The 57,671-nt window shown below is 64.7% G+C and carries 46 protein-coding genes (2 of these 46 cut by a window edge); 8 read left to right on the forward strand and 38 right to left on the reverse strand.

What is annotated here, in order from left to right:
• On the forward strand, positions 1-446 hold the final stretch of the coding sequence (locus tag ARC39_RS14920) for a M23 family metallopeptidase (RefSeq protein ID WP_236545273.1). Its footprint begins 568 nt before the window's first position; 446 of the gene's 1,014 nt are visible here — the last part of the coding sequence; the start codon falls outside the window, past its left edge; it ends in the stop codon at positions 444-446.
• 49 nt (positions 447-495) lie between these two features.
• On the opposite strand, the gene ARC39_RS14925 is transcribed toward ARC39_RS14920, so the two are convergent.
• From ARC39_RS14925 to ARC39_RS14935, 3 genes are all read right to left on the reverse strand, one after another.
• Entirely contained in the window at positions 496-2,733 is a 2,238-nt protein-coding gene (locus ARC39_RS14925; RefSeq protein ID WP_068115602.1) for a peptidoglycan -binding protein, read from the reverse strand.
• A gap of 3 nt (positions 2,734-2,736) precedes the next feature.
• Positions 2,737-3,981 (reverse strand): biopolymer transporter ExbB, encoded by a 1,245-nt coding sequence (locus ARC39_RS14930; protein WP_068115603.1) that lies wholly within the window; start codon positions 3,979-3,981, stop codon positions 2,737-2,739.
• Between the two features lie 82 nt (positions 3,982-4,063).
• Positions 4,064-4,630 carry a gamma-glutamylcyclotransferase gene (locus tag ARC39_RS14935; RefSeq protein WP_068115604.1) on the reverse strand — a complete coding sequence of 189 codons (567 nt, stop codon included), beginning with the start codon at positions 4,628-4,630 and terminating at the stop codon, positions 4,064-4,066.
• A gap of 62 nt (positions 4,631-4,692) precedes the next feature.
• Between ARC39_RS14935 and ARC39_RS14940 the strand changes: the two genes are divergently transcribed.
• A complete protein-coding gene (locus ARC39_RS14940; RefSeq protein WP_068115605.1) occupies positions 4,693-5,700 on the forward strand; it encodes a DUF2125 domain-containing protein in 1,008 nt (335 codons plus the stop codon).
• Between the two features lie 39 nt (positions 5,701-5,739).
• Here the strand turns inward: ARC39_RS14940 and ARC39_RS26225 are convergent, their stop codons facing one another.
• From ARC39_RS26225 to hisC, 3 genes are read right to left on the reverse strand one after another with little or no spacing between them, the layout of a single operon-like run.
• Positions 5,740-6,735 carry an extensin-like domain-containing protein gene (locus tag ARC39_RS26225; protein ID WP_236545274.1) on the reverse strand — a complete coding sequence of 332 codons (996 nt, stop codon included), beginning with the start codon at positions 6,733-6,735 and terminating at the stop codon, positions 5,740-5,742.
• Complete coding sequence (locus ARC39_RS14950; RefSeq protein WP_068115606.1) at positions 6,732-7,664, reverse strand: prephenate/arogenate dehydrogenase family protein; 933 nt, start codon at positions 7,662-7,664, stop codon at positions 6,732-6,734. The genes ARC39_RS26225 and ARC39_RS14950 overlap by 4 nt, the downstream gene beginning before the upstream one ends.
• Positions 7,661-8,746: a histidinol-phosphate transaminase gene (gene hisC / locus ARC39_RS14955; protein ID WP_068115607.1), complete on the reverse strand. Its 1,086-nt coding sequence runs from the start codon at positions 8,744-8,746 to the stop codon at positions 7,661-7,663. Before hisC ends, ARC39_RS14950 begins: the two co-directional genes overlap by 4 nt.
• 183 nt (positions 8,747-8,929) lie before the next feature.
• On the opposite strand from hisC, the gene ARC39_RS14960 reads away from it, so the two are divergent.
• Positions 8,930-10,543: a calcium-binding protein gene (locus ARC39_RS14960; protein ID WP_068115608.1), complete on the forward strand. Its 1,614-nt coding sequence runs from the start codon at positions 8,930-8,932 to the stop codon at positions 10,541-10,543.
• Positions 10,544-10,635: 92 nt separating this feature from the next.
• On the opposite strand, the gene rpsD is transcribed toward ARC39_RS14960, so the two are convergent.
• The 18 genes from rpsD to ARC39_RS15050 form a co-directional block, all read right to left on the reverse strand.
• Positions 10,636-11,256 carry a 30S ribosomal protein S4 gene (gene rpsD / locus ARC39_RS14965; protein ID WP_068115609.1) on the reverse strand — a complete coding sequence of 207 codons (621 nt, stop codon included), beginning with the start codon at positions 11,254-11,256 and terminating at the stop codon, positions 10,636-10,638.
• A gap of 163 nt (positions 11,257-11,419) precedes the next feature.
• Positions 11,420-12,508 carry a Hint domain-containing protein gene (locus ARC39_RS14970; RefSeq protein ID WP_068115610.1) on the reverse strand — a complete coding sequence of 363 codons (1,089 nt, stop codon included), beginning with the start codon at positions 12,506-12,508 and terminating at the stop codon, positions 11,420-11,422.
• Between the two features lie 312 nt (positions 12,509-12,820).
• Positions 12,821-15,043, reverse strand: a complete 2,223-nt coding sequence (locus tag ARC39_RS14975) for an NADP-dependent isocitrate dehydrogenase (RefSeq protein WP_078059281.1) — start codon at positions 15,041-15,043, stop codon at positions 12,821-12,823.
• A 258-nt stretch (positions 15,044-15,301) separates the two neighbouring features.
• Positions 15,302-16,774 carry a mannitol dehydrogenase family protein gene (locus ARC39_RS14980; RefSeq protein WP_068115611.1) on the reverse strand — a complete coding sequence of 491 codons (1,473 nt, stop codon included), beginning with the start codon at positions 16,772-16,774 and terminating at the stop codon, positions 15,302-15,304.
• 11 nt (positions 16,775-16,785) lie between these two features.
• Positions 16,786-17,565 carry an SDR family NAD(P)-dependent oxidoreductase gene (locus tag ARC39_RS14985; protein WP_068115612.1) on the reverse strand — a complete coding sequence of 260 codons (780 nt, stop codon included), beginning with the start codon at positions 17,563-17,565 and terminating at the stop codon, positions 16,786-16,788.
• A 33-nt stretch (positions 17,566-17,598) separates the two neighbouring features.
• Entirely contained in the window at positions 17,599-18,603 is a 1,005-nt protein-coding gene (locus ARC39_RS14990) for an ABC transporter ATP-binding protein (RefSeq protein ID WP_068115613.1), read from the reverse strand.
• A gap of 12 nt (positions 18,604-18,615) precedes the next feature.
• Positions 18,616-19,446 carry a carbohydrate ABC transporter permease gene (locus tag ARC39_RS14995; RefSeq protein ID WP_068115614.1) on the reverse strand — a complete coding sequence of 277 codons (831 nt, stop codon included), beginning with the start codon at positions 19,444-19,446 and terminating at the stop codon, positions 18,616-18,618.
• Between the two features lie 8 nt (positions 19,447-19,454).
• Positions 19,455-20,321, reverse strand: a complete 867-nt coding sequence (locus ARC39_RS15000) for a carbohydrate ABC transporter permease (RefSeq protein ID WP_068115615.1) — start codon at positions 20,319-20,321, stop codon at positions 19,455-19,457.
• 124 nt (positions 20,322-20,445) lie between these two features.
• Positions 20,446-21,747, reverse strand: a complete 1,302-nt coding sequence (locus ARC39_RS15005) for an ABC transporter substrate-binding protein (RefSeq protein ID WP_068115616.1) — start codon at positions 21,745-21,747, stop codon at positions 20,446-20,448.
• Between the two features lie 99 nt (positions 21,748-21,846).
• Entirely contained in the window at positions 21,847-22,806 is a 960-nt protein-coding gene (locus tag ARC39_RS15010; protein WP_068115617.1) for a sugar-binding transcriptional regulator, read from the reverse strand.
• Positions 22,793-23,485 (reverse strand): HAD family hydrolase, encoded by a 693-nt coding sequence (locus tag ARC39_RS15015; RefSeq protein WP_068115618.1) that lies wholly within the window; start codon positions 23,483-23,485, stop codon positions 22,793-22,795. Before ARC39_RS15015 ends, ARC39_RS15010 begins: the two co-directional genes overlap by 14 nt.
• 115 nt (positions 23,486-23,600) lie before the next feature.
• Positions 23,601-25,382 carry an IlvD/Edd family dehydratase gene (locus ARC39_RS15020; RefSeq protein WP_068115619.1) on the reverse strand — a complete coding sequence of 594 codons (1,782 nt, stop codon included), beginning with the start codon at positions 25,380-25,382 and terminating at the stop codon, positions 23,601-23,603.
• 71 nt (positions 25,383-25,453) lie between these two features.
• Positions 25,454-26,779, reverse strand: coding sequence for a TRAP transporter large permease (locus tag ARC39_RS15025; RefSeq protein WP_068115620.1), 1,326 nt, complete (start codon positions 26,777-26,779; stop codon positions 25,454-25,456).
• Entirely contained in the window at positions 26,780-27,373 is a 594-nt protein-coding gene (locus ARC39_RS15030) for a TRAP transporter small permease subunit (protein WP_078059282.1), read from the reverse strand.
• 76 nt (positions 27,374-27,449) lie between these two features.
• Positions 27,450-28,463 (reverse strand): TRAP transporter substrate-binding protein, encoded by a 1,014-nt coding sequence (locus tag ARC39_RS15035; RefSeq protein WP_068115621.1) that lies wholly within the window; start codon positions 28,461-28,463, stop codon positions 27,450-27,452.
• 38 nt (positions 28,464-28,501) lie between these two features.
• Positions 28,502-29,545 carry an L-idonate 5-dehydrogenase gene (locus ARC39_RS15040; protein WP_068115622.1) on the reverse strand — a complete coding sequence of 348 codons (1,044 nt, stop codon included), beginning with the start codon at positions 29,543-29,545 and terminating at the stop codon, positions 28,502-28,504.
• 1 nt (position 29,546) lies between these two features.
• Positions 29,547-30,314 (reverse strand): glucose 1-dehydrogenase, encoded by a 768-nt coding sequence (locus tag ARC39_RS15045; protein ID WP_068115623.1) that lies wholly within the window; start codon positions 30,312-30,314, stop codon positions 29,547-29,549.
• Between the two features lie 9 nt (positions 30,315-30,323).
• Positions 30,324-31,520, reverse strand: coding sequence for a mandelate racemase/muconate lactonizing enzyme family protein (locus ARC39_RS15050; RefSeq protein WP_068115624.1), 1,197 nt, complete (start codon positions 31,518-31,520; stop codon positions 30,324-30,326).
• A gap of 237 nt (positions 31,521-31,757) precedes the next feature.
• Here ARC39_RS15050 and ARC39_RS15055 point away from each other — a divergent pair, with 237 nt between their 5' ends.
• On the forward strand, positions 31,758-32,423 hold the full coding sequence (locus tag ARC39_RS15055; protein ID WP_161470974.1) for a FadR/GntR family transcriptional regulator: 666 nt from the start codon (positions 31,758-31,760) through the stop codon (positions 32,421-32,423).
• A 226-nt stretch (positions 32,424-32,649) separates the two neighbouring features.
• Entirely contained in the window at positions 32,650-34,281 is a 1,632-nt protein-coding gene (locus ARC39_RS15060) for a calcium-binding protein (RefSeq protein ID WP_068115626.1), read from the forward strand.
• Between the two features lie 167 nt (positions 34,282-34,448).
• Here ARC39_RS15060 and ARC39_RS15065 read toward each other — a convergent pair whose 3' ends face one another.
• The 4 genes from ARC39_RS15065 to ARC39_RS15080 all read right to left on the reverse strand — a co-directional run bounded on the left by ARC39_RS15065 (position 34,449) and on the right by ARC39_RS15080 (position 40,644).
• A complete protein-coding gene (locus tag ARC39_RS15065) occupies positions 34,449-34,790 on the reverse strand; it encodes a c-type cytochrome (RefSeq protein ID WP_068115627.1) in 342 nt (113 codons plus the stop codon).
• 191 nt (positions 34,791-34,981) lie between these two features.
• Positions 34,982-35,677 carry a Crp/Fnr family transcriptional regulator gene (locus ARC39_RS15070; RefSeq protein WP_068115628.1) on the reverse strand — a complete coding sequence of 232 codons (696 nt, stop codon included), beginning with the start codon at positions 35,675-35,677 and terminating at the stop codon, positions 34,982-34,984.
• The gene (locus ARC39_RS15075; RefSeq protein WP_068115629.1) at positions 35,674-40,182 is read right to left on the reverse strand and encodes a WD40 repeat domain-containing serine/threonine protein kinase; all 4,509 of its coding nucleotides are present in this window, start codon (positions 40,180-40,182) and stop codon (positions 35,674-35,676) included. The genes ARC39_RS15070 and ARC39_RS15075 overlap by 4 nt, the downstream gene beginning before the upstream one ends.
• Positions 40,183-40,194: 12 nt before the next feature.
• On the reverse strand, positions 40,195-40,644 hold the full coding sequence (locus ARC39_RS15080; RefSeq protein ID WP_068115630.1) for a hypothetical protein: 450 nt from the start codon (positions 40,642-40,644) through the stop codon (positions 40,195-40,197).
• A gap of 113 nt (positions 40,645-40,757) precedes the next feature.
• Between ARC39_RS15080 and ARC39_RS15085 the strand changes: the two genes are divergently transcribed.
• Positions 40,758-41,624, forward strand: coding sequence for an FHA domain-containing protein (locus ARC39_RS15085; RefSeq protein WP_068115631.1), 867 nt, complete (start codon positions 40,758-40,760; stop codon positions 41,622-41,624).
• A 7-nt stretch (positions 41,625-41,631) separates the two neighbouring features.
• Here the strand turns inward: ARC39_RS15085 and ARC39_RS15090 are convergent, their stop codons facing one another.
• The 6 genes from ARC39_RS15090 to ARC39_RS15115 form a co-directional block, all read right to left on the reverse strand.
• Complete coding sequence (locus tag ARC39_RS15090; RefSeq protein ID WP_068115632.1) at positions 41,632-42,705, reverse strand: LacI family DNA-binding transcriptional regulator; 1,074 nt, start codon at positions 42,703-42,705, stop codon at positions 41,632-41,634.
• A complete protein-coding gene (locus tag ARC39_RS15095; protein ID WP_068115633.1) occupies positions 42,702-44,651 on the reverse strand; it encodes a beta-galactosidase in 1,950 nt (649 codons plus the stop codon). The genes ARC39_RS15090 and ARC39_RS15095 overlap by 4 nt, the downstream gene beginning before the upstream one ends.
• 49 nt (positions 44,652-44,700) lie before the next feature.
• Positions 44,701-46,785 carry an alpha-galactosidase gene (locus ARC39_RS15100; protein ID WP_068115634.1) on the reverse strand — a complete coding sequence of 695 codons (2,085 nt, stop codon included), beginning with the start codon at positions 46,783-46,785 and terminating at the stop codon, positions 44,701-44,703.
• Positions 46,782-47,627 (reverse strand): carbohydrate ABC transporter permease, encoded by an 846-nt coding sequence (locus ARC39_RS15105; RefSeq protein ID WP_068115635.1) that lies wholly within the window; start codon positions 47,625-47,627, stop codon positions 46,782-46,784. Before ARC39_RS15105 ends, ARC39_RS15100 begins: the two co-directional genes overlap by 4 nt.
• 1 nt (position 47,628) lies before the next feature.
• Positions 47,629-48,546 (reverse strand): carbohydrate ABC transporter permease, encoded by a 918-nt coding sequence (locus ARC39_RS15110; RefSeq protein WP_068115636.1) that lies wholly within the window; start codon positions 48,544-48,546, stop codon positions 47,629-47,631.
• A gap of 108 nt (positions 48,547-48,654) precedes the next feature.
• The gene (locus ARC39_RS15115) at positions 48,655-49,893 is read right to left on the reverse strand and encodes an ABC transporter substrate-binding protein (protein ID WP_068115637.1); all 1,239 of its coding nucleotides are present in this window, start codon (positions 49,891-49,893) and stop codon (positions 48,655-48,657) included.
• Positions 49,894-50,044: 151 nt separating this feature from the next.
• On the opposite strand from ARC39_RS15115, the gene ARC39_RS15120 reads away from it, so the two are divergent.
• Positions 50,045-50,839, forward strand: coding sequence for an IclR family transcriptional regulator (locus ARC39_RS15120; protein ID WP_068115638.1), 795 nt, complete (start codon positions 50,045-50,047; stop codon positions 50,837-50,839).
• A gap of 10 nt (positions 50,840-50,849) precedes the next feature.
• Positions 50,850-51,908: an ABC transporter ATP-binding protein gene (locus tag ARC39_RS15125; protein WP_068115639.1), complete on the forward strand. Its 1,059-nt coding sequence runs from the start codon at positions 50,850-50,852 to the stop codon at positions 51,906-51,908.
• A gap of 17 nt (positions 51,909-51,925) precedes the next feature.
• Here the strand turns inward: ARC39_RS15125 and ARC39_RS15130 are convergent, their stop codons facing one another.
• From ARC39_RS15130 to ARC39_RS15145, 4 genes are all read right to left on the reverse strand, one after another.
• Positions 51,926-53,884: a MacB family efflux pump subunit gene (locus ARC39_RS15130; protein WP_068115640.1), complete on the reverse strand. Its 1,959-nt coding sequence runs from the start codon at positions 53,882-53,884 to the stop codon at positions 51,926-51,928.
• Positions 53,885-53,886: 2 nt separating this feature from the next.
• On the reverse strand, positions 53,887-55,062 hold the full coding sequence (locus ARC39_RS15135; protein ID WP_068115641.1) for an efflux RND transporter periplasmic adaptor subunit: 1,176 nt from the start codon (positions 55,060-55,062) through the stop codon (positions 53,887-53,889).
• A gap of 209 nt (positions 55,063-55,271) precedes the next feature.
• The gene (locus tag ARC39_RS15140; RefSeq protein WP_068115642.1) at positions 55,272-56,678 is read right to left on the reverse strand and encodes a sensor histidine kinase; all 1,407 of its coding nucleotides are present in this window, start codon (positions 56,676-56,678) and stop codon (positions 55,272-55,274) included.
• 29 nt (positions 56,679-56,707) lie between these two features.
• Positions 56,708-57,671: the 3' portion of a dihydrolipoyl dehydrogenase family protein gene (locus ARC39_RS15145; RefSeq protein WP_068115643.1), read on the reverse strand. 452 nt of this gene lie beyond the right edge of the window; only the last 964 of its 1,416 coding nucleotides appear in the window; its start codon lies off the right edge, out of view; the stop codon is at positions 56,708-56,710.

The following is a 57,671-nucleotide window of genomic DNA, read 5'->3' on the forward strand; positions in this document are numbered from 1 at the left end:
GCAACACGGTGATCGACCCGTTCAACCCGGACATGGATCAGGCGTGCGGCCTTGCCGGGGATGGGATGTGGATGTCCGCCCCCCCCTACCGGCCGGGCGGGTTGTTGGCGACGGGGGTAATCGACCGCGTTCCGGAGTATGAGGAGGTCAAGTCCGGGCTGCCAATGGACGGGCTCCCCGACGAGCCGCCCGCAGCGATGGTGATATGGGGCTATGCCTTTGCCGGCGAAGAGGGCGATGTGCTGGAGATCTCCATTGCAGGCCCCGGCGGGTTGCGCGGCAGTCACAGCGATACCCTGCCGAAGCGGCAACCCTTCTTTTTCCGCGCCTGGGGGCGAAAAGCGCCGGCCGGGGGGTTTCCTGCCGGAGCGTATCGCGGCGAGGTCGTGCATCGGCGCGGCGACGAGGTACTGGACCGCCGCGAGGTCGCCTTCGACCTTCCCTGATGGCGTCGTCGCCGGTCGGGCAAGTTATCGGGACTGCACCGTCGAGGCCCTAGCGCTCGGTCAGTTTCAACTCGATTCGGCGGTTCTGCGCCCGCGCCTCCGGTGTGTCGGCAGGGTTGATCGGCTGGAACTCCCCGAACCCGTTGGCGGCGAGACGGTCTGGCGGGAATCCAAGCTGTTGCGTCATGTAGCGGACGACCGACAAGGCCCGCGCCTGGCTGAGTTCCCAGTTGTCCCGGTATTGACCGCCGAGCATCGGGGTGTCGTCGGTGTGACCGTCCACGCGGATCACCCAGTCGATCCCCGCCGGAATGTCGTCGGCGATATCGGACAGGATGGCGGCGACCCCGGCAATCTGTTCCCGCCCGGCGGCGCTGATCGACGCGGAGCCCGTCTCGAACAGCACTTCGGAGGAAAACACGAAGCGATCCCCTTCGATTCGCACCCCTTCACGACCGCCAAGAATCCGGCGTAGCTCCCCGAAGAACTCGGACCGGTAGTTGGCGAGGTCCTTCGCCTCCTCCTCGAGCCGCTGCTTCTCCTCTTCCAGACGCAGCCGCTCGGCTTCCTTCTCTTCCTCCAGGCGCTTGCGTTCCGCCTCTTCAAGGCGCGCGCGGGCGTCCTGTTCCATGGCGAGCTGCGCCATGGCCCGGTTCAGACGCGCGCCGAAGTCCTGCACCTGCGCCTGCGAGTCGGCATCGCGGGCCTCTGCCGCGTCGAGCAGCTTCTCGATCTGGGCAAGATCGCTGCGCAGCGAGGCGACCTGCTGGTTGAGCAGCGCCACCTTGCGCTGGCTCTCCTCCGATTGCGCTTCTTCCTGAGAGAGCTGCGTGCGCGCGGCGGCCAGAAGGGCGGCCCGGCGGTCGGCGAGGCTGAGCGTTTCCTCCGCCGTCTGCTCCGCCGCCAGTTTGGCCGCCAGGGCTGCGGCGAGCTGGTTACGCACATCTTCCGCATCGCCGTTGGCGTTACGAAGGCTCTCGTTTTCATTTCTCAGACGGGCGACCTCGCTGCGGAGGTCCGCAAGATCGGTCGAGAGCGTCTGGATGGTCTGCTGTGCTTCGGCGAGCGCCTGCGCGCTCCCGGCCCCGTCCGCACGGGCGGCATCGCGTTCCTGCGACAGCCGGGCGACATCGGCCTGCGCGGCGGCCAGCTCCTCGGTGCGCGCAGCAAGTGCGGCCTCGGTCTGCGCAAGGACGGCGGTTTCCTGCTGCGCTGTCGAAAGGCGGGCGTCGAGCGCCTCGCTCTCCGCTCGCAGGGCAGCGTTTTCCGTCTCCAGCTCGCCAATGCGGATTTCGGCGGCAGTCAGCGCCTGGGCGGTGCTCGTGACCCCGCCACGGGCGTTCTTCAACGCCGCCGTGAGCCGGGCACGTTCCGCTTCCGCCGCGGCGAGCGCCTGCCGCATCCGCTCGGCCTCGGCTTGGGCTTCCGCGAGCGCGGTGGCGGTTTCTCTCCCGGTCTCCGCCTGCGCCCCGAGTTGCTCTTCCAGAGTGGTCCGGGCAAGAAGCGCGGCTGCCAGGCGCGTGTCGAGCTCCTTTTCCGCAGCCTCGGCGGCCGCGAGCAACGTCAGCGTTTCCTCGGCCCGCCGCCGCTGTTCTTCCAGCGCCAGGGTCATCGCGGTCAACTCATCCTCGGCGCCCATCAACCTTTCGCGCAGGGCCTGCGCGGCGGCCGCCTCGGCCAGCCTGTCGGCCTCCTTGGAGTCGAGATCGGCCTGCAACGTGTCCTTTTCGCCTTCGAGATCTTCCACCAGCGCCTCGAGGGCGGCGCGCTTCGCGGCGGCCAGCCGGGCCTCCTCGGCCTGGGCATCGATCTCGCCCTGCGCCGAGGCCAGTTGCGCGGCGAGGGTTTCGCCCTCCGCCCGCGCCGCATCGCGTTCGCTCAACAATTGCGCGACCTGCGCCTCGAAGCCGGTGATCTGCGTGGCCGCCTCGGCCAGCGCCACCTCTTGCTCGTCGACCTGTGCGGACAGGGTGGCAATCAATGCCTGCTGCTCGGCCGCCTGTTGCTCGGCATCGGCGAGCGTGTCGTCCAGCAAGCCGATCTGACGTTCGAGATCGGCGCTTCGATTCTGTTCGAACCCGAGCGCATCGGCGAGCTGCGCGACTTCGGCGCTGAGCGTGTCCAGCTCGCTTTCCTGGCCTGTGATGGTCTCGCGCAGCATGAACTGGACGATCATGAAGATCGAAAGCACGAACATCAGCACCAGCAGGAGCGCCGTCATCGCATCGACGAAGCCCGGCCAGATCGAGGCGGTGAAGCGATCGGAGCGGCGGCGGGAGAGGGCCATGGCTTACTCCAGCGGCTCCCTGGAGATGCCGGCGCCGGCAACCGGCGGGCGCGGCGCACCACCGCGCAGCTTGCGGATCTCGCGCACCAGAGTGTTGATATCGGCGCGCAGGTCGGCCACGGTCTCCTGCCGGCCAGCGGCAATCTCTTCGAGGATACGCAGCAATTGCACGTCGATGGAGCGCAGGCGCATCCGGCTTTCCGCATCCACGCCGGGATCGGCCAGTTCACCCTCCTGCCCCCGGCCCGCAGAGGTGCGGTGCAGCATTTGCTGCTGGGTTTCCACCATGCGTTCCTGACCTTCGGCGATCCGCTCCAGCAGGTCCGTGCCGCGGTCACCATGCTGCATGGTGCGTGTGAGCGCGGTGACGGCGGCGGCAACCTCGGCGAGCTTGTCGTCCACCAGGTTGCGGCTGGCATCGGAGCGCGTGAGCACGTCGCGCATCGTCTCCATCTGCTCGGCCATATGGTCGAGAACACCGATCAATGCGCCGGTTTCGCCCGACATCTCGCCTTCGCTTCCCGCGAAGCCGAGCCGCGTGATGGAACTGAGCCATTCCTCCAGCTCCCGGTAGAACCGGTTCTGGCCACGCGACGCAAAGAGCTCCAGAAGCCCCACGACAAGGGACCCCGCAAGGCCCAGCAGCGATGAGCCGAATGCCGTGCCCATTCCGCCAAGCTGCGCCTCGAGGCCGTTCATCAGCTTGGTGAAGACCTCGACACCGGTTTCCCCCTCTTTCGGCGCCAGCGAGCGGATCGTCTCCACCACGGCCGGGACAGTCGTTGCAAGGCCGTAGAAGGTGCCGAGCAGGCCGAGGAAGATCAGCAGGTTGACGATATACCGGGTGATGTCGCGGCCTTCCTCGATACGGGTGGCGACCGAATCGAGGATCGAAGAGGCGGAGGTCGACGAGATCTGGCGATTCACGCCGCGCGAGCGCAACAGGGCCGCGAGAGGCGCCAGCAGTCGCGGCGCCGGCGTTTTGGCAGCGGACTGGTGATCGCGGGCGAACGCCTCGATCCAGCGAACCGAGGAGGAAAGCTGTGCGACCTGCAGGAAACAGGCGAGAATGCCGATGACGAAGACCAGCGCGATTGCGCCATTGAGGTAGGGGTTTGCCCAGAAAACCGGTTTGACACTGGGAAAGATCATCCACCCGCCGGCACCGACAAGGCCGCAGACGACCAGCATCTGGACGATCTGGCGCACTGGTTGCGAAAATTGCGTTTGGACCGGGGTGTCGCTCATGGGCTCGGGATGTCCGCAGAAAACAAGTCGATGGCCGGCACGATAGGTGTGCAGCCGCAGAAAGCCAATGACTTCGGCGCGCTCAGCGGCGATCCGATGCGATCAGGGCACGCACGCGGGCGGCCAGCCAGTCGAGGTCCGGATCGGCCAGACCAAGCTCCGAAAGGTGATCTGCTGTATTGTAGAGATATTCGCAGTTCGGGCCCCGGCCGCCGTGGGCCGCCGAGATGATCCGGGCTTGCTCCTCCAGCGGCAGTCCACCGCAATATTGCACGTGCCCGGGATCTATCACGTAGGCCAGCGCGTTGACCGCGCGCCCGTCGTGAAGCCGCAGGGTGACGATCTCCTCGACATAGGCGGCCGAGACCAGTTCGCGCTCCCGCAGGGCGGCAAGGGTGTCGGCCTCGGTGCCGGGAACGACCCGGAAGGCGAGCCCGTCGCATTGCGCATCCGGCGCGGCGTCGAGCGCCAGAACCAGCCCCGGTTTCTCCGGCGTGCCGCGATGGTGGATCGAGGACATGCAGAAGGCGCGGTGAAACCCGGTGAGGCGCGCCACGGCCTGTTCTTCGACGGGGAAGCCCGGATGCCAGATGAGGCTGCCGTATCCGAACACCCAGAGCGGCTGGGAAGTGTCGATATTCTGGAGCATGGCTGGTCCCTCGCGCGTCGAAGGGTGTAAACCGCAAATCGGGGCGAAGCGAAAGGGGCGGGATGAAACCGATACGTTTGCTGGTGGCCGTGCTGGTCGTGGCGCTGGCCTGGAGTGGCTGGTGGGGCTGGAGCGCGTGGAAAGCCAAGGCGGACCTGCGGGGGTGGCTGGAGGCACGGCGGGCGGACGGCTGGCAGGCGGAATGGTCCGCGATCCGCGTGACGGGCTTTCCCAACCGGGTCGACATCACGGTTGAGGAACCGGCGCTGGCCGACCCGGCGGGTGGATGGGCCTGGAATGCGCCCTTCGTCCAGATCCTCCGGTTGAGCTACGACAAGGACCGGGCGATTTTTGTCTGGCCCGATAGGATGTCATTGCAGACTCCCTACGAGCGGATCACCATCGCCGGCGAGGAGATGCGGGCGAGCGTGTCCTTCCTGCCCGGGCGGGCGCGGGAGGTTTTGGACTCGGCGCTGGTGTTTCGCGGCATGGAAATCTCCTCTGACGCGGGCTGGACGACCTCGGTGCGCGAGGCACGGCTGGCGGTGCGGCCGAATGCACAGAACGCAGCGCTGCGCGATATCGGACTTGAGGTCACGGGCCTGAAGCCGCGGTCGGACGTGATCGCGACGCTGGCAGACGCCGGCGTCGTGCCGGCGACGGTTGAACGGCTGCGCGCGGACCTGACGGTGGAATTCGACACGCCCTGGGACCGGCAGGCCCTGGAAGAGCGTCGACCGCAGCCGACGAGTATGGACATCCACGAAATCGCGGCCAGCTGGGGCCAGCTGGACCTGCGTATCGCTGGCAAGCTGGCGGCAGACGATGCAGGCCGCGCCGATGGCGAGGTCCTGGTAAAGGCGACCAACTGGGAGGAAATCCTGGACGTGGCGCGGCAGAGCGGGGCCGTGCCGGCGGGGATCGCCGACACGGTGGAATCGGCCCTGCGCCTGCTGTCGCGCGTGGCGGGCAGCCCCAAGACGCTCGATATTCCTCTCAGTTTCGAGGATGGACGGATGCGTGCCGGACCGGTGCCCCTGGGCTCCGCACCCGAACTTCGCTTGCCATAGCGGGCCCCTGCCCCGCCGTGCCAGCGCGGTGCGTCGAAGCTAGCGGCAGTAATGACCGCTTCGGTAGCGCGCCGTGTCGAAGTGGAAGTGATCCTGGTGATAGCGGTCGGCATTCGGACCGAGCACTGTGCCGAACGGCCCACAGGCGGCCGCGTGAAGCTTCTTGAGCGTGCCGCCCCAGTCCTTGCTGCGCCAGTTGCTCAGAACGGTCACATCGGTGCCGTCCTTCAGCGAGAAGCCGGAAATATCAACCGCGTGCCCGCGCGCATGTTCGGAGAGTTTACCGCCGGGCACGTTGTTGCGGGAGCGGCAGGCGTAGGAGGCGGCCAGCTTGATCTCGTCCGGACCGCCACCACGCCGGCCGACCGCCGGTTTGAGGGCCTGGACGACCCAGGCGTTCAGCGCCTTGGCCGTGGTGCAATCTATCGTGGCCGGCGTCGAGAGCCGCACACCGGAGACAGAGGTTACTTTCACCGGATTGGAAATGCCGCAACCGCTGGATGGCCGCCCGATCGTCGCACGGGTTGCCCCCTTGATCCCGTTTACACCGCAAACGGAGCCCGTTCGGCTGAAACTGTCGCGACGCTGGAAGAGTTTTGCGAATCCCGCCGGGCGGACTTTGGGGTGCGGGGCTCCCTGCGGCATGGGAACCGCGACAACGGCCGCCGGATGTGCAAGCCCGTACAGCGGGTGGGGCGGTCGCGGCAGAGGTGCCAGCGTACCCGGTACGCCATAATGCACGCGCGTGACCTGTCGAGACACCTGGGCGAGGCTGTCGGCCGGTGTCACGGCCGTGGAGAACACGCCCGCGCGGGGCCGTGGCCGCGGATTGACGCGCCCGGTGCCCGCTGTCTCCGCGACGTCGAAAGCGCCCGACGCGACGGTATCTGGACGGTGGGGTGCCCCGGGATCGGTCGCGGCCGTGGCGGCCTCCGTGGGGCGCGGTTCCGGGCGGAGGCTGCTTTCCGGCACGTCCGCCGCCGTCGATACCACCGTGAATAATAGGACTGCCCCCGCGCAAACGAGCCGCGTCATCCCTCCGTCCCTCCCTTGCCGTGGCCACGTCCGAAGTCCGGCGCGGCCGTATCCTGGCCTGCCTCGATAATACCACGTCGGATCGCCCGTGTCCGGGTGAAGTAATCGAACAGCAAGTCCCCGTCCTCCTTGCGGATCGCCCGCTGCAGGCGCATGAGCTCTTCGATGAACCGGCCGAGGATCTCCATCGTCGCTTCGCGGTTGTTCAGGAACACGTCGCGCCACATGGTTGGATCGGAGGCGGCGATCCGCGTGAAATCCCGGAACCCGGCGGCAGAATACTTGATGACCTCGCTGTCGGTCACACGGCGCAGGTCGTCGGCCACACCGACCATCGTGTAGGCGATGAGGTGCGGTGCGTGGGAGGTGACCATGAGCACGAGGTCGTGGTGTTCGGGCTCCATGATCTCCACATGCGCGCCCAAGCCGGCCCAGTACCGCTCCAGCCGGGCCAATGCCGCCGGATCGGCATCGCCATCCGGCACGATCAGGGTGTAGCGGTTCTCGAAAAGCTCGGCGAAACCGGCACGGGGACCGGAGTGCTCGGTGCCCGCGAGCGGGTGCGCGGGAATGAAATGCACACTCTCGGGCAGATGCGGCTTCACCGCTTCGATCACCGCCCGTTTGACCGAGCCCACGTCGGACACGGTGCAGCCGGGCTTCAGATGCGGGCCGATCTCCTCGGCCACCTTGCCCATGGCGCCGACCGGCACACAGAGGACCACGAGGTCGGCATCCTTCACGGCCTCGGCCGCCGTCTCCGCGACCACGTCGCAAAGCCCGTCCTCGCGCGCGATTGCGCGGGTTTCGGGCGAGCGGGCGGTGCCGACGATCTCGCCCTGAAGGCCGGCCCGGCGGCCGGCATGGATCATCGAGGACGCGATGAGGCCGAGCCCGATAAAGGCCACGCGCTCGTAGATCACGCTCATGCCCGCCCCTCCCGGAAGCTGCGAATGCCGTCGATGACGCGCGCGCAGCCGGCCTCGTCGCCGACGGTGATGCGCAGGCAATGCGGCAAGCCGTAGCTCGCGACCCGCCGGACGATGACGCCGCGCGATTTCAGATGCATGTCCACGGCCTCTGCCTCGGCCGTGTTGGCGAAACGGGCGAGAACGAAGTTGGTCAGGCTGGTGTCCGATGGCACGCCCAGGGTGGCCAGTTGCTCGGCCAGCCAAACCCGCAGCCGCGCATTCTCCGCCACGCAATGCGCGGTGTACTCCCGGTCGCGAAGCGCGGCGATGGCGGCGGCCATTTGAACCTCGGAGAGGTTGAACGGCTGACGAATACGGGCAAGCACGTCGATGATCGGCTTCGGGCCATAGCCCCAGCCGATGCGCAACCCCCCAAGACCGTAGAGCTTGGAGAAGGTGCGGGTCATGAAAACGTTATCGCGCCCCTCGATCAGCGAAACGCCCCCGTCATATCCCGGCGCGAATTCCGCATAGGCGCCGTCGAGCACCAGAATGGCACCCTCCGGCAAGCCGTCCGCAAGCCGCGCAACCTCGTTGCCACCGATCATCGTGCCGGTGGGATTGTTCGGGTTGGCGATGAACACCAGCCGGGTGCGCTCGGTGCAGGCCGCGAGCAACGCGTCCACATCCGTTACCCGCTCCCGCTCCGTCGCCACCACCGGCGTGGCGCCGACGGCATGGGCGAGGATCGGATACATGGCAAAGCCGTGCTCCGTGTGAAGCACCTCGTCGCCCGGACCGGCATAGGCCTGGCAGAGGAATTGCAGCACCTCGTCGGAACCGACGCCGCAGATGATCTGTGCCGGGTCGAGCCCATGCACCTCCCCGATGGCTTGCCGGAGCGGCAGGTGGTCGGTGTTCGGGTAGCGATGCACCTCCGCCGCAGCCGCCGCAATCGCCGCCGTCACCTTCGGGCTCGGGCCGTAGGGGTTCTCGTTCGACGAGAGTTTGAGAACGTTCGTCACACCCTCGACATGGCTCTGCCCGCCCTCGTAGAGCGCGATCTCCATGATGCCGGGCTGGGGGGTAATCTTGCTCATGCCTGTCTCCTTGGTGGAGCTACATACAGGCCCGAGGCAGGCGTGACCAGTTCCGGCGGCAACAGCGCCACGAAACCCGCTCCATTTCCGCGACGTAAGTATTGCGGCTCAAAACAAACAAGAAAGATCTGAAATTGCCGGCAGGAATAAACTTCGGTCGCCACTTTTTCGGAATGAAAGACAATGGCAGAAATCTACGCAAACAAATCCCTGAACTTCGACAAACTCAGCCTGCATCGCTTGTACAAAGACGCATATTACGAAAAATTCCACGACAACACCTTTGTTCCGGAAAACGAAAACCTTCAGGATGGCTTTGGAGTTGAAGTCGACAGCAAGGGGCTCGGCTACTCGCTGAATATGCTGGCCGGCCCGGACCTCTCCGTCGACGCATCCGGGAACCTGCAAGGCACCTGCTTCGCATTCGTTCGATACTTCGCGGAAGATGTGGGTAGTTATTTCGAATTCAATTGGGGCATTTTTGACTTTTCCATCGAAGCGCGGGAATTCACCTCGGCCACGAAAACCGTATCGACCGCCGACGATTTGAAACTATTGCGCACCGCGCTATCCGGTGACGACTATTTCGGACTCAGCAGCGAACAGGACAATGTGCGCGGTTTCAGCGGGAATGACACGATCAACGGCATGGGCGGAGCCGACATCCTCGACGGTGGAAATGGTGACGATATCATACGAGGCGGCAAAGGCCGCGACAGTATTATCGGCCGCCAAGGAAACGACATCCTGCTGGGGGGATCGCGGGGCGACTCGCTCAGTGGCGGTGCGGGAAACGACTTTATCAAAGGCGGCGACGGCTACGACGACGTATACGGCGATACCGGCAAGGACCTCCTGGCGGGGGGAGACGGAAATGACCGTCTGTACGGCGACTTTGGCCGCGACAAGCTCGTCGGTGGTCCGGGTTCCGACTGGTTGTATGGCGGGGTGGGCCCGGACGTGCTTCAAGGCAACGACCATTTCGACCGCATTTTCGGTGACGCGGGCAACGACACGCTGTTCGGCGGATCTGGAAATGATCGGTTGTACGCCGGGGCGGGCGCTGACGTTCTTCGGGGCGGCGAGGATTCCGATAAGATCCTTGGCCAGGACGGTGACGACAGGCTTTCGGGCGGCTCCGGCGACGACAGACTGTTTGGCGGGGACGGCGAGGACAGGCTCAAGGGCGGCCAACAACATGATGTCCTGGTAGGCGGAGCGGACAACGACACTCTACGGGGTGGGGACGGGCCAGACATACTCAAGGGTGGCGACGGCGATGACCTGCTTTTCTGCGACAAACACGACGATACCGCCTACGGAGGGAATGGCGACGACGAGTTGCATGGAGGCAAGGGCGACGACACACTTCATGGAGGGGCCGGCAACGACATCCTCAATGGTTCTCACGGGAACAACACATTGCTTGGTGGCAAAGGGAACGACATACTCGAGGGCGCTTCCGGGTACGATACACTATATGGCGGAGACGGCGACGATTGGCTCAGCGCGGGCAGTGGCGGAAGCGATTTCCTTGTCGGCGGCGATGGGTCCGACACATTCAGTTTCGCGCAACACGAGGGTGGAATCGTCACCGTCCACGATTTCGCCGACGATATCGACACTCTCAGTATTGACGACGGGCTTCTGGACGGAATCCTCGATATGAACGAGGCGATAGACCGGTTTGCAATGGTCGAAGACGGATCAATCCTGTTCGAGTTTGACGAAGCCAAGCTCAGACTTGAGAACTTCGACGACATTGACGCGTTGCGCGACGATGTCGAAATTGTCTGATCATCGCGAGCGTCCCGCCCGAAATAATCCCGAAATGCAAAAGGCCGCGCGGGGCTCCCCGGCGCGGCCTTTCAATTCGTATGCCCTGACGCTTAGTTCTGGGCGTAGTATTCGATGACGAGGTTCGGTTCCATCTGCACCGCGTAGGGCACATCGCCGAGGCCCGGCGTGCGCACGAAGGTCGCGGTCATCTTGGAGTGGTCGGCCTCGATGTAATCCGGCACATCGCGCTCGGCGAGGCCCACGGCCTCCAGCACGACGGCGAGTTGCTTGGAGCGGTCGCGGACCTCGACGACATCGCCTTCCTTGACGCGGTAGGACGGGATGTTGACACGCTTGCCGTTCACCAGAACGTGGCCGTGGTTCACGAACTGACGGGCCGCGAAGATGGTCGGCACGAACTTGGCGCGGTAAACGACCGCGTCCAGGCGGCGCTCCAGCAGGCCGATCAGGTTCTCACCGGTGTCGCCACGGACCCGCTCGGCTTCGGAGTAGATACGGCGGAACTGCTTCTCGGTCAGGTCGCCGTAGTAGCCCTTCAGCTTCTGCTTGGCACGGAGCTGCAGGCCGAAGTCGGACATCTTGCCCTTGCGGCGCTGGCCGTGCTGGCCCGGGCCGTATTCACGGCGGTTGACGGGGGATTTGGGGCGGCCCCAAATGTTTTCGCCCATGCGGCGGTCGATCTTGTACTTGGCAGACGTGCGTTTGGTCACGGCTGATCTCCTTCGTTTGCGCGGCGCCCAAGGGCGCCTATGAAGGGCGTTGTCCTTTCCCTGACCGGGAGACAGGCATCCCCTTGCGGGGGCCACCAACACCAATAGATTGCCCCGGCCGAAGAGCCGGGATGGCGCTCTTTAGGGAGAGTCCGGGGCGCTGTCAAGCAACCGCGCGCAGATCTCCACCAGCCGAGAGCAACGCCGCCTCTGCGCGCGAGAGCCTGCGCCGCGCGGGTGGGCCGTAGCTATCGGGAGACGCGAGCACATCGGCGCCGAGCTGAGTGCGCAGACCCGCGCCGATATCGAGCAGGCCCTCGCCCGGGGCGCTCGCCATATCGGGATGAAAACTCTCGCAAGCCGGACCCTGTGTCAGCAGGATCTGGTGCTGGTCCAGGAGAAGGCGCACATAGACGACCTCTGCTGCGTCCAGATCCAGCGAAACGCCCTGTTGCTGCTGGAGGTCGCCGGCCCGCACCAGCACCTCGCGCGCGCCGAAGAGCGCATGCACCGCCGCGCCGCCGATCAGCACGTGTTGGTCCCATCCGATCCTGATAGCCGGTCCGGCCCAATGGATACCGAAAGCCCCCGACGAAAGCCGAAGCGGCCGGTCCCCCGGCGCACGGGTCATGTCGGCGGCGGTGACGCGGCGCACGCTCCGCGCGCGCAGAACGCAGGGGCCGGCATCGCGGGTCAGAACGCTGTCGCCGGGGCGCAGCGCGTCCACCAGCCTCGGCCCGTTCGGTGTGAGCAGCCGGGTTCCGGCCACGAAGCCCGTCACCGGCGGAGCCGGGCGACGCTCCGCCCGCGCTTCGGCCCGCCGGTTGGTGACCACCCGAACGATCCAGAGTTCCTCGCCCTGCGGCGGCGGTGTTCCATGGAACAGCACAAGCGCCGGTTGACCGGGTGACGCCTCGATGCGGCTCGCGGAGAAGGCGCGCCGTCCGTCCGTCACGACGAAGCCGCGATCCAGCAGTTGATCGTCGTCGATGTCCGTCCCGGCCGGTGCGGCCAGCGGCACCACCGGCGCACAGAGGCGACGCGCGCTCTGCGCGGCCCGTGCGTGAAGCTCTGCGGCGCCGATCGGCTGGCTCAGTACCGCCGCAGACCCCGGCCGATCAATCCGCATCGCCTGGCCGACCCAGCGCCAGGTCGCACCCGCTCGCAATTCTCCCGCCGGCGCGCCGGCAACGTCGTCGATTGCCGTCTGCGCCCAGGAGATGACATAGGCCCCCGTGGTCCCGTCATCCATGGTGTGAATACCTGCTCGATGTTTTCTTTTTATGCCTTGCACTTACCACAGAAAACGCCCCCGGCAAAGCCCGTCCGCGATCCGTGCCGGATCGCGGCCCTCGAACGGCCGGTCGGTGTGATCGCCTCCTGGCGGCGGTCGGGGAGTGTGTCGGGTGAATAGTGCCGCGCGCGGCTTGCCGCGCGCCATGCCCAACCGGAGGAGGCGCATCTGCGATGCGTCGACAGAGGACGGGAGCCATCGGAGACGCGAAACGCCCGGGATGTCTCCCGGGCGTTTCGATTGGCGAATTGCCGGTCGGGCGGTGCCCGCTCAGCCGAGAATGGCGTTCAGCGTTGCCGACGGCCGCATGACAGCCGCCGTCTTGGCCGGGTCGGTGTTGTAGTATCCGCCCAGGTCTACGGCACCGCCCTGTGCCGCGGCCAGTTCCCCGAGGATCGCCTCTTCCTTCTCGGCAAGTGCTGCCGCGATTGGCGCGAAATGGGATGCCAAGCCCGCGTCCTCGTCCTGCGCCGCCAGGGCCTCGGCCCAGTAGCGGGCGAACCAGTAGTGGCTGTCGCGGTTGTCGGGTTCGCCGACCTTGCGCGACGGCGAGCGGTTGTTGTCGAGGATTCCCTGCGTGGCCGCTTCCGCAGCCTGCCCGAGAATACCCGCCTTGGCGTTCCCCTTGCTGTCGGCCAAGAAGTTGAAGCTCTCGCCGAGGGCACAGAACTCGCCCATGGAATCCCACCGCAGGTGGTTATCCGCCACGAGCTGCTGCACGTGCTTCGGCGCCGAGCCCCCTGCCCCGGTTTCGAAGAGCCCGCCGCCCTGCATCAGCTTGACGATGGAGAGCATCTTGGCCGAGGTGCCCAGTTCGAGGATGGGGAACAGGTCCGTCAGGTAATCCCGGAGCACGTTGCCGGTGATCGCGATGCTGTCCTCGCCGGCGGTGATCGTCTTCAGCGACTGGGCGGTGGCTTCGCGCGGCGCCATGATCTGGAACTTGTCGGCCACTCCGGCCGCGTCGAGCGCGGGCGTCACGTAATTGATCAGTTGCGCATCGTGGGCCCTGTTGGCGTCCAGCCAGAAGATCGCTTCCGAGCCGGTCAGGCGCTGACGGTCCATCGCGAGCTGAATCCAGTTCTCGATCGGCGCCTTCTTCACCGTGCAGGCGCGCCAGATGTCGCCGGCCTCCACCGCGTGCGAATGCAGCGTCTCGCCATTGGCCAGGACGATCCGGATCGTGCCGTCACCCGGCGCTTCGAAGGTCGTCGGGTGGGAGCCGTATTCCTCTGCCTTCTGCGCCATCAGGCCGACGTTGGCCACGGCGCCGGCCGTGGTGGGATCAAGCGCGCCATTGGCTTTGAAGAAGTTGATCGCCTCGTCATAGACCGGGGCGTAGCAGCGGTCGGGTATCACGCAGTTGGAATCGCCCTTGGCGCCGGTTTCGTCCCACCCCTTTCCGCCAGCTCGGATCACCGCGGGCATGGACGCGTCGATGATCACGTCGGAAGGAACATGCAGGTTGGTGATCCCGCGGTCCGAGTCGACCATGTACATCGACGGCCGGTCTGCCGTCAGCGCCTCGATATCGGCCTGAATCTCGGCGGCATTGGGCATATCCGCAATGCGGGCCAGAACATCGCCCATCCCGGCATTGGCATTTACGCCGGCAGCGGCCAGCGCCGTACCGTGCTTCTCGAACACCGGGGCCAGCCAGGCTTTCACCGCGTAGCCGAAGATGATCGGGTCCGAGACCTTCATCATCGTCGCCTTCAAGTGCAGCGAGAACATGGTGCCATCGGCCTTGGTGTCCTCGATGGCGTCAGCCAGGAAGGAGGACAATGCCTTGACCGACATGAAAGTCGCGTCGCAGACCGTGCCTTCGTCCAACGGCCAATTGTCCTTCAATACGCTCACGGCACCGTCTTTGCCGACAAACTCGATCTTTGCCGGCCCGGCCTGTGCAGCGGTCACGGTCGCGGATGCTTCGTTGGCATAGAAGTCGCCGCCCGACATCGAGGAGACCTTGGTCTTGCTGTCAGCGGTCCAGGCGCCCATTGTGTGCGGGTTTTTCTGCGCGAAGTTCTTCACGGCCTTGGCAGCGCGACGGTCGGAGTTGCCTTCGCGCAGTACCGGGTTCACCGCCGAGCCCTTGATGGCATCGTACTTGGCGCGGATCGCCTTCTCTTCGTCGCTGGCCGGCTCCTCGGGGTAATCCGGAATCGCGAAACCCTGGCCCTGCAGTTCGGTAACGGCGGCGACGAGCTGAGGCACGGAGGCCGAGATATTCGGCAGCTTGATCACATTGGCGTCGGGCGTCTTCACCAGTTCGCCCAGTTCGGCCAGATCGTCCGAAATGCGCTGGCCTTCCTTCAGATACTCCGGGAAGGCCGAGAGGATCCGTCCGGCGAGTGAGATATCCTTGGTGCCAACGGAGACGCCGGCCGCACCGGCGAAGGCCTTGACGATCGGCAGCAGGGAGGCGCTGGCAAGCTCGGGCGCTTCGTCTACCTTTGTATACAAAATGTCTGGTTTCACCGTATCGGCCATGTTTTCCTCACCTTTCAAGACTTCCGGAGTGTGTGCGACGCGTTGGCGTGTCTTTTGTCCTTTCGTTGCCCCCGGATCATGGAAACCCAATACCGATACGGGAATGCGACGAATGGACGGTTCCGCGCCCTTATAAACAGGCCACGGGCGCACGCAAACCATTGCGAGGTGAAATGGTGCCGCAGGCACGCTGCCCACGACACCGCTGACGGGCGCCAATGCGGCGCCGGGTCCGGACGAGCGGTCTGCGCCGCGCGTCTACCCGTCCAGATAGGCGCGAAGGGTTGCGGCGGTGCCGATGTCGTAGAGCTTGCGCAGCCAATTGTCGAAGGCATCGGCAAAGCGCGGGTCGGCGGCCAGATCGCCGTAGGTGCCGCGTTGATCGAGCCAGGATCGCGGATCGTCGCGCGCCGCGTCTGCCCTGGCGGTCAGATCGTCCCAGAACGGGTCGTTTGGCGCGACGCTGGAGCCATCTTCCCGCTTGCCGAGGCAGTACCGTGCCCAGGCTGCCTCCACCAGCGCGAGCCCGTCCACATCCGCACCGGCCGCCAGCCCGTCGCGGATCGACGGCAGGATGAAGCCGGGATGCCGGCTGGAGCCGTCGAAAGCGACCCGACGCGTGGTGTCCACGATCTCCGGGTTGGAGAAGCGCCGGTCGATCAGGTCGAGGTACGCGGATGCGGTAAAGCCCGGGACAGGGTGCACATGGGGCACGATCTCCTCTGCTTCGACTTTGCGGAAAAACGCGTGGATCAGAGGGTCGGCCATGGTCTCGGCGATAGTTTCAACCCCGAGGATCTCGCCGACATTCGAGATCACCTGATGCCCGCCGTTGAGAATGCGGATCTTCATGGTCTCGAAGTCGTGCACCCTGTCGGAGAAGGTGGCGCCGGCCTTGTCCCAATCCGGCCGGCCCGCGCAAAAGTCGTCCTCGATGACCCACTGGCGGAAATTCTCGTGCGTCACCGGCACGGAATCCTCGATCCCCAGGCTACGGACCAGTTCAAGCTCCTTCGGCCCGGTGGCGGGAACAATGCAATCCACCATGGAGTTGGGGAAGCTGCAATTCGCGTCGATCCATCCGGCCAGATCCGGGTCGGACAGCTGCGCCAGGGACACCACCGTCTGCCGGAGAATTGCGCCATTGCCCTGGAGGTTGTCGCAGCACTGCCCGGTGAAAGGGCCGATCCCCGCATCCCGGCGCCGCCGCAGCGCCGCGACCATCGCGCCAAAGGCGGTTCGCGGGCTATCGGGATTTGCCGCATCGTGCTGGATGTCGGGATGGGCGGTGTCGAATCCCTTCGTCGCCGGGTCGATGTAGTACCCGCCTTCCGTCACCGTCAGGGCGACGATCCGGATGTCCGGCTCGGCCATGCGCGCGATCAGCGGCCCATTGCCTTCCTCGACCGGCACATAGTCGATCATCGAGCCCACGACCTCCACCGACCGTCCGGCCGGATCCAGCTCGATCAGCGTGGTCAGGCAATCCTGCGCCAGCATCTTCGCCCGCATCTCCGCATCGTAGGAGCGCACACCAGCGCCGACGATGGCCCAGTCGTGGCAGAGCCCCTGTTCGAAAAGCCGGTGCAGATACCAGGATTGATGCGCCCTGTGGAAGTTGCCGAGCCCGATATGCACGATGCCGGGAGCGAGCGCGCTGCGGTCATAGGTCGGGCGGGCCACATCCTGCGGGAGCTCCGCGAGGGTGGCATTCGACAGCCTGAGTGCCATTGGTCTTCCTTTCAGATCGTCTTCAACATACCGCCGTCCACGTGATAGGCGGAGCCAACGCTGTAGGAGGCGCGCGGGGAGCAGAGGAACACGCAGAAATCGGCGAGTTCCTCGACACTTGCGAAGCGCTTGATATCCGCGTGCTCGTCGGCGACCTCCTGAAGAGAGGCCTCCCAATCGTCGCCCCGCAGTTCTCGTGCGGTATTCTCCCAGTCCGGCGTGCGAATGAGGCCCGGATTGACCGTGTTCACGCGGATGTTCCGCTTGATCATCTCGGTCGAGAGGCATTTGCCGAACATCAGAAGCGCGGCCTTCGTGGTGTTGTAGATCGGCTCGTACCACAGCGGCTGGACGGCGCAGATCGAGGCGTTCATCAGCATCGCACCGCCGCCCTTGGCCTCCATCTGGTCCGCAAGCCCGCGGGAGAGCCGAACCGCCGCCATGACGTGCAGATCCCAGTAGGATTGCCATTTCTCGTCGGGCGCGTCGGCGACCGTCTCGTTCGAGCCGGTGCCGGCGTTCGAGACGAAGATGTCCGCCCCGCCCATGGTGGCGGCCGCCTCGATCACCGCGTCGCACCCTGCGGCCGTTGAGACATCGGAGGCCACGGCCCGCGCCGTAACACCGTACTCCGCGCCGATCTCGGCCGCGGCTGCCTCTACCGCGTCGCGCGTTCGCGCGGTCAGGAGCACATCCGCGCCCTCCCGTGCAAAGGTGCGGGCGATCCCACGCCCGATCCCCTTCGACGCGCCAGTTACGACGGCAACCTTGCCCTTGAGTTGGAGGTCCATCTCATTTCACCTTCTGTCCGATACGAGGTCGCCCTACCGTATCACGAGACCCTTGGCGTCGAACCTGTGAAGATGAGATGCCGACGGCGTGAGCCAGACTTCGTCGCCACGGCGCAAATCGACTTCGCCGCTTTCGCGAACGGTCAGCGGCTCGTTCATTCCGTCGATGGTGATATGGAAGAAGGTATCGGAACCGAGATGCTCGGAAACGCCGACCTTGCCGCGCCAGGTTCCGCCCTCGCGGGAAACGCTGATGTGTTCCGGCCGCACACCGATGGTCGCCGCGTTGTGCTCGGCCGCGATGGAGCCGTCGAGGAAGTTCATCTTCGGGCTGCCGATGAACCCGGCGACGAACTTGTTCGCGGGGTTGCGGTAGAGTTCGAGCGGCGAGCCCACCTGTTCGATCACGCCGGCCTGCAGAACAACGATCTTGTCGGCCATGGTCATGGCTTCGACCTGGTCATGGGTGACGTAGATCATCGTGGTGTCGAGCGTCTGGTGCAGCTCGGAGATCTCCAGCCGCATGTTCACCCGGAGCGCCGCGTCGAGGTTCGACAGCGGTTCGTCGAAGAGGAACGCGGCGGGTTCGCGCACGATGGCCCGACCGATAGCCACCCGCTGACGCTGACCGCCGGAGAGCTGCCCGGGCTTGCGATCGAGATAGTCGGTCAGGTTCAGGACACGCGCGGCTTCTGTCACCTTGCGCTCCTGCTCCTCGGGAGAGGTCTTCGCCATACGCAGCGGAAAGGCGATATTCTTGCGCACCGACATGTGCGGGTAGAGAGCGTAGGACTGGAAAACCATCGCGAGGCCGCGCTTGGCCGGTGGCACATCGGTTGCAATCTGCCCGTCGATGCTGATCTCGCCGGAGGTCACATCCTCCAGCCCCGCGATGAGCCGCAGCAGGGTGGACTTGCCGCAGCCCGACGGGCCGACGAAGACCACGAACTCGCCATCGTTGATTTCCAGATCGAGCGGCGGAATGACCTGCAGATCGCCGAAGGACTTGGTGACTTGTTTCAGTGTGATTTGTCCCATTGGTCTTCCCCCCTATTTGACGGCGCCGAAGGTCAGGCCGCTGACAAGTTGCTTCTGGCTGAACCAGCCGAGGACGAGAATCGGCGCGATGGCCATGGTCGATGCCGCGCTGAGCTTAGCGTAGAAAAGCCCTTCGGGGCTGGAGTAACTGGCGATGAATGCTGTCAGCGGCGCTGCCTTGGCGGCCGTCAGGTTCAGCGTCCAGAATGCCTCGTTCCAGGCCAGGATGAAGTTCAGGAGCAGCGTGGAGGCGATGCCGGGCACGGCCATCGGCGTCAGGATGTGAATGACCTCCTCGCGCAGGGTCGCCCCGTCCATCCGGGCTGCTTCCAGGATCTCGCCCGGGATCTCCTTGAAATAGGTGTAGAGCATCCAGACGATGATCGGCAGGTTCATGAGCATGAGAACGAGAACCAGACCCGTGCGACTGTCGAGCAGCCCCAGTTTGATGAAGAGCAGATAGATCGGGTAGAGCACGCCCACCGCGGGCAGCATCTTGGTCGAGAGCATCCAAAGCAGGATGTCCTTGGTCCGCTTGGAGGGGACGAAGGCCATGGACCAGGCAGCCGGCACCGCGATCATGATGCCGAGAATGGTCGAGCCGCCGGCGATGATGATCGAGTTCCACAGGAAGCGCGCGTAGTTGGAGCGCTCCATGACGATGCCGTAGTTTTCCAGCGTCCAGTCGAAGGCGAGGAAGACCGGCGGGTCGGAGATTGCCTGCGCCTCCGTCTTGAAGCTGGTCAGGATGGTCCAGAGGATCGGGAAGAAGATCAGCAAGCCGATAGACCAGGCGACGGCGGTGTTGATTGCTTTACGTTGGGGTTTGACTGCACGGGCCATGGTTTACCTCACGCGTCCAGGTTCTTGCCGACGATGCGCATCAGGAAGAGCGCGATGATATTGGCGAGAATGATTGCATAGACACCGCCCGCGGAGCCGAGGCCCACATTCTGGCTCTCCAGCACGCGCTGGTAGATCAGGTAAGTGAGCGTGCGGGTGCCGAAGGCGCCGCCGGTGGTGACGAAGATCTCGGCGAAGATCGCCAGCAGGAAGATCGTCTGGATCAGGATGACGATGGTCACGGCGCGGCTGAGATGCGGGATCGTGATAAAGGCGAAGCGCGCGAGCGGCTGGGCGCCATCCATCTCGGCGGCTTCCAGCTGCTCGCGATCGAGCGACTGGATCGCGGTGAGCAGGATCAGCGTGGCGAAGGGCAGCCATTGCCACGAGACGATCATGATGATCGACCCCATCGAGACATCGGAGAGCCATTCGATGGGCGTTGCCCCGAAGGCCTTCCACAGGTGGGCAAAGAGCCCGTTGACCGGGTCCATGAACATGTTCTTCCAGACCAGCGCCGAAACGGTCGGCATGACGAAGAAGGGCGAGATCACGAGGATGCGGACGATGCCCTGGCCCCACATCGGCTGGTTCAGCAGGATTGCCAGCAGCACGCCGAGGACCACGGTAATGATGAGCACGCCGCCGACGATCACCAGCGTGGTAACAACGCTGGGCCAAAAGGCGGACGACGTGACGAAACGGACGTAATTTTCAAACCCGACCCACCCAAGATCGCCACCGCGCAGCGGCAGGAACTTCTTGAACGAGAAATAGAGGGTCATCGAGAGGGGGACGAGCATCCAGCCGAGGAGCAGGATAACGGCCGGGGCCATCATGACGCGCGCGGCGGATCTCGAATGCTGAGTGGCCATGAACACACCTCCTCTGTGGACAGGAACAGGGCGCCTGTCGGGTGGGGTTGGCATAAGGGGCGGATCGTCTGGGGCATCCGGGGGGCTTTGGAAGGGGAGCGCCCCCCGGACGGGGAGGAAAGCCTTAGTAACCCGCGGCTTCCATCTCGTCTGCGGTCAGCGCCTGAGCCTTCTCAAGAGCCTCTTCCGCGGTCTGCTGACCGGCCAGAGCGGCGGAGAACTCCTGGCCAACCTGGGTGGCGATGCCGGCAAATTCGGGGATGGCCGCGAACTGGACGCCGACATAGGGCACGGGCTCGACGGTCGGCTGGGTCGGGTCAGCCGAAAGGATGCTGTCGAGCGTCATCTGTGCAAACGGAACCTTCTGGTACTCCGGGTTCTCGTAGAGCGACGTCCGTGCTCCCGGGGGAACATTGGCCCAGCCCTCTTTCTCGGCCACCATCTCGATATAGGCCTTCGACGTGGCCCACTCGATGAATGCCTTGGCCGCATCGACCTTCTGCGTGCCTGCCGGGATCGCAAGCGCCCAGGCCCAGAGCCAGTTGCCGCGCTTGCCCTTGCCGGTATCGGGGGCCAGCGCAAAGCCGACCTTGTCAGCCACGGTGGAATCGTTGGGATTGGTCACGAAGGAGGCCGCGACGGTGGCGTCGATCCACATCCCGCACTTGCCCTGCTGGAACAGCGAGAGGTTTTCGTTGAAGCCGTTGGTCGAGGCACCCGGAGGGCCGGCTTCGTTCATCAGGTCGAGATAGAAGGTCAGCGTTTCGTTCCACTCGGGGCTGTCGAATTGCGGCTTCCAGTCCTCGTCGAACCAGCGCGCGCCGAACGCGTTCGAGGTGGCCGTCAGGAAGGCCATGTTCTCGCCCCAGCCGGCCTTTCCGCGCAGGCAGATGCCGTAGATCTCGTTCTCCTTGTCGGTCATCGCGCGGGCCGCCTCGGCCACGAACTCCCAGGTCGGGGCATCGGGCATCTCGAGCCCGGCCTTCTCCATCAGGTCGGTGCGATACATGATCATCGAGCTCTCGCCGTAGAACGGCGCGGCATAGAGCGTGCCGTCGACCGACAGGCCGCCCCGCATGGCGGGAAGGATATCGTCAACGTCGTATTCGGCCGAGAGATCGTCCAGCGCGACCAGCCAGTCCTGCTGGCCCCAGATCGGCGTCTCGTACATGCCGATCGTCATGATGTCGAACTGCCCGCCCTTGGCGGCGATATCCTGGGTAACGCGCTGGCGCAGAACATTTTCTTCCAGCGTCACCCACTCGACCTCGTGGCCGGTCTTGGCCGTGAAGTCGTCGGTGTAACCCTGCATCCGGATCATGTCGCCATTGTTGACCGTGGCGATGGTGATCGTCTCGGCCAATGCCCCGGTGGAGATCGCACCAATGGCGCACGCCCCCAGAAGAGCGCGGTATTTGAATGTCATGAATTTCCTCCCAAGGTAGAGCTTTTGCTCAAGTGATGAACATATGCTCACCATAGGGCGTGATTCGTGTCAAGCCGGTTTCCCGTGCTCAGCCGTCCGTTATTGTGCCAGAAGGTGCTTTGCGGAGGCTTCGTCGATCACCAGATGCGTGATCAACCGCCCCTTGAGCGCCGCCTCCACCGCCGTCCGTTTCGAGGCACCGGCGGCGATGCAGCAGACCGGGCATTCCTGCGCAGACACGCGCACTCCCATGATGCGGTCGTTGACCGGGTGATCCAGATACCGGCCTTCGGCATCGAAGACGTGACCGGCCAGTTCGCCGGCGGCCCCGGCCGCCTGAAGGCTGGCGAGTTCCTCGGCCGTTATGAAACCATCAACATAGAGCGGCACGTTGTCGGACATGTGGCCAATGCCGACGATGGCGATATCGGCGGCGCGTGCCAGCGCGCGCGAGGCCGCCACGTGGGGCAGCGACAGATAGAGTTCGAACTCTTCCTGGCTGCGTGCCACCAGGGGGATGGACAGCGGGTATTGCGGGATCGAAAGCAACCCGGCCAGCCGCACGATCACCTCGTAGGCAGTGGCAGATCCGTCAGGGGCGACGTTGCCGTTCAGCGAGACGAGCTTGTGCGCCCCACCCTGAACAGGTTCGATGTTTTCCACGACGGCGCGCAGCGTCCGGCCCGTGCCGATGGCAATGGTCTTGGGCTCCGTCGAACCGAAGATCTGCTCCAGCACAGGCGCTGCATAAACCGCAACCCCATGAACCGGGTCGCCGTCGCTCCCCATGCTGGGGGCAACCCAGGCCGCTTCGAGCTCGTAGCGCTCCTTGAGGTCGCGCTCCATTTCAAGGCACGCGGCAATCGGATGGCTGATCCGCACCCGGACGAGCCCTTCCGCCATTGCCCGCGCCACCAACCTCTGGGCCCGCTGGCGGGAAATCCCGAGTTCGCGCGCAATCTGATCCTGTGTCAGCCCACCGACATAGGAGAGCCATGCCGCCCGGGCCGCGAAATCCCGCGGCGACAGATCCCTTTCATCCCGCTCAGCGCGTGTCATTGACCGCAGCCTCCGACTTCAGTTCCGGAGCAGGATCGAAGAATTCGGCATAAGTTTCAATCGTCCGGTGCGGACGCACCTCCGGATCGCTTGGCAAGTCGAGCCCCGTCAGATGGCTGCCCCCGGTGAAATGCCACACCGTCATTCCCGCCGAGAGCGCCGCCCGTATGCCCGCGACGGAATCCTCGATAACCAGGCAACGCGCGGGGGGCGTCCCAGATTTCTCGGCGGCGCGCAGGAAGAGATCCGGCGCGGGCTTGCCATGCGCAACCTCCGATGCCGTTGTCGTGCGCCCCTGAAACCGCGCATCCAGCCCCACGATGCGAAGCGTGTGGTCAAGCCGCTTCGGGCTCGAGCTTGTTGCCAGGCAATACGGCACGCGGAGTCGGTCGATCGTCTCCGTCACGCCCGGCATGACTTGCAAATCGGCATCGAAGGCCGCCAACAGCCGGGCGCGGTAATCGGCCTCGAAACCAGCCGGCAGCACAATTCCGAAATCGGCCTGGATCTGTGACAACACGACCGGATAGCTGCGTCCGAGGAAATGCTTCGCGACGTAGGCGCGGTCGACTGCGACGCCATACTCCGCCAGTTCGGCAATCAGCATCTGGGCCGAAATCACCTCGCTGTCGATCAAGACGCCGTCGCAATCGAATATGACAAGTTCGAAGCTGTCCATCGCCATGCTCCCGGTGCAACTGCTTGCAAGCGGAACCCGGGCACGCGGCTTCCGAGGCACAGGCATATACCGGCACGCGCGAAATGTCCCGCCCGAAGGTCGGGCGGACACATTGTCAGTGATTGTCGCGGGGAACGCCCTTCGTCTGCGCGATGTTCTGGTACTTCACCGCCGGTTTCAGGACCATTCCCTTGTCGAACTGATCGACGATGGAACGCTGGATTTCCTGCCACGGCGTCTGGTGATCCGGGAACGGGTGACCGCCGGCCGCCTCCAGCGTTGCCCGGCGGGCTGCCAATTCGTCATCCGCGACGAGAAGGTTGGCGCTGCCTTCCTTGAGGTCGACGCGCAGCCTGTCGCCGGTGCGGACCAGCGCCAACCCGCCCATCGCCGCGGCCTCCGGCGAGGCGTTCAGGATCGACGGCGATCCCGACGTGCCGGACTGCCGACCGTCGCCGATGCAGGGCAAGGCGTCGATGCCGCGCTTGAGCAGCGCCGTGGGCGGCTGCATGTTCACCACTTCGGCGCCGCCGGGATACCCGATCGGCCCTGCCCCGCGGATCACGAGGATACAGCGCTCGTCGATGTCCAACTCCGGATCGTCGATCCGGTCATGATAATCCTCGGGGCCTTCGAACACGATGGCACGCCCCTCGAAAGCGTCCGGATCGTCGGGGTTGGAGAGGTAGCGGGCCCGGAACTCATCGGAAATCACCGAGGTTTTCATGATCGCGCTGTCGAACAGGTTGCCCTTGAGGTTCAGGAAACCCGCCGCCGGCACGAGCGGTTCGCCGTAGGGCCGGATCACCTCGTGATCGCTCACAGCCGCGGCGGCATATTCCTCGGCTATGGACTTGCCTGTCACCGTCACGGCCTCCGGATGCGGCAGCACACCGGCCGCCATCAACTCCGCGACCACGCCGGGCACACCGCCGGCTCGGTGAAAATCCTCGCCCAGGAAACGGCCTGCCGGCTGCACGTCGCACAGCAGCGGTACGTGATGGCCGAGTGCCTGCCAGTCGTCCGGAGTCAGGTCCACACCGAGGTGCCGCGCCACGGCGACCAGATGGATCGGCGCATTTGTGGAGCCGCCGAGGGCGGAATTGACGACGATGGCATTCTCGAAAGCCGCCCGCGTCATTACGTCGGAAGGCTTGAGATCTTCCCAGACCATCTCCACGATGCGCCGGCCCGTCTCATAGCTGATCTGGCCACGTTCGCGGTAGGGGGCCGGAATGGAGGCAGATCCCGGAAGCTGCATGCCCAGGGCCTCGGCAAGCGAATTCATCGTGCTGGCCGTACCCATGGTGTTGCAATAGCCGACCGAAGGCGCCGAGTCGGCAGCCATCTCCATGAATTCCTTGTAGTCGATCTCGCCCTTCGCGAGCATCTGGCGCGCCTTCCAGACGACCGTGCCGGAACCCACGCGCTCGCCCTTGTGCCAACCGTTCAACATCGGCCCGCAAGACAATGCAATTGCGGGGATATTCACCGTTGCAGCCGCCATCAACAGCGCCGGTGTGGTCTTGTCGCAGCCAATGGTCAGGACCACGCCGTCGATGGGATAGCCGTAGAGAGATTCGACGAGCCCGAGATAGGCGAGGTTGCGGTCGAGCGATGCGGTCGGGCGCTTGCCCGTTTCCTGGATCGGGTGAACCGGAAACTCCAGGCAGATACCGCCCGACGCGACGATGCCTTCGCGCACCCGCTTGGCCAACTCGATGTGATGACGGTTGCAGGGGCTGAGGTCGCTCCCCGTTTGCGCGATGCCGATGATCGGCTTGCCCGATTGCAATTCCTCACGCGTGATCCCGAAATTGAGATAGCGCTCCAGATAGAGCGCCGTCATGCCGGGATTATCTGGGTTGTCGAACCATTGCTGCGAGCGAAGTTTCATGTCCGGGTCCTTGATAAGCCGGACCCGCGACGCTCGTGTTGCGACGCGGATCCGGGAAGTTCATAGCGGGGTCAGTCGAACCAGAACAGCGCGATCTGGGGGAAGGCAACCAGCAGACCAACTGCCAGCACCTGCATCGCGATGAACGGGAGCAGCGACCGGAAGATGATGCCAAGCGTGATGTCGTCGGGCACCACCGACTTGAGATAGAAGGCGGCCGGGCCGAACGGCGGCGACAGGAAGCTCACCTGCATGTTCATGCAGAAGACCACGCCGAACCAGATCGGGTCGAGCCCGAGATTGCGGATGATCGGCACGAATATCGGCATCGTCAGCAGCGCCACGCCGACCCAGTCGAGGAAGGCGCCGAGCACGAAGAGGATCGCCATCATGAAGAGCACGATCACCGTCGGGTTGTCGGAGATGCCATACATCAGGTCCGAGATGAACTTGATGCCGCCCATCAGGTTGTAGACGCCGACCAGCGCCGTGGCGCCGATGCCGATCCAGACGATCATGCCCACGGTGGCGAGCGTCTGCATGGCAGCACCCTTGAGCAGCCCCCAGGTGAACTCGCCACGGATCACGGTGGAGAGCAACACGCCGCCAACGCCGACCGCCGAAGCTTCCGTTACCGAGGCTATGCCGCCGTAGATCGATCCGAGCACCGCGATCACCACGAGGATCGGCAGGAACAGCCCTTTTGCGAGGCGGATTTTCTCGGAGGCAGGAATGTGCTCGACCTCCGGATCCGGAACCGCACCGGGCGTGAAGTAGGCCCGGAAAAGCACATAGAGCACGTAGAAGGAGGCCAGCATGAAGCCGGGGATGAATGCCGCGGTGAAGAGGTCTCCGATCGAGACGGACGCCGTCAGGCCGTAGATGATCAGCACGATCGAGGGAGGCACCATGGTGCCGAGTGCGCCGCCAGCGCAGACCACGCCGATGGAAAGGTTGCGGTCATACCCCTGGCGCAGCATCTGCGGCAGCGCCAGAAGGCCGAGCAGGACCACTTCGCCGCCAATGATGCCGGACATGGCCGCAAGGATGATCGCGACAAAGATGGTCTGGACTGCCACGCCACCCCGGATCCGGCCGCCGACGAGTTTCATCGCGTCGAACAGGTCTCGGGCGATTCCCGATCGGTCCAGGATCGCGGCCATCAGCACGAACATCGGCACCGAGACAAAGACGAAGTTCTCGACGAAGGTGTAGATCCGCGAGGAGATAACCTGCACTGCCATCGGTCCGAAACCGAGCAGCGCGAAGGTGAGGGCCACCAGCAGCGTCACGAAGGCAAGTGGCATACCCGTGAGCAGCAGCACCACCATCAGGCCGAACATCATCAGCGTCGAATTGCCGATGCCGATGGCGGCGAAATCGATGATCGCGTTCATTTATTTCGTCTCCTCGGCCGCGCGGCGGATATAGTTCCACGTCAGGATCAGGAACTGGATCGTCATCAGGACCATGACGATCAGAAGGAAAGTCTTGACCAAAGCCGGTGCCGGGGGGTTCCAGGCCGAACCGGACCGCTCCATGCGGAATTCCCCGAGCGGAGAGAAGAGCGCCTTTTGGCTCATGATCCAGGCCGCATAGGTGAAGAATCCGGCCGCAATGAAGGAGGCGAAGGAGATGAAGATGTTGACGATCCTCCGCACCTTGGGCGGCAGGATGTCGTAGATCAGCACCACGCGGATATGGCTGTTTCGCGACGCGCAATAGAGCCCGCCGTAAAGGAAGGAGATTCCGCAAAGGAACGTCGTCGTCTCATGCGCCCAGATCGTGGGGCTGTTGAGCACGTAGCGCAGGAAGATTTCGACAAGCAGGATGCAGGCGGAAGCGCAGATCGCGACCGCGAAGGCAAAGCCCCCGGCATTTATGATCCGGCCAAAAGTACCGGCTTCGGGCACAGCGCCACGGTCGATCTTGCGGGTCGGTGTTTCGACCTGGGTCTCGGGCCCGGGGTCGGTTTCAGGTGTTTCGGTCATTGTTGGAACTACCCGCCTGAATGCAATTGGGGCGGGCAGGCCACGTTGCGGCCTGCCCAGGGACCTTGGGGCCGGTTTAGTTGAGCAGGCCGTTCTCGGTCAGGTACGCGGTCAGCGTCTCGTAGACCTTCTGGGCCATTGGCGAGCCCTCGGAAAGCGATTTCCACTCTTCCTGGGCGAGACCACGGAACTTCGCACGCTCCTCGGCCGACCAGTCGTGCACGGTGATGCCCTCGGCCTCGGCTGCCGCAACGGCGGCCTGGTCACGCTCCATCAAACCGCCGACCTGGGTTTCCTGGAAGACCTTCACGGAATCGTAGAACGCCTTCTGGATGTCCTCGGGCAGCGCCTCCCATTTCGCCTTGTTCATCGAAACCTCGACGAGCGGCAGCGAGTGGAAGCCCGGGTAGACGGGGTGCGACGCAATCTCGTTCATGCCCACTTCCTGGTTCACGGAGAACACGGAATAGTCAGCAGCGTCGATCACGCCTTTGTCGAGCGCGGTGTAGACCTCGGAGGCCGGCAGGTTCACCGGAGCGGCACCAGCAGCGCGGAAGACGTTGGCGATCGGGCCTTCGGGCGAGCGCATCTTGACGCCCTTGAGGTCGTCCACACCGTCAAGCGGCACCTTGGAGACGAAGGCTTCGAGGCCCGGGGTCGAGACACCGATGAAATAGACGCCATAGGGTTCTTGCAGCTCGCGCATCAGTTCCGCGCCGCCGCCGTTCTCGACGAAGTCGATCATCTGAGCCGGGTCCGACCAGGCACCAACCGGGTTTGCAATCAGGCCGAAAGCCGGGTCCTTGCCGGCGAAATAGGACGTATCGCAGATATGCCCGTCGATCAGTCCGGCGCCCACGGCATCCAGCGTCTCCTTGTAGTCGACGATGGTACCCACGGGCAGCATTTCGACGGCGACCTTGCCGTCGGTCATCTCCTTGAGAACCTCGGTCCAGCCAACCTGGTACTCGAAGTTCGGGTTGCCCGCCGGGTCGGAGGATTGGAAGCGGAAGCTGTACTCCTGTGCCGTGGCACCGAAGGCCAGAAGGCTCATAGCGATTGCAGTTGTGATTGTGCGTGTGCTTTTCATGGGGTCCTCCCTTGCACGTTTACACTTTCAGGGGTCACTCACCCCTGGTCGAAACGAAGTTGCACCTTCATGGCCTTCGCCTTGTCGGAGGCGAAGTCGAAGGCGGCGACGGCGTCTTCCATCGGGAAGCAGCCCGTCAGTACCGGAGCGAGATCCACCCGCCCTCGGTCGATCAGGTCCGCAGCCACCTCGAACTCGTGATCGAAGCGGAACGAACCCAATATCCGGATCTCCTTCGTCACCACGAGGCTGAGCGGCAGGGTCGGTTCGCTGCCCAGCCCCACGGTGACGATTTGCCCGCCCGGGCGGACGACCTCGCAGGCCGTCTGCAACGCCGGCGCGGCACCGGAGCATTCGAAGACGCAATCGACCCGGCCCTTGTTTTCACGCAATGGCGCAAGTGCCTCCGCCTCGGAAGACAAGTCGATGCAACGGGTTGCCCCCATTGCTGCGGCAATCTTCAGCGGCTCGGGTGCAATGTCGGTCACGATGATCTCCGAAGCGCCGGCGAGTTTCGCCGCGGCGATCGTCAGGCAGCCGATCGGCCCACTGCCCGAAATCAGCACCCGCTTGCCAAGGAGCGCGCCGGCCTGGTTCACCGCGTGCAGACAGACCGAGAAAGGCTCGCACAGCGCCGCGAGGGCAAGGTCGGTTTCCGGCGAGACACGGACGGCCAGTTCGGCCGGGACCGTCACTTCGGCCCGAAACAGCCCCTGCTCATGCGGCATCCGCATGGCCGATCCGTTGAACCGCATGTCGAGGCATTCGTGCCGCATGTCACGCTTGCAATACTCGCAGTCGCCACAGGGCCGGGACGGGCAGATGGCGACCTTGTCGCCCACCGCGAGCCCGTCGACGCCAGCGCCCAGGTCCGTCACGACGCCGGAGACTTCGTGACCGAGCGCCATCGGCTGCTGAATGCGAACAGTGCCAAAACCACCGTCGTGATAATAGTGCAGGTCCGACCCGCAGATGCCGCCACGGGCGACGGCGATGCGAACCTCGCCAACACCGGGCGGTGGGGCGATGTCGATTTCATCGATACGCAGGTCGTGCGGGGCGTGGATGACAACTGCCTTCATGTCAAAGCACCGAGATCATGCCGCCATCGACATAGATGAGCTGGCCGTTGATGTAGTTGGAAGCGTCGGAGGCGAGGTATATCGCGGTCCCGGCCATCTCGTCCGGTTGACCCCAGCGACCCGAGGGCGTGCGCTTGCAGACCCAGTCGTTGAACTCCTCGTTCTCGATCAGCGCGGTGTTCATCTCGGTCGCCATGTAGCCGGGGCCGATGGCGTTGACCTGAATGCCCTTGGAAGCCCATTCCGCGGTCATGATCTTGGTCAGCATCCGAACGCCCCCCTTGGCCGCGCCGTAGGGGCTCACCGTAGCACGTGCCGCATCTGAAAGCAGCGAACCGATATTGATGATCTTGCCGTGGCCGCGCGGGATCATCCGCTTTGCCGCCTCGCGGGCGCAGATGAAGACGGCGGTCAGGTTGACGTCGATCACACGCTGCCAGTCCGATGTTTCGAGCTCTACGATGGGCTTGCGAAACTGGATACCGGCATTGTTGACCAGGATGTCCACGGCGACGCCGTCAGAGTCGAGCTTCTCGAACGCAGCGACGATGGCAGCCTCGTCGGCCACATCGAAGGCGGCGCCGATGACGTCGTAGCCACCGGCCGTCATCTCCTCCACCGCTTCCTGGAGCCGCGCCTCGTTCACGCCATTGAGAATGACGCGGGCGCCGGCGGCAGCCATGCCTTCGGCCATGGCGCGGCCCAGGCCGCGGGAGGACCCGGTGATCAGCGCGGTCTTGCCGCTGAGATCGAAGAGTTTGGTGCTCATGTGTTTTCCTCAGAGTTCGGACAGGCGCGTGCTCAGGTCGGACCGCTCGAAGAAACTCTCCTGCAATTCCGTACCGAGGCCGGGGCCTTCCATCGGGTAGACGTAGCCGCCTTCGATCCGAGGCACCTCGGTCACCAGATCGCGGTACCAGCCCTTGTAAAAGGCGCGCACGGACTCCTGGATCAGCGTGTTCGGCTGGCTCAGGCTCATGTGGATCGCAGCGGCAAAGCCGACCGGGCCGATGCAGTCATGCGGCGCGAAGGGGCGGTGATAGGTCTCGGCCATGGCGGCGATCTTGCGGCCTTCGGTGAGGCCACCGGTCCAGCAGAGATCGGCCATCACCACATGGCAGGCGTCGCGGTCCAGGTATTCCTTGTAGGCGTAGCGCGAGCCCAGCGTCTCGGAGGCGCAGGTCCAGACATCGGTGGAGCGGGCATATTCGGCCAGCGCCTGGGGTGAGTTCATCCGGATCGAGTCTTCGTACCAGGTGGGGGCGTAGGGCTCGAGCGCGCGGGCGATCTTCTTGGCGGTCGGCAGGTTCCAGAGCGAGTGGAACTCGACCATGATCTCCATCTTGTCGCCCACCGCGTTGCGGATCTGCTCGAAGGGCTTGATCGCGGTCTTCATCTGCTCGGCTGAGATCCAGAGCCCCTTGTTCTCCATCGCCGGCGGATCGAAGGGCCAGATCTTCATCGCCGTGATGCCGCTCTCCAGCAGGCTCTCGGCCAGAGCGCCGGCATCGGTCATGAAGGCTTGCAGGTCTTCGTATTGCCCGCCTTCACCGAAGTTCCAGGTGTCGACCGGTTTGATCTTCTTGGTGGAGACGTATTTCGTGCCGGCGCAGGTGTTATAAACCCGCATCTTGTCGAAGCAGAGCCCGCCCAGCATCTGGTGCACCGGCTGGCCGCAGGCCTTGCCGAAGAGATCCCACAGCGCGATATCGACCGCCGAGCAGGCGCGGTATTCGACGCCGGTGGAACTCTGCGCATTGGGCAGGTTCAGCATCTCCTTGTGGAGCGCCTCGATATGGAGCGGGTTCTGGCCGAGCAGGCGGCTGGCCAGCGTGTCGTGGATATGCGCCTCGACGGCGGCCGCGCCATAGAATGTCTCGCCAAGTCCGACGATCCCCTCATCGGTCTCGACATGCACCCAGAGCACGTTCTGATGCGCGTCGATGCGATACGTTCTCAGGCCGGCAATCTTCATTCGCAGTTCCTCCGACCAGGCCGAGAAGCCGACGAGGCCCCGTCTCCCAAGCCGCATAAGCGATGATCTTTGCGTGACGGCTTGTCCCGATTCGATCATTTCCCTGTCGCTTGATAGGACCACGTGATACAGTTTTGAAGTCAAAAATGCACTTGTTGGTACGCTCGAATGGAAAAACCTATCGTACAATCCGGCGGATTTGAAAAGAAATCTGCGTCCAATCTGGTTGAAAGAACCATGCTGGATGTCAGAAAGTTTATACATGACAACAAGTTATCCGCTGGAGACGTCTTGCCCTCGGAAAACGCCATCGCCACGCAACTCGGCGTTTCCCGCACTGTCGCGCGGGAGGCGTTGCGCGGACTCGCCGCACTTCGCATTCTGGAGGTCGGGAACGGCCGCCGGGCCCGGGTGGCCGGGCCGACCGCCGAAGCGCTCAGTGTGATCCTCGACCACACGGTCTACACCAAGCAACTCTCCGTTGCGCAGATCCAGGACGTGCGCCGCACGCTGGAGATGCGAACCGTCAGCCTCGCCGCGCTGCACCGAAGCGACGACGATGCGCGCCAGTTGCTGGAGACTTGCGCCAAGATGATGGAGGCAGTGGAGCACGATTCCACCGCGGTGATGGAACAGGACATCCTGTTCCACGAGATCATCGCGCGCGCCTCGGGAAACCCGCTCTACTCGATCCTTGTGGACAGCTTCCGCATAATCACGCGCCAGACCTGGGACATCGGCTGGCGTGCGCGTGCCACGCTGGAGAACCGCGTCGAGAACATCAAGTGCCACGAGCGGATCGCCACCGCGATCATGGCGCAGGAGGCCGTGCGGGCCGAAGCGGCGATGTCGGAGCATTTCGACAGTTCGTTCATGGTTCTGCTGCGGGCCGGCGTGAACTGACTGCCGTTCGGCACCGTTCCAGCCGACGCCAATGGCGCGTGATCGCGATGATGTGCGCGGTCTGTGCGCGGACACCGTTTTTGTCGTTTTCCACAATCCTTTTCGACCCTGTGACGCCCGTCACTTCGGTGCCTCGGCGCCTAGCGTAGTCATGAAGACAGGCGGCGAGTGAGCGCAACGGATGACCCGGAGCCCCAAGCCGCAGTCAGGGAAAGGGATCACTACCATGGGCACGTATAACGGCACGAACGGCAACGACTACAAATCCATGTCGAACCTCAACATCTGGCCGTTTTCGCATCATGACACGATGCGCGGCTACGGCGGAAACGACCGGCTTTACGGCAACAACGGCAACGACAAGATCTACGGCGGAACCGGCAACGACACGCTCTCCGGCGGCAACGACAACGACGTCCTTTATGGCGAGTCCGGTAACGACTACCTCTACGGCGGCGCCGGAAACGACAGCCACTACGGCGGCTCCGGGGTGGACTACATCAGCGCAGGCGACGGCAACGACTACATCGAGGGCGGCTACAGCACCGATACCGTCTATGGCGGCGCCGGAAACGACTACATCCGGGTCCGCAACGGCGAGTACTACGACAACGTCGACGGCGGCACCGGCACGGACACGCTGAACCACTCGCTTTCCAGCTACTCGGGCGACACTTTCGACTTCGTTGCGGAGAAGATCTACGCCGCAAGCAGTCACGGCGGCACGACCTTCCTGCGCGGCATCGAGACCTACTACGACGGTTCGGGCGGCAACACGATCAAGTCCGACGGCTCCGGCAGCTTCTACGGCGGCGGCGGCGACGACCGGATCCATGCCGGCAACGGCGTCAACGAGAAGCTCGACGGTGGCACCGGGGTGGACACGCTGGACACGACCCACTGGAACGGCAACTACACGATCAATCTCGTCACCGGGAAAACCAACTACACCGGCGAGTCCTTCACGAACTTCGAGAACGTCGTCACCGGCAACGGAAGCGACACGATCACCGGCACCAGCGGCGCCAACAGCATCCATACCAACGGCGGCAATGACCGTGTCTATGCCGGCGACGGCGACGACCGGATCTATGGCGGCGACGGCAATGACTGGCTCGATGGCGGCTATGGCTTCGACTACATCAACGGCGGCGACGGCATCGACTCCACCAGCTACACCTTCTACAGCGGCACCGTGGACGCCAACCTGCAAACGGGTGTCGTTGCCTTCCCCGGCAACAGCACGCTGACCGACACGCTCGTCTCCATCGAGAACATCTACACCGGCAACGGCAACGACAAGGTCTGGGGCAGCAGCGTGGCGAACTACATCTCCACCGGTGCGGGCAACGACTGGGCCAACGGAAGCAGTGGGAACGACACCATCTATGCCGGTTCTGGCAACGACAAGATCAAGGGTGGGGCCGACAACGACTACCTGGACGGCGGCAGCGGCGACGACAAACTCGTCGGCGGTGGCGGCAACGACACGCTCGTGGGCAGTTCCGGCGCGGACCGGCTGGCCGGAAACGGAGGCGAGGACACCTTTGACTTCAACTTCACCTCCGACTCCACCGCCGGGGCCGTCGACAAGATCATCAAGTTCCAGGGCGCAGGCGTAAGCGGCGGCGACGTGATCGACCTCGCCGGGATCGACGCCAACGTCTACCTCTCGGGCGACCAGGCCTTCTCCTTCGGCGGCACCGGCACCGGTTCTGTCTGGGCGGTGAACATGGGCAAGCACACCATGATCTACGCCAATACCGACGCAGATGCAGACGCCGAATTCGCGCTGCTCATCGCTGACGGCAAGAGCGTCGACGCGAGTGACTATTCGGCTGGAGACTTTGTCCTGTAACCCCCCGGTATTGAGTGTCTCCGACCGACCCGGCCCGCCGCCCGAAAGGGTGGCGGGCCATCAATTTGGCGCAGGTTGGTATTGAAACCGGACGCGGTTCCGCAGTTCCGCAGAGAGCCGCTTTTCAGTTTCAGGCAGTTGACACAGGTCGGATCCGGAATGTGGAACTAATACCGTGCCTGGGCCTCGTAGAAGGCCGCGATATCTTCCATATCCTGTTGGCTCAGGCCTTTCACGGCAGCCGACATCGCAGCTTTCTCGCTCACATCTTCCCGCTTCCCGGTCGCGTAGTTCTGCATTTCTTTGACAAGATAGGATGCGGGCTGACCAGCGAGCATCGGAACCACACGGAAACTGGTTGAACGGGCGTTGCCGTCCATCCCATGACAGCCTGTGCATTTTGATGCTACCGCGAGTTGACGCCCATTGTTCGGGTCACCTTCGGCAAGCGCTGTCGTGGCCGAGATGAAATAAGCGCACACCATCAGCAGCAGTCGCTGATGAACCATTCCCGTATGATATCACAATCGAGCCATTTCCAGAAACCGGGCCGACACCCGGTTGAACCTGCTTGCAAAACGCCTGCACGGAAGGAAATGCCCACGTGGACGGTAGAGACTCAAGAGAGCTGCAATGCCGCGCCTTGGTGCGGCGCGTCAGGTGGGGGTTTGCACGAAGCGAACCGCGCCAAGGCCCGGGCCTAGATCTCCGCCACCTCGGCAAGGGTTTCCAGATCGGGGATTTCGATCACCTTCCCGTCAAGCCGGAGCACGCCATCTGCGGCAAGCGCCTTGAGATTGCGGTTTACGTTTTCGCGCGCCAGCCCTGAGAACTCGCCGATATCGGATTGCGACAGGCCCAGATCGATACGCATCGGGCCATCGCCGTCCGACGCACCCCATTTCTCGGCAATTCGCAGCAGGCACCGGGCAAGGCGTTTGCGGGCATCGACTTCCGCCTGAACCTCGAACATGTCGGAGGCGTTGCGGACCTTTCGGCACAAATCCGCGATCAGGGCCATGGTCGCGTCGGGATGGTCCATGAGAAACCCGCGAACCTCGGCGCGGTGCAGGGCGAGCAAGGTGACATCGCCCGCAGCGCGGGCATCGGTGCTCCTGTCCTGCCCGTCGAACATCGCGATCTCGCCAAAGACCTCTCCGGGACCCATGTGGTTGAGGACCGACCTGCGACCGGAGAGCGACGTGACGCTGATCTCCACCCGCCCCGCCTCTATCACATAAAGCACATCGCCCGGATCGCCGCGCAGAAAGATGACCTCGCCGGAGGCGAAACGGCGCCGCTGGCCGCGCTTGGCCAGCCGCGCGCGCTCATCTTCCGACAGGGTCGAAAGGAGCGGGCTGATTGACCCGCCACGCTCATCGTCGTCCTGTGTCATGGAGACCCCTCGGGTTGCGTTCCGGGAACTGCCGGTCGGTTGCAGTGGACGGCGGCGTCTTCGGCACCAAGGTATTGCAGCCGCCGCGCCGGGTCGAGCACACCGCGCGTCATCTCGCAGGCCCGCGCGAGGTCCAGAAGGTCCCAAAGGCGCACCTTTCCGTCGTCTCCTGCCGATGCAAAGCGGGCACCATCGGGATGCCGGGCCAGGCGCCAGGCGGTGCGTGAATGGGCGCCGGGAACAGACGCGATCCTGCGGGCGGATTCGAGATCCCAAAGATGCAGCCCACCGCGACGGTCTATGGCGGCAATGGTCGTGGTGTCGCCGAGGAACAGGGCATCGGTCGCCCCACCGACATGTCCCGTGAATGCCGCGACTTGCGTGAGCGTTGCCACGTCCCAAACCGTGACCACCTCGTCGCTTGTGCCGGCAAGCAGGTACCGCCCGTCAGGGTTGAAACTGACCGTCCAGATGACATCGTCATCAACCGAGAGAACACGCGGTGGAGCGTCCTCCGCAAGGCCCCACAACAGCACGTCGCCCGAGGTCAGCGCCGCGGCAAGATGCGTACCGGCCTGGTCCACGACCGCCCGTGTGACCTGCCCGCCGCCGATGTCGAAACTGCGGATCATCTCGTTGGTATCCGGATCGAACATCTGCAGGGATCGATCGGATGCGGCGAAGACATGCGATCCACCGTCGATATCCACCGACCAGATCGCCTCGCCGATGTCCGCCACTTTCGTCAGCGCAGACCCGTCCGTACCCTGTATCTGAAGCGTCCCGCCGCGATCCGCCGAGACGAGCCGCTGCCCGTCCATCGACAGATCCAGCGCCCAGACCTGGTGATCGTGTCCCCTGAGCGCAAGCCGCGCCGCTGGGTCGGACGCCTCCCAGCGGGTCACTGCGCCTGTGTCGTCGCCGGCGAGCACGATGTCGGCACCGAGCGCAACCCCCTTGGCGCGCTGCCCGGGCACGGCGAATGTCCGCGCGGGCGGGATCCCCTGGCCGAGCCGCCAGAAACGTACCATCTGGTCGGCACCGAGCGTGGCGGCGACGGTCCCGCTGCGGTCCAGGGCCAACTCGACAATGGCGCCGCGGTGGCCGCTGGGGGAGGTCGAAATGGTCTCCCCTTTCTCAAGATCCCAGATCGCCAGTTCACCGTTGCCGGTCGCCCCCAGCAGGCGGGCCTGCCCCGGCAGAAATCCAATCGCGCCTATTCGCGCGTCCGGATCGAAGGCCCGCCCCTGCAACCGGGCGCTCGGAAAATCGAAGACCGCCGAGGTGCCATCGCTGCTGACCGTGGCGAAGAGCTGCCCGTCCTCGCTGAAAGCAAGGTCCCATATATCGCTTTGGTGGACGCCCTTGATCGTTGGAAAAAGCAAGGCACGCGAAGGCAAGGACCAGCCGTGGATTTCCCCTGCCCCGTTGCCGGCAAGCAGCGCATCCCCGCGCGGGCTGAAGGCCACGCTGGTGAAATCTCCGATACGCGTGCCGATGGAGGTGCCTGACTCGGCCGGCGCGGCGACGGCCCAAAGCCTGACGGTTCCATCCTCGCCCGCCGACGCGATCCACTCCCCGTGTGGATCGAAACGCGCGCGCCAGACGATATCGCGCGTCGCGCCTATCGTGCGCGGCTCCCCGAGGAACCCATCGGCCACCGGCCATTCCACGATCCGTCCCCGATTGCCCACAGCCAACAGCGCCGAACCGTCCGGGGCGAAGGCCAGATCCTCGATCCCGCCCAGGTCCGTGGCAAGCGGAACGGCCACCGGCTGCCGCGTATGGCCATCCAGCAGCATCAGCGTGCCGTCCCGGCGCCCCACGGCGACGAATGCGCCGTCGGGAGACATTGCGAGCGACAGCGCGTCACCAGCCGGCACAGGGCTGGACACGAGAACCGGTACACCTTTCGCCAGTTCGAGGCGCGCCGCCACGAGCGCGGCGCGCGCATCGAACCCCGGCGCATCGGGGGCGGAAATCGCGAGCGATTCCGCGGCCAGCGCAAGTGCAAGCAACGGGTCCTGCGTCACCAGCCCGCGTGCCACCGCACCCAAGGCCCCGGCGAACCGCTCCTGCGCAATGTCGGTGGCCTCGCGGGCAATCGTTTCATTGGCGCGCGCGTTCCGCGATTCCGACACTGCCACAAGGGACGCGACCGAGGCGCCGACCGCCAGCACCGCAAGCGCCACCACCGCGAATATCCGGCGTCGTCGCGCCCGGGCCTGTCGCGCCGCCGCAGCAGCCTCGCGCCGTTCTGTCGCGTCACGGGAGGTCTGGATGAAATCGCGTTCAAGCGTTCCGACGCGATCCTCGTTTTTCTCCAGCCATTCGAGGGCCAGCGCAAGCCGTACCCCCCGCAGCAGCATTTCCTCGTCCCGCCCGGCGGTTTCCCAATCCTCCGCCAGCTGGACCAGCCGCAGGCGGGTCCGCAGATCGTTGCGGGAATCCTCGATCCAGCGCCGCAGCCGCGGCCATGACCGGAGCAGCGCCTCATGGGTGATCTGGATCGTCCGGTCATCCACCGTCAGCAGCCGCGCGTCGGTCAGCACATCCGCGACACGCCGCAGAACGTCCGCGTCCGACGCCGCATCCAGCTCCGAGCGCTTCAGGATTCTGCGGGTATCGGAGCTGTCCTCTCCGGGCCAAACAAGGCTCAGCAGCAGCCTGCGTGCCGCCTCCCGTTCGATGTCGTCGAAAGACGTCTCGTAGATCGCTTCGGCCGTCTTGCTGAGGGCCCCGGCCACACCGCCGGATGCCTGGTAGCCCCCCAGCGTCAATGTCGTGCCCTTGCGGCGGGCCCAGGTCTCCACCAGCGCGTGGGAAATCAGCGGGAGAGCCCCGGGCTCCTTTCCCGCCCCGTCGACGATCGTGTCCACAAGGCTCCGTTCCAGATAATACCCGGACATGCGCGCCGGCTCCGTGATCGCGCGCCGGAGTTCCGAGTTGCTCATCGGACCCACGAGCACCTGGTTGCGGGTGATCCAGTCGGTCAGTCTCGGCAGGGTCGCGCACATCGCGTAGAAATCCGCGCGGATCACCAGAACGATCCGAACCGCACTGTCGGCCGGGTCGGCAAGCGCGGCAAGCGCGTCGATGAACCGGTTCCGCTCGGCGCTGTCGTTGAGCGTGAAGATCTCCTCGAACTGGTCGATCACCAGAAGCCGGGGCTCTCCCTGCGCACCGACCCCGGCAATTCGTCGTGCAAGCGTTGGCCGCTGCAGGAAGTCATCGAGGCCGACGTCGCTGTCGCTACCGCCAAGGGCAAAGTAGAGCTCCGAGAGCGCGTCGCGGCCGGGCGTGATCAGATCGATCCGCCAGCCGCTCCCCCCGGCTATCTTCCCCGCGCGCACCGCCGGGACGAGGCCGGCGCGCACAACGGAGGACTTGCCGCTCCCGGAGGGGCCACCGACCACCAGAACCCGCTGCTCTCGCATCCGCTGCAGGAGTTCGTCCACCAGTTGCTCGCGCCCAAAGAAGCGGTCGCTATGCTCGGGCTGAAACGATGCAAGGCCCTGATATGGGCAGCCTTCCGCAGCGATATCACCGATTTCCGTGCCGGGCGCGGGTTCCATCGCCGCCACCTGTGCCAAGGCATCGTGGGCCACCGAGCGCCAGGTTTCCACGCTCGAAAAGCGCTCACCCGCTTCGAAAGCCAACCCTTGGCGAAAGAACGCCCACCAGGGCTCTGGCAAGGCATCGAGCCGTGCATCGACCTCGTCGGGCGGCGGCGGCGCTGTGCCGGTAAGCGTGTACCAGATCACTGCCGTGGCCGCGAAAATGTCGGCTGTCGGACCGATCTCCGCCGTCGGGTCGAGTTGTTCGGGTGGACGATAGGCAGGCGTGCCCCCCACAAGCGTCGCCGCGTGACCGCTCTTCACAAGGTCCTTCGCGATCCCAAGGTCGGCGATCATGATCCGCTCCGCACGCTGGTGGGCGCCCGCGCTCTGCGCCACCGTCTGCGTTGACGCGGGAGCGGCGACAGGGAGCGCCACGGTTGCGTCGTCAGGCTGAGCCATCGGCAAAAACTCTCCGACCTCCACCGGATTTGCGCTCTGATAGAGAATGTTGTCTGGCTTGAGATCGCGATGCACCACGCCGGCGCGGTGGATGGCCGCCAAGCCGTCGGCAATCGCGTCCACCAGGCGCACAAGATGATCCGAGTCGAGCCCGGTCGTGCCCTCGCCTGCCACCGCGCGACGCGCGACCTGCCGCGTCAGCGTGCCGAGGTCTGCGAAGTCCATGACGATATACGGCCGCCCGTCGGAGAGGCGGCCGAAGTCATGAACGGAAATGACGCTGTGCGACCGTATTCGTCGCAAAAGGCGCGCCTCCTCGAGAAAGCGCGCCTGGCCCTCGGTGCCCTCGACGGCCCGCTCGTCGAGAATCTTGATTGCCACCTGGCACTCAAGTTCCTCGTCCCAGGCAAGCACCACGACAGCGAAACTGCCCCGGGCGATTTCGCGCCGCAGAACGTGGCGACCGATATAGGCCGGCAGTTCCATGGCGCGGCCGAATCAGAGCTTGTCTGCGACGGAAACGCAGTGGACCGCGGCAGGGTCGAGAACGTCGTGATTCCGGTCCGCGGCAGTCACGCAGATCGTTTCGGTGTCATTCCGCTGGCTGACCGACACGGCCGAGGTTGTCACATAATCGGGATATGAATCGGTCGGATGCCACTCCCCCTGTGTCACGCCATGGACGGTCTCGGCATTGTTGCTCACCTGTTCGGCGTCGAAGAGGTCTCCCCACCAGACGTGAATGTGGTTCTTCGACATGTCCGGAAGGAAATTGGCCTCGAACACCAAGGCCAGTTCGCCATCCGCCTGTTCAATCGCGGCGATGGAAACCTCGCATCCATCCACGGGGCAGGCATTGCTGTCCTGGGCCTGTGCGACAGAACCTCCAAAACACACCGCGGCCGCCAGGCTGGCCAGCACGCGCAGGCGCGCATCATTGAAACTCATTGTCATATTCCTCCCGAGAGTAATGGGTTCTGGCACACGTGCCGCGATAAAAGCCTTCCAAACCAGTATAGGTACTATACTTCTAATACGGCAAGCCGCGGAAGAACGGGATCATGCAGACAGCGATTTTGATCGTCGACGTAACCGGCAGCACCCCGCTTTATGTGCAAAAAGGGGACGAGATCGCCCGGCAAACCATCGACCGTTGCCTGTCACTGGCCCGGCGGATTGCCGATGCCGGCGGCGGCCATTTCATCAGTTCCAAGGGCGACGATGTCCTCTACCGGTTCGATGCCCCCGATGCGGCCTTCGCGGCGGCGCGGCGGATCATGGCGGATGCGCCGGTCGGCGGGTTGCGGTTGCACGCCGGGCTCTGCAGCGGTGAGGTCATCCGCGAGCGCGACGACGCCTTCGGGCTGACGGTCATCCGCGCCGCGCGGCTTTCGGCGCTCGCACAACCGGGGGAGATCCTGCTCGACGGCGAGACGGTCGACCGCCTCGACGCGGCTGCGCGCGCGACCCTCGTTCGGATTGGCCCGGTCATGCTCAAGGGCATTCCGGAGCCCGTGCGGGTCCATGCCTATCGCGCCATGGACGCGGTTCAACTGACCGAGGCGGCCGCCGTTGGCCAGCCGCTGGAGGGACGTGCGCAGGTCATGGTCGTGATACGCTCGCTGCGCGGCGAACAGGTGGTAAGGGAGGGCGTCACGGTGACGCTCGGGCGCGCCGAGGATTGCGACGTGGTGATGTCCGACCCGTGGGTGTCGCGCCGCCACGCCACGATCTCCGTCATGCAGGGCGTCGCAGAACTCGTGGATCACAGCAGTGCCGGCACATTCCTCGCGTTTCAGGACGGCCGCCGATTGGATTTGCTGCGCCGCAACGTGACCCTCGCCGGTTCCGGGCGCCTGTCGCTCGGCATGCCGCCCGACGACCCGCGGGCGCAGGCGTTGCGCTTCGACGTTGTCCCCACCGATTGAGGCCGCCTCAGGTCTTCGGAGGCGCAATGGATTCGCGCTCGACCAATTCGCATTCGAGCTTGATCATCTTGGGAGACCCGGCCTGGTCGTCGATACCGGACACCGCGCGTTCGACGGCCCAGCGCCCCATGGCCCGGCTTGGCAGGATCAGCGAGGTCAGCGGCGGCGAAAGGTGCAACGCGACTTCCGTATCGTCGTAGCCCACAACCGAGATGTCATCCGGGATTCGCTTGCCCAGTTCCTTCAGCGCTTCGTAGCACCCGATCGCCATGCGGTCGTTCTGGCAGAAGATCGCCGTCGGCGGTGCATCCAGTTCCATGAGCGCGCGGGTGCCGCGATAACCCGCACTCGGAGACCAGTCGCCCTCCGCCACCAGTTCCGGCGCAAAGGGCACATCGGCGGTGGCAAGCGCGTTGCGGTACCCCTGGAGCCGGTCGCGCGCCGCTTCCATGAACATCTCGCCGGTGATCGTACCGATCCGCCGGTGTCCTGCATCCAGCAAGGCGTTGGTTGCCCGGTGGCCACCGGCCACCTCGCCCGGCACGACCGCTGGCAGGTCTTCGTCAGGCGCGTAGCAGTTGAGCAGCACAACCGGCACGCGGGTCTCCCGCAGCGCGTTGGGAATCGTCACATCACGGGTGAAGATGCAGGCGTAGATGATCGCCCGCACGCCGAGTTCGACGAACATCTCCACCGTGCGCGGCTCCAGCATCGGGTCGTTGTCCGTCTCGGCGATCAGGACGACGGCATCGAGCGACCGGGCGATCTCCCGGATGCCGTCCACCATGACGATCCCTTCGGGGCTGGTGGTTATCTTGTCGATGACAAGCGCGATCGTGCCTTCGGAGCGGGCTCGGCTGCGGCGCGGCGCAGAGAGCGAGGCCGGCCTGTACTCCAGGTCCCGCGCGGCCTGCAGCACACGTTGGCGCGTCGGCTCGGAGATATTGGCGGAGGTATTGCCGCTCAACACGAAGGATACGGTGGATTGCGAACAGCCCGCCACCCGCGCGATATCCTGCATCGTCACGCGCTTGCGTCCGGCAACCTTGCCGACGCCGGGTCTGGTGCCAACCTGTGTCATCCGCCGCGCGCGCCCTCGGTGCTCGCTACCGGCTCCGGCGCCGACAGTGGCTCAAAGGCAACGCCACAGGCCGGCACCTCTAGATCGCCGTGCCGGATCGGCTCCGATGCGTAGTTCAGCCAAATGCGGTGCGTGCGCGTGTCCCTTCGCCTGAGACCTTCGGGCAGGTGTTCCGTGCCGAGTCCGGCCGCAGCGGCCGCTTCGCGCAATATCCGGAGCAGACCGGTCGCGTCGGGCCATCCCGCCAGGTACCAAAGCGCCCCCGACGCCATCACGCCCGGAACGCCGCCGGCGCTGCGCAACCGCACCTCGGCCCCGCCTTCGACGAATTCGCGCCAATGGCGGAATGCCCCGCCCCCCTCCAGCGGCACATGGCAATCCGGCGGCAAGCTCTCCACCCGGGCCACGGTGCAATCGAGTCCCGGCAGCGCGGGAGGCAGCGGCACCGGCGTCGCGAAAGCGGGGGTCTTGGCATTGGTGCGCGGGCCGACGAGAGCGACCCCACGGACCGCGGCCAGTGCTCCTATGAGCGGCGCGCCAACGGTCGCGAGACCCGGTGCAAGCACAAGCCGGTAGGCCGACAGATCTGCCGTCGAGGGCGGAACGATGTCCACATTGAACCCGAGCCGGCGCAGCCCTCGGTAGAATTCGAAGGCGAGGCGGAAATAGTCGAAATCCCGTCCCTGTGGCTGCGTCTGCCAGGCCCAGGCACTCGCATAGTCGAAGATCAACGCGACATCGCCGGAGCGGCAACCTGCCTCCGCGTCGAATTCCGCGAGTTCGCGTGCCACCTGTGCGGCTTCCTCCAGCGCCGGAGCGGCCACGCTGTCGGGCCGCAACAACCCGGCATGCATCTGCTCCTGCGCGAAAGGCGCCTGCCGCCAGCGGAAGTAACAAACGGCCTCGGCCCCGTGCGCAAAGGCCTCCCAGGCCCAGAGGCGCGCCATGCCGGGCAGCGGCGCGGGGTTCCACGGCGCCCAGTTCACTGGGCCCGGCTGCTGCTCCATCACCCACCAGCGTCCCCGCCCTACCGCGCGATAGAGGTCGTGGTGGAAGGCTTGCAGATCCGGGTCGCCCTGGCGGACAAACCGCAACCGGTGCGCCTCGCCCACCTCCAACCGGTCCGACAGGAAGCCCAACGGATAGCTGTCCCAACTGGCGACATCCAGATCGGCTCCGACGTCGAAGTGGTCGAACCCCGTCTCCCGGCCCATGTAATTGTGGATCAGCGGCGCGTCGGTGTGCCGGCGCAGAATATCCGTCTGCAACCGGTTGAAAGCGACGACCTCGTCCGAGGCAAACCGCCGGAAATCCATGACATGCGACGGATTGGGCTCGGTCACCGTCAGGTTCGGCAGGTCGATCTCGTCGAAACTCGCGTATTCCATCGACCAGAAGACATTGCCCCAGGCCCGGTTCAGCGCCTGCGGCGACTGGTACTTCTGCGCCAACCACTCCCGGAAAGCGTGCCGGGCGGCTTCGGAATAGCTGACGGTCGTATCATGGCAGCCATACTCATTGTCCGTCTGCCAGGCCTGCACATGCGGGTTTCCGCCATATCTTTCCGCAAGCGCGGTGACGATACGTGCACATTCGGCGCGATAGCCGCGGTGACTGAAGCAGTAGTGCCGGCGCGAGCCGAAGCCGCGCACCCGGCCCTCGGCATCGCGCGCGAACATGTCCGGGTGACGCTCCGCCATCCAGCGCGGCGGCGTCGCGGTGGGCGTGCCGAGCACAACCTTCAGCCCCGCGGCACCCAGCGTCTCGATCGCACGGTCGAGCCAGCCGAAGTCGAAGGTTCCCGGAACGGGCTCCAGCCGCGACCATGCGAATTCGCCGATCCGCACCCAGGTGAGGCCAGTGTCGGCCATGCGCGCAGCGTCCTTGGCCCAGATCTCTTCGGGCCAGTGTTCGGGATAATAGCAAACGCCGAGACCGCGCTTCATGATGTGTCCTTTCGCCGGCAATGGGTCGTGCTCGCCGGTATTCCGCAGCTCACAGCCGTTTCCCCTCGATCACCCAGATCCGATCCGGGAAAGACCAGGGCAACGTCACACCGTGCCGCATCAGGTATTGCCCGCTCAACTCGACGGGGCCGGATTTCAGCGCCGGCGTCCCGCGCGAAAGACCCACGATATCGTCCCGGTTCACAAGGTTCAGCCGGTATCGGGCGCTGGCGTCGAGGCGCGTCAATCGCAGCGGTCGCGGTGCGATCTGTGCCGACGTCTGCGCGAGACCGGCAAAGACGACGAAGCGCGCGCCATCGCCGGAGAGCTGTTGTTCCGCAATCACGGACGCATCCGCGCTGTCGAGCCGCAGGATGTCCGCCGTGCTGCGCCAGTCGCGCGTCGCCTTCCACCACGCCGTCACCCGCGAGAGCGTCGCGGCCTCGGCGTCGGTCAACTCCCGTGGGTCCATCTCGAACCCCATGTGCCGCTCGGCGGCGACCCAGGCACGGAAACGCATATCGTGACTGCGCCCCGAGGTGTGGCAGACACGCGGACCAACATGGGAGCCGGTCACCGCCATCGGCAGGAAAAGCGCCGCATCGTGCTGGATCCGCAGCCGTTCAAGCGCATCGTTGCTGTCGGAGAGCCAGACCCGTTGCGTGCGGCTCAGAATCCCGAAATCGATCCGCCCGCCGCCCGAGGCGCAGCTTTCGATCTCGACCCCCGGGAATTCGGCGCGAAGCCGGTCGAGCAGCGCATAGGTGCCACGCGTCTGCGCGTCATCCGGCGCGGGCAGGACGCGGTTGTGGTCCCACTTGATGTAGTCGATCTCGTACGCGGAAAGCAGCGCGGCAATGCGTGCATGCAAGTGATCGCGAACCTCCGGGTTCGCCATGTCGAGGCAGAACTGCTGCCGCCCGGGAATCTGATCGTCGGGACCGAGGCGCCAGTCCGGATGCGCGTCAAAGAGGTCGCTCGCCACATTGACCATTTCCGGCTCGAACCAGATACCGAAGGTCATCCCCTCGGACCGGACATGGTCGATCAGCGGGCCAAGACCGTCGGGATATTTCCGCGCGTCCACCACCCAGTCGCCGAGCGAGGTGGTATCGTCGTCCCGCCGCCCGAACCAGCCGTCGTCCAGAACGAAGCGTTCCGCACCCAGCGCGGCTGCGCGGGTCGCAATCTCCTTCAGCTCATCGACCGAATGGTCGAAGTAGACAGCCTCCCAGCAATTATAATGCACAGGACGCGGCCGGGCAGGATCGGGCCAGGTGACGATACGATCCCGCAGGTGTCGCTGGAACGCCACGGCGCAGCCGTTCAGCCCGGTGTCGGAGACGGTCGAAAAAAGTGGCGCCGTCTCGAACCGCGTGGCCAATGCCATCTCGGTTCCGTCAGCATGACCGAACTGGATCTGCCGTCGACCATCGGGAAGTTCTTCGGCGACCATGCGATGACCGCCCGACCAGCCATAGTGGAAGGCGCAGGCCTCGCCCCCGGTATTCGTCGCGCCACGCCCCGGCAGGATCAGCCCCGGAAACGCCTCGTGTCCGGTCCGGCCCGTGCGGTTGTTGCGCACGCGGCCGCCGGTGGCCCAAGGCGTCCTGACCGGCTGAAACTCACCGCACCACCGGCCGGCAAAGTCGATCATCTCGTCGCAGGACTGCGGCGCCGGAAAGACCGGCGCGGCAAGCCAGTGAAGGCGGACGGGCTGACTGGCCTCCAGGACAGCGTGCGACTGCAGGATGTTCGTCTCCGGGTCGATGGCAAAATGGGCGTGGTAGACCAGCCCCAGGTCGTCATCGACAAACGTCAGGACCAGATGCCCCTCCCCTTCGACGGCGCTTTCGTAGCGAAACCTCGGGGCGAGATGCAGCCCCTTCGCGTCGGTCAGCACCAGCCCCGGTTCACCCGGAAAGGACCGGGAGGCCTCGGGACAGATCGACACCTCCGGGTAGGCGTCGAGCATGCCGCCGGTCAGGTCGGGCATGTCCGCGTCCAGCAAACCCAGAAGGTCTTCGTCTGCCGGAAGCGCCGCACCCCAGTAGACAACGCTGGCAAGCCGCTCTTCCCGGGACCCGAGAACGAGGGTCTGGCGGGCTCCGTCGATCCGCCAGACCCGGTTCATTTCACCGCCCCGAGCGTCAGACCGGCAATGAAATGCCGCTGCATGAGGAAGAACATTGCCACGGGCGGCAGCGCCGCGACGATCGCGCCCGCCGAGACGAGTTGCCACTGCGCGATCCACTGGCCGTTGAGGGAATACAGACCGGCAGTGACGGGCTGGGTTTCCTTGGAGGTGGTCAGCACCGTCGCCCAGAAGTAATCGTTCCAGATGAACGTGAAGATCAGCACCGACAGCGCCGCAATCGCGGGGCGCATCAGCGGCAGAACCACGTACCAGAAGATGCGGAACTCGCTCACGCCTTCCACCCGTGCGGCCTCGATCAACTCGCGCGGGAGTGCCCGGATGAAGTTGCGCATGAAGAGCGTGCAGAAACCGGTCTGGAAGGCGACATGGAAGAGCACGAGCCCCGTCGTCGTGTTGTAGAGCCCGAGGTTCACCGTCATGTCGCGCACCGGGACCATGAGGATCTGGAAGGGCACGAAATTGCCCGCAACGAACATGAAGAAGACCCAGATATTGCCGCGGAAGCGATAGATCCCGAGCGCGAAGCCCGTCAGGCAGGACAGCACCAGCGTGCCGATCACCGTGGGGATCGTCACCTTGAACGAGTTCCAGATGTACTGGCCGATGGGCGATTGGGTGAAGACCTCCGCATAGTTGGAAAACGCCAGCGCACTCGGCAGGCCGAAGTAATTGCCCGCGGCAAGGTCGGAGGCCGGTTTGACGGAGGTGATGGCGACACCGATCAACGGAAGCAACCAAAGGATGAGGGCGAGCGGCAGAGCGACCTGATAGCCGATCTGCATGGTCCTCGATGTTTGTTCGATAGGACGGGGGAACATCTCAGAGCCCCTTTCTTTCGTCGTCGACCATCTTCCAGATGAAGCCGGAGATGAAGACCATCATGATGAGGAAGAGGATGACCGCGATGGAGGCGCCGTACCCCATCCGGTAGCCGTATTCGCTGAGAGCCTGCTCGTACATGTAGAAGCTGAGCACGCGGGAGGAGCCGAACGGTCCGCCGTCCGTCATGATCGAGACCAGGTCGAAGCTGCGCAGCGCGCCGATGACGGTCACGACCACGGCCATGAAAGTGGCGGGGCGAAGCTGTGGCAGGATCACGTACCAGAGCATCTTGAACCCCTTGGCCGCATCCAGCCGCGCGGCCTCGATCTGCTCCGGGTCCACGGCGTTCAGCCCCGTCAGGTAGAGGATCATGCAATAGGCGATCTGCGGCCAGAGACCGGCCGCGATAATGCCGTAGGTCACCAGATCCGGGTCGGCGAGGATTGCCACGCCCGAGCCCGTAAGCCGCTCGATCAGGATGTAGAACAGGCCGAAGTTCGGTGCATAGAACCAGGCGAAGATCAGGCCAACGACGACCTGTGAGATCACGAAGGGGAAGAAGAACAGCGACTTGTAGGCGCGAATGCCGCGAACCTTCTGATTTAGGAAGATCGCGATGCCAAGGCCCGCGGGCACCGCGAGCATGTAAAGCACGAGCCAGATGATATTGTTCTTGAGCGAGGTATAGAACGCGTCGTCGTCGAACAACTCGCGGTAGTTTTCGAGCCCGATCCATTGCTTTTCGCCAAGACCGTCCCAATCGAATCCGGAGATCCAGAAGCTCTGGAAGATCGGAATGATGACGTAGACCAGAAAGAAAATCACGCCCGGAATCAGGAAGATATATGGCGTCAGCTTCTGCTGGTTCTCCCGCCACCAGGTCCGGGAGCGGGCATCCGTGCTTGCGTGGCTCATGCGCGTAACCCTTCGATTTTGTGTTTTACCCGTTCCGTTCGGACGTGCTCGCTGGGCGGGCCAGGCACTGGCGTGGGGCCGGATTGCTCCGGCCCCACCCGTGTTGCTTTACTTGTAGATCCGGCCGCGTGCCTTCTCGAGGCGCTCAAGGATATTGTCGAGCTGATCGGGCTGCACCATGAACTGCTGGAAGCCCTCCATGCCGATCTTGGCCATCTCGGCCGGCGCGTCGCGGTCGAAGAACTGCGCGATGCCGCCCTCGGTGGTCGACAGAAGCTCGAAGCCGGCTTTGATGAACGGATCGTCCTCGGCAACCTTGGCGTCCTTGTTGATCGGCAGCTGACCGATGGCCTCGTTGATCGTGGTCTGTGCCTCGGCCGTCGCGAGGAACGCCAGGAACTTCTTGGCGTCGTCCGGGTTCTGCGCACCTGCCGTGACATGCACGGTATCGGTCGGCGCTTCTTCGGCCCGCGGGACATCCGGGTTGATCGTCGGGAAGGGCATGAAGCCGAGCGTGTCGTCGGTCATCCCGCCTTCCTTGAAGACCGCGACGGCGAAGTTGCCCATCACGTAGTTCGCCGCCTTGCCCTGCACCAGAAGGGCCGCCGCATCCTGCCAATCGAGCGCGGCGTGGTTGGCGGTGATGTAGCCGGGCTCCACGAGCTTGGCCCATTCCGCGAAGGCCGCCTTCACGCGGTCATCGGTCCACTCGACGTTGCCATTGGCCAGATCCATGTGGAACTCGTAGCCGTTGGTGCGCAGGTTCATGTAGTCGAAGATGCCGGCGCCCGGCCAGAGCGCTTTCGTCCCCGTGGTGACGCAATCGATTCCGGCTTCCTGGAACTTGGCGCAATTTGCGATGAAATCGTCCCAGGTCTCCGGCACGTCGACACCCGCCTGCGCGTAGGCGTCCTTGTTGTAGTAGATACCCCATTGGTAATAGGTGTAGGGAACGCCCCACTGCTTGTCATCGATGGTCATCGAGGGCAGCGCGGAGGCGAGGCTTTCCTTCAGCCCGTTCTCTTCCCAGACATCCGAGACATCCATGAACTGCCCGGCGTTGACGAAGGGCGCCATGCGGTTGCCCGCGTACCAGTTGGCAAGGTCGGGCGGCTCTGCGGTCAGGAAGTTCCGAATCGAGGTCTTGTAGCCCTCGTGATCGAAGTTCTGGAACTCGATCTTGATGTCGGGGTTGGCCTCCTCGAAGGCCGAAATGATCTTCTGCATGCCTTCCAGCGGCGCCGGATCGAAATCGCCATAGTATTTCACGACCCGCTGCTGGGCAAACGAAGCGGACGCGGCGACCACGGCGATGGCCGAGATCGACACGGAGAGTATCGAACGCATGGTTTCCTCCCTTTGCGTCACAAACTGAAGTTTCATTATGCGAAACTCAGTTTTGAATATTGAAACTCTAACCGCGAATCTCCTATGGTTGTCAACAGTCGAAACGGCGTGACAGCCAGCCGGTCACCCGACCAAGGAAGGACGGACGCACATGGCGGAAATCGGGACAGGCACTGTAGGAAAGGCCCTTGACGTGCTCGACCTGATCGCCGCGCAAGGGCATCCGGTGCGCTTTGCGGAGCTTCAACGCCTCTCTCCGCTGCCAAAGGCAACGTTGTACAGATTAGTACAAACATTAGTAATCAATGGGATGGTCACCCAAGATGAGGAGAGTGGCGCCTATGCACTCGGCATGCGTCTCGTGCGCCTGGCCCACGCGGCATGGCGCCAGGCCTCGCTGGCACCCGTGGCACGGCCGTTCCTGGACACGCTGTCGCAGGAATCGGGCCTCACCGTCCATCTTGCTCAGATGGACTACGGGCACGTGCTCTACGTCGATCGGCGGGATGCGCAGGACCCCAACGCCATGTTCACGGACGCGGGCAAGGTCGCGCCGGCCTATTGCACCGGCGTCGGCAAGGCGATGCTGGCCTATCTGGAACCCGAGGAACTCGACCAGGTGCTTGGCATGCAGAGCTTCCATCGCTTCACGCCGACCACCCTGGCCAGCGAAACCGTGCTCCGGCAATCGTTGGACCGCATCCGCGAGCGCGGATTCGCCATCGACCGGGAGGAGTACCAGACCGGCGTGACCTGCGCCGCGGTGCCGATCCTGTCGGCCGAAGGTCGTGTACTCGGTGCCGTCAGCATTTCGGGGGCTGGCTCCGGGACCGAGACGAGAACGCTGGAGGCGTGGGTTCCGCGGCTCCGGATTTGTGCGGAGGACATCGCCATGGAGGCGTCGCACTGGGCATTCCCCGCCGAACAATCGGCGGGCAACGTATAGGGAGAGAGGAATGACAGGCGTCATCCTGAACAATGTCGTGAAACGCTTCGGCGACGTGCAGGTGATCCACGGTGTGGATCTGGAGATCGAGGACGGCGAATTCTGCGTCTTCGTCGGCCCCTCCGGCTGTGGGAAATCGACCCTGTTGCGCATGGTCGCCGGGCTGGAGGAAACGACAGAGGGGACGGTCGTGATCGGAGCGCGCGACGTGACCCGGATGGACCCGTCCGAGCGTGGCGTGGCGATGGTGTTCCAGACCTACGCGCTCTATCCACACATGACGGTGGCGGAAAACATGGGGTTCGGCCTGAAAATGACGGGCCACCCCAAGGAGACGATCCGGGAAAAGGTGGCCGAAGCCTCCCGCATCCTGAAGCTCGATCCCTATCTCGACCGGCGGCCCAAGGCGCTCTCCGGTGGCCAGCGGCAGCGCGTCGCCATTGGCCGCGCCATCGTTCGTGGACCGGAGGTGTTCCTCTTCGACGAGCCCCTCAGCAACCTCGACGCGGAACTGCGCGTGGAAATGCGGGTGGAGATTGCCCGCCTGCACCGCGAGATCGGCGCGACGATGATCTACGTCACCCACGACCAGACCGAAGCGATGACGCTCGCCAACAAGATCGTGGTGCTGCGCGATGGCCGGATCGAGCAGGTGGGCCGGCCAATGGACCTGTACCGCGACCCCGACAACAAGTTCGTCGGCGGCTTCATCGGATCGCCGTCGATGAACTTCCTGGCGGGCACCGTCGGCGCCGGCCATGTCTCCGTTCCCGGGCTCGGGCGGGATCTGACCGTGTCCGTCAACCTGCCGGAGGCCGGGCGCGCCGTGAATGTCGGGTTGCGCCCAGAACACCTAACGCTCGACCCGAACGGGGAGTCGCACGTTGTCGAACTCACCGAAGCACTCGGCGGTGTGTCCTACGCCCACCTCGTCGCGCCCTCGGGGGAACGGTTGATCGTCGAGGAACGCGGCGACTTCCGCACGGATGCCGGCGCCAGGGTGGGCGTCGATGTCCCGCTGGACAAGACCTTCCTGTTCGACGCCCAGACCGATCTTCGCCTGCGCTGAGGCCTCGGCAGCCCGGTCTATTCGCGGCTCAGGGCGACCACCGGGTCGAGCCTGGCCGCGGATCGCGCCGGCAGGAACCCGAAGGTGATCCCGATCAGCATCGACGAGACGAAGGCGACCGCGATCGACACGGCCGAGAAACTCAGGCGCACGTCATCGTAAAACAGCCCGACGAGTTGCCCGCCCGCCAGCGCACCGGCGATACCGAGCATCCCGCCGACAAGGCAGACCAGAACCGCCTCGATCAGGAATTGGCTGACGATGTCGGACCGGCGTGCGCCGATGGCCACGCGGACGCCGATCTCGCGCGTGCGCTCCGTGACCGAAACGAGCATGATGTTCATCACGCCGATCCCACCAACGATCAGCGAAATGACCGCTATCATGGCAACCAGAAGGGTCAGCGTCTGCGTCGTGCTGCTGATGGTGTCGCGGATCGTGTCACTGTTGGACAGGAAGAAGTCCTTTGTGCCGTGCCGGTCGAGCATCAACGCCTGGATCTCCGTCTGCGCTGCATCCATGTCGTAGCTCTCGCTCACCTTCACCGCGATGCTGTCCAGATGGTCCTGCCCCGAGACCCGCGCCATCGCGGTCGTATAGGGGATCCAGACATTGAGCGACGAAGGGCCGAAGCTTGCGCCCGTGGACCGCGCCACGCCGATCACCTTGACCGGCACATGCCCGATGAGCAGCACCTCTCCGATAGGGTCCGAGCCCGGCTCGAAGAACGTGTCGCGCGTATCCTCATCGATCACCGCGACCTGGGCGAGCGTCTCCACCTCGTCCGGGCCGAAGACGCTGCCGACGACCGTGGCATAGGCATGCACGTCGAAGTAGTCGCCGCTCACCCCCTTGATCTCCGCGCTGGCCTCTGTGCTGCGGTACACAACCGACCGGGTATTCGAGACCGCCGGTGAAACGCTGTCCGCGAACTCCTGAAGCGCGAGCGCGTCGGCATCCGACGGCATCAGCGTTTCGATCCGCTGTGCATCGCGCGCGCCGAAGCCGCTCCCAGACCGCACGGTAATCGTGCTTGTGCCGAGCGAGCTGATGTTCTCCAGCACCTTTTCCTGGCTGCCGGTGCCCAACGCCACGACAAGCACGACAGAGGCAATGCCGATGATGATCCCCAGCATTGTGAGCAGGCTACGCAGCCGATGGGCCAGCAGCGCACGCAGCGACATGTCGAAGGCTTCGGTGAACCGGCGAATTGCGGCGCCCGGCCGCCGCCGCGTGCTGGCCTGTGGCCGCTGCGGGGCGCCCGCTGCCGCGTGCAGCGGCGCCTCCACGGCGGATCGCGTGTCGGAGACGATCTGCCCGTCGGAAATCTCGATGATCCGATGCGCGTGTTTCGCAACCGCCGGATCGTGTGTGACCATGACAATCGTATGGCCCCGCCGGTTCAACTCCAGCAACAACGCGATCAGATCCGCCCCGCTCTTGCTGTCAAGCGCACCCGTGGGTTCATCGGCAAGGATAACCTCGCCGCCGTTCATCAGTGCACGTGCAACCGAAACCCGTTGCTGCTGACCGCCGGAAAGCTCACCCGGCCTGTGGTCGACCCGCTGCTCCAGACCGAGCTGCGCGAGCAGGTCGGCCGCGCGTTCGCGCCGCGTACCGCGCGCTTCACCGGCATAGATCGCGGGCACTTCGACGTTGCCGACCGCGTCGAGATCGGCGAGCAGCTGGTAGCGCTGGAAAATGAAGCCGAAGTGCTCGCGCCGCAGGTTTGCCAGTGCGTCCGGCTCAAGCGCGCCCACGTCCCTTCCGGCGAATTCGTAGGTCCCGCTGCTGGGACGGTCGAGACAGCCCAGAATGTTCATCAGGGTCGACTTGCCGGAACCCGACGCGCCGATGATCGCAACGAACTCCCCGCGTTCGATGTCGATATCGACATCTCGCAGAACGGTGATCGTTTCGTCACCAGCCTGGAAGCCGCGGGTGATCCCGCGGGCAGAGATGAGAGGTCCGGACATGATCAGAACCCCATCGGCGGCGGCGGCATATTGTTGTCGGTCGATGACGCGGCAGGCGCGATCTCGGTACCCGCCACCACGAGGTCCCCCTCGGAAAGCCCCGTCCGGATTTCCGCCGTGACCTTGTCGTTCAACCCCACGTCGACCGGCCGCATGCGCCGCGATCCCGTCCCCGGATCGTAGGTTTCCACCGCGTATTGGCCGGCTCCGTCGCGTTTCAACGCCGAGGAAGGCACGGTCAGAACATCCTCCGCCCTGTCCAGCACGATCGAGACTTCTGCCGTCATGCCGATCCGCAGCATGTGATCGGGGTTCTCCACATCGAGCAGCGCGTTGTAATACACCGCTTCGTCCGTCGAGATCGTGTCGCTGGTCTCGATCTCTGAGGGCGCAGGCTCGATATCGCGCACCGTGGCCACAAAGGCCGCGTCCGGCTCACCGAGGATCGTGAAGCTCACATCCTGCCCGGAGCGCACGTGTACCACGTCGGCCTCCGATATCTCCGCCTTCACCACCATACTGTCGAGTTCCGCCAGCTTGACGAGGGTCGGCGCCGATTGCGTCGCGTTCACGGTCTGGCCCTCGTCCACCACGATGGCGACCACGATGCCGTCGATCGGTGCGGTGATGCGGGTCCGCGCAAGCGCGATCTTCGCGGTCTCCACCGTCACCTCGGCACTGGATTTCTGCGCATCGAGCGCCTCCAGCTCGGCCTGCGTGACCAGCACATCCGAGGTCGCCGCCTCGACCTCCTCTTCGGAAACGTAATTCTGCTCGACGAGTTTGCGTTGCCGCTCCAGGATCATCTCCGCCTTGCGCAAACTCGCCTTCTTGGCCGCGATCTGCGCGACGATATTGGCCAGGTCGGCCTCCGCCTGCAGCACGTCGTTCTGCTGGTCCTGCGAGTCGATTTCCGCGATCGGGTCGCCTTGTGCGACGGCCTGGCCAAGCACGACGCTCAGGGTCTCGATCTGCCCGGAGACGCGGGCGCCGACACTCACGAGTTGCCTGGCCTCGATTACGCCTGAGGCAAGCACGGTCTCGGCGACCGCACCGCGTTCAACGGGCGCGGTGATCGGAACGGATACGTCATCGGACTGTCTCATGGTCCAGCCCGCGTAGCCAAGAGCAACCAGCGCGAGGAGGAAAAGAAAGCGGATAAGGGTCTGTATTTTCATCTGAACTCACTCGGTCGAAACATCGACATGTCAGATGTTGAACGAGGGCCCAGCCACATTCCGTCGCCCGACCGGGGATTTGTTTCGCTCCCGCAGCATAGACGCGTCCATCCATGTGAGTGTCACCGCGCCGCCGCGTGCGAATCCGGTTCAGTGCGTCGCCCGATGCGCCGGGCGCCCCGGATGCCACGCGGCCGCCGCCCGGCCGATCATTCCGCGGCCTCGCCTGCCGCGACAACGGCCTTCGGCAGAAAAACGGCGAATGTCGTCCCTTCCGGGCCGGTGCGTATCAGGTCCAACCGCCCGCCGTGTCCGCGCACCAGATCCGCCGAAATCGCCAGCCCAAGGCCCGAACCGCCCTTCCGCGCCCCGCCCTGGAACGGCTGGAAGAGGTATTCCCGTGCCTTCGGCGGCAAGCCCGGGCCGGTGTCGGCGATGGTGATCGTCCAGCCCTCGTCGCTTTCCTCTGCCGAAATGCAGATCTCCCCGCCCTGCCCCGTCGCCACGATGGCCTGACGCGCATTGCGCACGAGGTTCGACAACACCCTGTACAGCTGTTCCGGGTCGGCCCGCAGGAACATGCCGGCGGGCACGTTTTCCCCATAGCTGATGTCTTCGGTCTCGACCGCCAGCCGCTCGCTTTCCACCACGTCGTAGACGATGGGCGCGAGCTGGATGTGCTGAAGCCGCGGCGCCGGCTCGTCCGCCCGACCGAACGCGAGCGTGGACTCGCACAGCGACACCGCGCGCGAGATCGAGTTCACCAGCTTCGGAGCCGCCCGTTGCACGGCCGGGTCGGCGCTGCCTTCCATGCGGTCGGCAAAAAGCTGCGCCGTGGTCAGGATGTTGCGCAGGTCGTGGCTGATCTTGGCAACGGCCGCGCCGAGCTGCGCCAAGCGCTCCTTCTGCCGCAAGGCGCCCGTCAGGTCGGTCTGCATGGATTGCAGCGCCTCCTCCGCCTCGCGCAGCTCGCGAACCCGCGCCTCCGGAGCAATGATCCGCCGGGCATCCTCCGGCGCGGCGGCATAGCTCTGCATCACGTCCACCAGATGCCGGATCGGCGCCACGAGGAACCCGCGCACCGTCAGAAACAGAAGCAGCGCCGTTACCGCCGAAATCACGGCCGACAGCAACAGGATGCGCAGCCCGTATTCCAGAATCGCGCGCCGAAGCTCGTCGGTGGTCATCGTGACCTCGATCAACAGCCCCGCCTGCTGCACGGGCTCGCCGATGACGCGAATGACCTGCGATTCCGGGTCGATGAGCCGCCAGATTGCGTCGCGGATCAGTTCCCAGCCACTCGCATCGCGCAGATCGTAGGTCGCGTTGATCGGCGCCGGGATCGGCGAGGAGAGGACGAGCTGGCGTATCTCGTCCCGCCGCAGAACCACGTTCAGCACGCCCGCGTTTTCCAGGAGTTCTTTCTCCAGGTCGACGTCGAGCATCTCGTCCGTGGCCAGCACCGCCAGGGAGGCGATTTGCGCCCGTTCGAGGCGCGACAGCAGGAAGTCCTCCCGGAAACGCGCCACCGATGGCACGAAAATCAGCACTTCGGCCAGCATGACGAACGCCACCGTCAGAAGCAGGAACCGGCCGGAGAGCGAGTTTAGGAACATCTATCGTCAATGCCTTACGGAACTTGGCGCTAGGGGAAGTAGCGTTGAACCAGGCCAACCGTTTTCTTGACCCATGGAGTATCGAACAGCCGCGACGAGAAATAGGCCCCTGCGGCCTTCTTGTTAATCTCCGACACCGTCGGATACGGCAGGACGGTATTGGCAATCGCCTTCATCTTCAACCCGTTGGCAATCAAAAGCGCCCATGTGCCAACGAGTTCACCGGCCTGTGCACCGACGATGGACGCCCCGACAGGTCGCCCGCGGTGAACCATGACCTTGATCAGCCCCTCCGTGCGTGCCTCCGCGACCGATCGGTCGTTGTCAGAATAGGGAACGCGGATCACCTCGACGCTGTCGCGATACCTCTGGCGTGCCTGCGCTTCGGTCAGCCCGACCTGCGCCAGTTCGGGGTCGGTATAGATCGCACGCGGGATATGCCCACCCTTGGCTCTTGCCGGCAGGCCGAACAGGATGGCGCGGGCAAGGACACCCGCGTGGTAACCAGCGACATGGGTAAACTGCGCTCCACCGGCGACATCGCCGATGGCATAGATCCTCCGGTTGCTGCTGCGCAGATCCGCGCCAACACGTATGCCGCGCCGGTCGTGCTCGACCCCGGCCACCTCCAGCCCCAGACCTTCGGTTGCCGGCACCCGCCCGGCGGCAACCAGCAGGTGACTGCCCGACACGATCCCGGCGGAGGTTTCCAGCCTGATCGCCCCCGCGCTGCCCGAAACCCGCTCGACCGCGGTATTCTCGCGGATCTCCACGCCTTCGGACCGGAGCCGCTCCAGAACAATCGCCGCCAGTTCCGGGTCTTCGCCCCCCAGTGCGGTCATCGCCTCGATGACCGTCACCCGGCATCCCAACCGGTGATGGGCCTGCGCCATTTCCAGCCCGACAGGTCCTGCGCCGATGACCAACAGGTGCTCCGGGCGGTCTGATTGCACAAAGAGCGTCTCGTTGGTGAGGAACGGCGTATCCGAGAGC

This window comes from Tropicimonas marinistellae (genome assembly GCF_001509585.1).
GTDB classification, from domain to species: domain Bacteria; phylum Pseudomonadota; class Alphaproteobacteria; order Rhodobacterales; family Rhodobacteraceae; genus Tropicimonas; species Tropicimonas marinistellae.

What these genes read in the sequence shown, in the direction of transcription:
- ARC39_RS15075 (WP_068115629.1), bottom strand. Translation starts at nt 40,182, where the DNA reads ATGGAACTGCCGGCCTATATCGGTCGCCACGTTCTGCGGCGCGAAATC.
- ARC39_RS14980 (WP_068115611.1), bottom strand. Translation starts at nt 16,774, where the DNA reads ATGGCACTCAGGCTGTCGAATGCCACCCTCGCGGAGCTCCCGCAGGAT.
- ARC39_RS15060 (WP_068115626.1), top strand. Translation starts at nt 32,650, where the DNA reads ATGGGCACGTATAACGGCACGAACGGCAACGACTACAAATCCATGTCG.
- ARC39_RS15045 (WP_068115623.1), bottom strand. Translation starts at nt 30,314, where the DNA reads ATGAGCACCAAACTCTTCGATCTCAGCGGCAAGACCGCGCTGATCACC.
- ARC39_RS14950 (WP_068115606.1), bottom strand. Translation starts at nt 7,664, where the DNA reads ATGAGCGTGATCTACGAGCGCGTGGCCTTTATCGGGCTCGGCCTCATC.
- ARC39_RS15000 (WP_068115615.1), bottom strand. Translation starts at nt 20,321, where the DNA reads ATGGCCACTCAGCATTCGAGATCCGCCGCGCGCGTCATGATGGCCCCG.
- ARC39_RS15120 (WP_068115638.1), top strand. Translation starts at nt 50,045, where the DNA reads ATGGCGGAAATCGGGACAGGCACTGTAGGAAAGGCCCTTGACGTGCTC.
- ARC39_RS26225 (WP_236545274.1), bottom strand. Translation starts at nt 6,735, where the DNA reads ATGACGCGGCTCGTTTGCGCGGGGGCAGTCCTATTATTCACGGTGGTA.
- ARC39_RS14940 (WP_068115605.1), top strand. Translation starts at nt 4,693, where the DNA reads ATGAAACCGATACGTTTGCTGGTGGCCGTGCTGGTCGTGGCGCTGGCC.
- ARC39_RS14970 (WP_068115610.1), bottom strand. Translation starts at nt 12,508, where the DNA reads ATGGATGACGGGACCACGGGGGCCTATGTCATCTCCTGGGCGCAGACG.
- ARC39_RS15130 (WP_068115640.1), bottom strand. Translation starts at nt 53,884, where the DNA reads ATGTCCGGACCTCTCATCTCTGCCCGCGGGATCACCCGCGGCTTCCAG.
- ARC39_RS15110 (WP_068115636.1), bottom strand. Translation starts at nt 48,546, where the DNA reads ATGAGCCACGCAAGCACGGATGCCCGCTCCCGGACCTGGTGGCGGGAG.
- ARC39_RS15035 (WP_068115621.1), bottom strand. Translation starts at nt 28,463, where the DNA reads ATGAAAAGCACACGCACAATCACAACTGCAATCGCTATGAGCCTTCTG.
- ARC39_RS15050 (WP_068115624.1), bottom strand. Translation starts at nt 31,520, where the DNA reads ATGAAGATTGCCGGCCTGAGAACGTATCGCATCGACGCGCATCAGAAC.
- ARC39_RS15015 (WP_068115618.1), bottom strand. Translation starts at nt 23,485, where the DNA reads ATGGACAGCTTCGAACTTGTCATATTCGATTGCGACGGCGTCTTGATC.
- ARC39_RS14990 (WP_068115613.1), bottom strand. Translation starts at nt 18,603, where the DNA reads ATGGGACAAATCACACTGAAACAAGTCACCAAGTCCTTCGGCGATCTG.
- ARC39_RS15020 (WP_068115619.1), bottom strand. Translation starts at nt 25,382, where the DNA reads ATGAAACTTCGCTCGCAGCAATGGTTCGACAACCCAGATAATCCCGGC.
- ARC39_RS15090 (WP_068115632.1), bottom strand. Translation starts at nt 42,705, where the DNA reads ATGACACAGGTTGGCACCAGACCCGGCGTCGGCAAGGTTGCCGGACGC.
- ARC39_RS14925 (WP_068115602.1), bottom strand. Translation starts at nt 2,733, where the DNA reads ATGGCCCTCTCCCGCCGCCGCTCCGATCGCTTCACCGCCTCGATCTGG.
- ARC39_RS14935 (WP_068115604.1), bottom strand. Translation starts at nt 4,630, where the DNA reads ATGCTCCAGAATATCGACACTTCCCAGCCGCTCTGGGTGTTCGGATAC.
- ARC39_RS15025 (WP_068115620.1), bottom strand. Translation starts at nt 26,779, where the DNA reads ATGAACGCGATCATCGATTTCGCCGCCATCGGCATCGGCAATTCGACG.
- ARC39_RS14930 (WP_068115603.1), bottom strand. Translation starts at nt 3,981, where the DNA reads ATGAGCGACACCCCGGTCCAAACGCAATTTTCGCAACCAGTGCGCCAG.
- ARC39_RS15125 (WP_068115639.1), top strand. Translation starts at nt 50,850, where the DNA reads ATGACAGGCGTCATCCTGAACAATGTCGTGAAACGCTTCGGCGACGTG.
- ARC39_RS14985 (WP_068115612.1), bottom strand. Translation starts at nt 17,565, where the DNA reads ATGGACCTCCAACTCAAGGGCAAGGTTGCCGTCGTAACTGGCGCGTCG.
- ARC39_RS15105 (WP_068115635.1), bottom strand. Translation starts at nt 47,627, where the DNA reads ATGTTCCCCCGTCCTATCGAACAAACATCGAGGACCATGCAGATCGGC.
- ARC39_RS15095 (WP_068115633.1), bottom strand. Translation starts at nt 44,651, where the DNA reads ATGAAGCGCGGTCTCGGCGTTTGCTATTATCCCGAACACTGGCCCGAA.
- ARC39_RS15065 (WP_068115627.1), bottom strand. Translation starts at nt 34,790, where the DNA reads ATGGTTCATCAGCGACTGCTGCTGATGGTGTGCGCTTATTTCATCTCG.
- ARC39_RS15085 (WP_068115631.1), top strand. Translation starts at nt 40,758, where the DNA reads ATGCAGACAGCGATTTTGATCGTCGACGTAACCGGCAGCACCCCGCTT.
- ARC39_RS15030 (WP_078059282.1), bottom strand. Translation starts at nt 27,373, where the DNA reads ATGACCGAAACACCTGAAACCGACCCCGGGCCCGAGACCCAGGTCGAA.
- ARC39_RS15055 (WP_161470974.1), top strand. Translation starts at nt 31,758, where the DNA reads ATGCTGGATGTCAGAAAGTTTATACATGACAACAAGTTATCCGCTGGA.
- ARC39_RS15135 (WP_068115641.1), bottom strand. Translation starts at nt 55,062, where the DNA reads ATGAAAATACAGACCCTTATCCGCTTTCTTTTCCTCCTCGCGCTGGTT.
- ARC39_RS15010 (WP_068115617.1), bottom strand. Translation starts at nt 22,806, where the DNA reads ATGACACGCGCTGAGCGGGATGAAAGGGATCTGTCGCCGCGGGATTTC.
- hisC (WP_068115607.1), bottom strand. Translation starts at nt 8,746, where the DNA reads ATGAGCAAGATTACCCCCCAGCCCGGCATCATGGAGATCGCGCTCTAC.
- ARC39_RS14995 (WP_068115614.1), bottom strand. Translation starts at nt 19,446, where the DNA reads ATGGCCCGTGCAGTCAAACCCCAACGTAAAGCAATCAACACCGCCGTC.
- ARC39_RS15140 (WP_068115642.1), bottom strand. Translation starts at nt 56,678, where the DNA reads ATGTTCCTAAACTCGCTCTCCGGCCGGTTCCTGCTTCTGACGGTGGCG.
- ARC39_RS15070 (WP_068115628.1), bottom strand. Translation starts at nt 35,677, where the DNA reads ATGACACAGGACGACGATGAGCGTGGCGGGTCAATCAGCCCGCTCCTT.
- ARC39_RS15040 (WP_068115622.1), bottom strand. Translation starts at nt 29,545, where the DNA reads ATGAAGGCAGTTGTCATCCACGCCCCGCACGACCTGCGTATCGATGAA.
- ARC39_RS15100 (WP_068115634.1), bottom strand. Translation starts at nt 46,785, where the DNA reads ATGAACCGGGTCTGGCGGATCGACGGAGCCCGCCAGACCCTCGTTCTC.
- ARC39_RS14975 (WP_078059281.1), bottom strand. Translation starts at nt 15,043, where the DNA reads ATGGCCGATACGGTGAAACCAGACATTTTGTATACAAAGGTAGACGAA.
- ARC39_RS15005 (WP_068115616.1), bottom strand. Translation starts at nt 21,747, where the DNA reads ATGACATTCAAATACCGCGCTCTTCTGGGGGCGTGCGCCATTGGTGCG.
- ARC39_RS14960 (WP_068115608.1), top strand. Translation starts at nt 8,930, where the DNA reads ATGGCAGAAATCTACGCAAACAAATCCCTGAACTTCGACAAACTCAGC.
- ARC39_RS15115 (WP_068115637.1), bottom strand. Translation starts at nt 49,893, where the DNA reads ATGCGTTCGATACTCTCCGTGTCGATCTCGGCCATCGCCGTGGTCGCC.
- ARC39_RS15080 (WP_068115630.1), bottom strand. Translation starts at nt 40,644, where the DNA reads ATGAGTTTCAATGATGCGCGCCTGCGCGTGCTGGCCAGCCTGGCGGCC.